Here is a 57,671-nt window from a genome sequence, read left to right as displayed (position 1 = left end):
TCTCGCCCTTCTTCAGCTTCTCGGCCGCCGCGCCGAACTCCGGCACGTAAGCCTGCGGGCTCGACCAATCCAGATCGCCGCCATTTTTGCCCGATCCCGGATCTTTCGAATACTGCTTCGCCAGATCTTCAAAGCTCGCGCCAGCCTTGATCTTCGCGATCAAGTCCTTCGCCTGGGCTTCATCGGCTACGAGGATATGGTGCAGGTGATATTCCTTGCCACCACCGACTTGCTTCACCATATCGTCGTAACGCGCCTTGATTTCAGCGTCGGTCGGTGCATTGGTCTTCACGAAATCTTCGATCAACGCCCGCAATACCACGGTCTGCTGAGCCACCGCAATCTGCGCCTTCACCTCAGGACGCGTGGCAATACCGCGCCGCATGGCTTCCTGCATCAGGATCTCGCGATTCACCAGCTCTTGACGCACGGCCGCCTGCAATTGCGGCGTGTCCTGCTGACCTTGCTGAACGAGTTGCGCAACGAGAGCGTCCACGCGGGACTTGGGAATCGGCGTGCCGTTCACCACGGCAATGTTCTGAGCAAACACAGGCACCGCCGCAAACGCGGCCAGCAGCACCCAGATACGGGGATTTTTCAAAATCATCAATAGTTCCTGATCAGAACGAGGGCTGGGAATCTTGGCTGAAAGCACAACTGAGCTGAGGGACGGTCACCCGGTCACTCGAACTGTTCTGCGAATTCTTCGGGTGTAAAAGCCTTGATGGCGAGTGCATGAATTCCCTGCCGCAGCTCATCGGCCAGCGCATCATACACCAGCCGGTGCCGCGCCACGCGTGGCTTCCCGGCGAATCGGGCAGCCACGATAGTGACCGTATAGTGGCTGCCCGCCGAGGCTCCGGCATGGCCGGCGTGCGCCGCGCTGTCGTCGTCGATATGCACCGAGTCGGCCGCGAGCGCCGCGTTAAGCCGCGCTTCAAGATAGGCGATCTTGCCTTCAGCGGACGCGTTGACGAAGTTCTCGATAAAACCGGGATCGCTCATTTCCCTTCGTCCTCTTTCATGTACTTCGCGAGCCACAAACTCTGCGCGACGATAAACACCACCAAACACCCGGTCGCGCCGAACAGCTTGAAGTTGACCCACTGATCGGTGGTGTAGTTGAAGGCGACGAACAGGTTGACCACGCCGAGGATCGCAAAGAACACGGCCCAGGCGAGATTCAACTGGCCCCACACGCGATGCGGCAACACGATCTGCTTGCCCATCATCGCTTCAATGAGGTTCTTGCCAAAACCGACCTGCGACACAATCAGCGCGCCGGCGAAGAGCCAGTAGAGCGCGGTAGGTTTCCACTTGATGAACGTATCGTTATGCAGCACGAGCGTCGCGCCGCCGAACACGACCACGACCCCGAGGCTCACCCACAGCATAGGGTCAACTTTGCGATGCCGGAACGCGACCCACGCAATCTGCACGAGCGTGGCGACAATCGCGACAGCGGTTGCGGTGTAGATGCCCCAGATCTTGAATGCGACGAAGAAGAGGAGGATCGGAAACAGATCGAACAGAAATTTCATGTCGTAGGGACGAGGAGGGCATCGATTTGAAAGCGCACACACGCCGCGCGTAACCGGGTCACTGCGGGTCATAACCGGCACGCGACGACGTTTGCGAGTGAATAACCGCAGGTCAGGCCGCATTTATTTGAAAGCGCGCGGCGAGTTGACTCGCCGCGGCAAGGCCGACTGACTGGCTCACTCGCCTGACGCTTACTTGGGTTCGAATTGTAGCGCAGCCGAGTTGATGCAGTAGCGCAGGCCGGTTGGCGCGGGGCCATCTTCGAAGACGTGGCCCAGATGCGCGCCGCAGTTCTTGCATTGCACCTCGATGCGCAGCATGCCGTGCGCGTGGTCGGTCTTTTCCTTGATCACTTCGCCGTTGATCGGCTTGAAGTAGCTCGGCCAGCCGCAACCGGCATCGAATTTCGTATCCGATTCGAACAGCGGCGTGCCGCAGCACACGCAGTCGTACACGCCACGTTCCGTGTGATCCCAGTACTCGCCGGTGAACGGCCGCTCGGTGGCCGCGAGGCGCGTCACCTGATACTGGATGTCGGTCAATTCCTTGCGGTAGGCGGCGTCGTCCTTCTGCAGCGGAGCAACGGGGTCCTTCGTAAGGTCGTCTCGGTTCATGGTTCTATCTCCAGAGCTTGAGTTGCGCCCAACAAGGCGGCTCAATTATTTGGGGGCTGTTTCAGGAAGAGCAACTGACTTCCAGGTCGCTCGCCCAGTCGGGCGGCAGGCCGGCATACGCTTCGAATTCAGGTTGTTCGTCGAACGGGTTCCGCAATACGCGCGCCAGTCTTTCGACCTCGGAAAAGTCCTTCTCCTTCGCCAGCCGGATGGCGTTTTCGGCCAGATGATTGCGTAAGACATATTTTGGATTCACGGCGTTCATCGCGTTTGCACGCGCTTCGTCGCTCCGTGTTTCCTCCGACACACGCAGCCGGTAGTCGTTTGCCCAGACATCGAAAGCGGCCCGATCGAGGAACAGATCGCGTACCGGCGCGTCGCCGGAAGCATCCGCCTTGCGCATTTTGGCAAGATTGCGCAACGTCAGCGTGAAATCAGCGCGATTCGCGTTCATCACTTCGAAGAGGCGGCTGACGAGTTTGTCGTCGCCCTCGCGGATCTCGGCCAGACCGAGTTTCGCGCGCATCAGGCGCTCGAGCGCGGGTGCAAAACGGTCCTTGAATCCTTCCAGCACTCGCTGCGCGTCTTCGATGATCTTTTCGTTGCGCTTGTCACCGTTATCGCCGTCGTATTGCGCACCGAACAGCGGCACCAGCGCCTGCGCGAGGCAAAACAGATTCCAGTAGCCAATCTGCGGCTGCATTTTATAAGCGTACCGGCCTTGTGAATCCGAGTGATTGCAGATGTGATTCGCGTTGAATCCGTCGATAAACCCAAACGGGCCGTAATCGATTGTCAGCCCGAGAATCGACATATTGTCCGTGTTCATCACGCCATGGCAAAAACCAACGGCTTGCCAGTCCGCCATCAGGTCGGCGGTGCGAAGGGTGACTTCGTTGAGGAGCGCGAGGTAAGGATCGTCTGCTTTGCGGCAGTGCGGGTAGAACCGGTCGATCACGTGATCGGCGAGCTTTCGCAGTTCGTCCACGCGGTCGTTCGTGTAGAAGTGCTCGAAGTGCCCAAAGCGCACGAAACTCGGCGCGACCCGCGTCACGACGGCCGCCGTTTCCATGGTTTCGCGCCTGACCGGCTGGTCCGATCCAATCACGCACATCGCCCGTGTAGTCGGAATGCCGAGATGGTGCATGGCTTCGGAGCACAAATATTCGCGTATCGATGAGCGCAGCACTGCGCGCCCATCGCCCATGCGCGAATACGGCGTGCGTCCCGCGCCTTTTAACTGCAGCTCGAGGCGCTTGCCGTCGTGTTCGATCTCGCCCAGGCCGATCGCGCGGCCATCGCCGAGTTGGCCGGCCCATACGCCGAACTGATGCCCCGAATACACCGACGCATACGGCAACTTCTCCGCCGGCCATTCGCGCGTGGGATTTCCCGCGAACAACGCGGCAAACGCCGGATCCTGCGCATCCGCGGCGTTAAAGCCGAGTTGCGCGGCGATATCGGCGGAAATGCCTACCAGATAAGGCTCCGGCAAAGGCGCGGCGGGCAGGCGGGTGAGGAAGGCGGAACCGAGTGAAACGAACGCATCGGGCCGGTCGGTTTCGATCGATGCGAGCAGCGAATCCACGGGCGCAGGGCTTGCCGGTTCGGCAACTGCTGCGGTGCTGCTTGGGGAAAACGACATATTGAGCACCTCATGATTAACCGATATTGTAAATCCGCGCCCGCGCCGCTGCACAAGCGCGCGCCATGCGGCTTGCGCATTGGATTAAGAATCAACTCAGGAGTCGAAAAAGACGTCAATCCAGCAGTAGATCAGGCATTAAATCCCGTGCATCCGGACTTGTGAGGAACTCGCCCATGACGTCGCCGCTTTTCGGCCAGATGATGGATGTACCGCTGCTCGCTTCATCGTTGATATCCCACGCTGCACGCCATTTCGGCGACACCGAAATTGTCTCGCGCCGTATTGAAGGCGATATTCATCGCTATACTTGGCGCGATTGCGAAAAGCGCGCGAAACAAGTGGCGCAGGCATTGATCGGACTGGATGTAAAACCCGGCGAACGGGTTGGTACATTGGCGTGGAATGGATATCGCCATCTGGAATGCTATTACGGCGTGACTGGCATGGGCGCCGTCTGCCACACGATCAACCCGCGGCTGTTCCCCGATCAGGTTGCGTTCATCGTCAATCACGCTGACGATGAATACATCGTCTTCGACATGACGTTCAGCGCGCTCGTCGACATCATTGCGCCGGAGTGTCCGAACGTGAAGGGCTGGATTGCGCTGGGTGACGAGACCTGTATCAGCACCCATCTCGCCAATATGGCCACGCCCGTGCTCAGCTATGAAACGCTGCTGGCGAAATACGACGGCGACTACACGTGGCCAGTCCTCGACGAACGTTCTGCATCGTTTCTCTGCTACACATCGGGCACGACCGGTAATCCAAAGGGCGCGCTCTACAGCCATCGATCGACCGTGCTGCACGCGTTCGGCGCGTCGCTCCCGGACGCCATGGGCTGTTCCGCCCGTGACGCGATCCTGCCCGTCGTGCCCATGTTCCACGTCAACGCCTGGGGCATTCCGCACGCCGCGCCGCTGGTCGGCGCGAAGCTGGTGCTGCCCGGCAATTGTCTCGATGGCAAAGCGCTCTACGAACTGATGGAAGCCGAGGGCGTGACGTTTTCGGCAGGTGTACCAACGGTCTGGCTCGCCTTGCTGAACTACATGAAGCAGGCGGAGGTGCGCTTCACTACGCTCAAGCGCACGGTGATCGGCGGCTCGGCGTGTCCGCCGGCCATGCTGCGTGCATTCGAGGACGACTACGGCGTGGAAGTCATTCACGCTTGGGGCATGACGGAGATGTCGCCGCTCGGCACGCTCGCCAAACTGACCTGGAAACAGCAGCAACGCTCGCCGGAAGAACAACGGCATCTGCGTGAGAAGCAGGGTCACGTGATATTCGGCGTGGACATGAAAGTCGTCGGCGATGACGGCCGCGCGCTGCCGTGGGACGGCAAGTCGTTCGGCGACCTGCACGTACGCGGGCCGTGGGTGATTGACCGGTATTTTCGCAAGGACGATTCGCCGCTGATCGACGGCTGGTTTCCGACCGGCGATGTAGCGACTATCGATGCCGATGGTTTCATGCACATCACCGATCGCAGCAAGGACGTGATCAAGTCGGGCGGCGAATGGATCAGCTCGATCGATCTGGAAAACGTGATGATGTCGCACCCGCAGGTGGCGGAAGCGGCGTGTATTGCGTGTTCGCATCCGAAGTGGACGGAACGGCCGCTGGTGGTGGTCGTACTGCGACCCGAAGCGAGCGTCACGCGTGAGGAATTGCTCGCGTTCTACGACGGCAAGGTGGCGAAGTGGTGGAAGCCCGACGACATTATTTTCGCCGATGAACTCCCGCATACGGCCACCGGCAAGCTGCAAAAGCTACGGCTGCGCGAGTTGTATCGTGAACATGTGCTGCCGGGTGTCGACGAAAAAGTCGTCTGATTCTCCTGTTTTTCGTGTTTAAGCCGGGCCACAAGCGAGCGGCCCGGTTCCCTCTCTGGTGCGTTTCCCCCTTGTTGAGCAAAGATAAAGTCGTATAAGCGCCGTCGTTGCTTGAAAGCCTCTTTCCTGCCGCCGTGCGATTCGCATTGGGCAAGCAAGCCAGGCATGGGAAATTCATGAGCGAATTGGTGATTTACCAACCCGAGGCCGGCGCGCCGGTGGCGGTACGGTTGGAAGGGGATACGCTGTGGTTGAAGCAAGAACAGATGGCCGAACTATTTGGTCGTGAACGTTCTGTGATTACCAAGCACCTGAAGAATGTTTTCAAGGATGGTGAATTGATCGAGGAAAGCAATGTGCAATATTTGCACATTGCTGGTTCAGATAAGCCTGTGAAATTTTACATTCTGGACGCGATCATCAGCGTCGGCTATCGGGCCAATTCGAAACGCGGCACGCTGTTTCGTTAGTGGGCACCTGGCGTTCTGCGTGGCCATTTGACCCAAGGTTGGACGCTCGACCGCGCTCGGATGGAGCGCAACGCAGCCGAGTCAGCGCCGCCCCAAAAGGAAACCATCGTTCGGCTGATCGAGAACATGCTTGCACCGCCACAGCGAGCCTGAGTCGTATAGTGCTCCGTTGATTCATACACATTTCCCTCGATATCCACCCGTTTCCTCCCGGCTTTCCTCCAACTCAAATTTAATGAAATTGAACGAGCGTTCTTTTTTGTGTATTCTTATCGGGCAACTCACAATCACGGCAACAGGATAATCAGCGCTTTTCGGGAATTTCCCGGAAAATCTGGTTAGCGCAGGCATCGAATGGAGGTAGACAAATGGCAGTGGATTACACGACCCGCAACGGCATCGCCGTTATTACGCTGAACAATCCGCCGGTGAACGGCCTTGGATTCTCCACCCGACTGGGCATTGTCGAAGGCGTCGAGCGCGCGCAGGCGGATGCGTCCGTCAGCGCGATCGTGATCGTCGGCGCAGGGAAGGCGTTTTCCGGCGGCGCCGATATCACCGAATTCAACACGCCCAAGGCGACCCAGGAACCCACGCTGCACACGGTCATCAAGGTCGTGGAAGGGAGCACCAAGCCTGTCGTGGCCGCAATCCACAGCGTGGCAATGGGTGGTGGCCTCGAACTGGCGCTCGGCGCGCATTATCGCGTGGCGTTGGCGGGCGCGCAGATCGCGTTGCCCGAAGTCAAGCTCGGCATCCTGCCGGGCGCAGGCGGCACGCAGCGCTTGCCGCGCGCGGTCGGCCTGGAGACTGCGCTGAACATGATTGTGTCGGGTGCGCCGGTGATGTCGGAGAAACTGGCCGGCGCGGGCTTGTTCGATCAGATGGCAGAAGGCGACCTGCTCGGCGAAGCCGTCAAATTTGCGCAAAAAGTGGGCGCGCAAAGCGGCCCGCATCCGAAGGTTCGTGATCGCAAGATCGAGCATCCGAACGCGGAAGGTTTTATCCAGTTCACGCGCAACATGGTCACGCCGATGGCGAAGAACTTTCCGGCGCCGCTCAAATGTATCGATGCAGTGGACGCCGGCGTGAAACTCGGTTTCGATAAAGGCCTGGCCGCCGAGCGCGAATGTTTCGTCGCGCTGGTGCAGACGCCGGAAAGCCGTGCGCTGCGGCACGCATTTTTCGGCGAACGTGCGGCGAGCAAGATTCCGGACGTGCCTTCGACCACTCCTGTGCGCAAGATCGAACGCGTTGGCGTGATTGGCGCGGGGACGATGGGCGGCGGTATCGCGATGAATTTCGCCAACGCAGGATTGCCGGTCACGCTGCTCGAGACGAAGCAGGAAGCGCTCGATCGCGGTCTCGCCACCATCCGCAAGAACTACGAAAGCGCCGTGAAGAAGGGCCGTCTGACGGCGGAGAAACTGGAAGAACGCATGGCGTTGATCACGCCCACGCTCGCTTACGAGGGCCTCAAAGACGCCGACCTGATCATCGAAGCGGTATTCGAAGAACTCGGCGTGAAAGAGCAAGTGTTCTCGAAGCTCGATCAGGTGGCGAAGAGGGGAGCGATCCTCGCATCGAATACGTCTACGCTGGATGTCGACAAGATCGCCGCGTTCACCAAGCGTCCCGAAGACGTGGTCGGTATGCACTTCTTCAGCCCGGCCAACGTCATGAAGTTGCTGGAAGTCGTGCGCGGCGCGAAGACGTCGAAGGACGTGCTCGCGACCGTCATGCAACTCGCCAAGAAGATCAAGAAGACGGCCGTGGTGTCGGGCGTATGCGATGGTTTTATCGGCAACCGGATGATCGAGCAGTATCTGCGCCAAGCGCTCTTCATGCTCGAAGAAGGCGCGTTGCCGGCGCAGGTTGATCGCGCCATCGAAAAGTTCGGCTTTGCAATGGGACCGTTCCGCATGAGCGATCTGGCGGGCAATGACATCGGCTGGGCGATTCGCAAGCGGCGTTATCTGGAGAAGCCGGATCTGAAGTATTCGAAGATCGCGGACCGCTTGTGCGAAACCGGACGCTTCGGACAGAAGACAGGTGCGGGATGGTACGACTACAAGGCGGGCGATCGGGCCGCACATCCGTCGAAGATCGTGGACGAGATGGTCGTGGCGTATTCAAAAGAACGAGACGTCACGCGCCGCAAGATTTCCGACGATGAGATTGTCGAGCGGCTGGTGTTCGCGCTCGTCAACGAAGGCGCGCTGATCCTGGAGGAAGGGATTGCATCGAAGGCATCGGACATCGACATGGTCTATCTGACCGGCTACGGTTTCCCGCTGTATCGCGGCGGACCAATGTTGTATGCGGATACGGTCGGCCTGTACAACGTCGAGCGCGCGATGCGCAAGTACGCCGCGCAACCCAACGGCGATGCATGGAAACCCGCGGCGCGCGTAACCGAACTGGCTGCGGCAGGCCGCGGCTTCAACAGCTAGCAACTACCCGGTGAGATCTGCGATGAAAGGCGCTGACGAAGTCCTGCTCGTGATAGATGTCCAGAATGATTTCATGCCTCGCGGCGCATTGCCGGTTGCTCACGGTGACGAAGTCGTGCCCGTGATCAATCGGCTGGCGAATGCGTTTTCGCATGTCGTGTTGACCCAGGACTGGCATCCGGCGAAGCATGTTTCATTCGCCGAACATCACCCAGGGCGCGCGCCTTTCGACATGGCCACGCTGAGCTATGGTCAGCAAGTCCTGTGGCCGACGCATTGCGTGCAGGACACGGACGGCGCGGCGCTGCATCGCGATCTGCACGTGCCGCACGCGCGGCTGGTGATTCGCAAGGGTCATCACGTGGATGTCGATAGTTATTCGGCCTTCATGGAAGCCGATCGCAAGACGCCGACAGGCCTCACGGGGTATCTCCGCGATGTCGGCGTGAAGCGCGTCTATTGCTGCGGGCTGGCGACGGATTATTGCGTCGCGTGGTCCGCGCTCGATGCGCGCAGCGCGGGCTTCGAAGCGGTCGTTATCGACGATGCCTGTCGCGCGATCGATCTCGACGGCTCGCTTGCGCGGGCGTGGGAGCAGATGACGGCGGCGGGTGTATCGCGGATCGGATCGACCGACTTGCTGCGCTGAACACGGTGGACCGGATGATCCGGATAAACCGACAACACTATTCGTATTCGAAGTGGAGACAAGCATGACTGACGCGGTAATCGTATCGACAGCACGCACGGGCCTCGCCAAATCCTGGCGCGGCGCATTCAACATGACCCACGGCGCGACGCTTGGCGGCCATGCAACACAAGCGGCTGTGGCGCGCGCGGGCATCGACCCGGCGCGCGTGGAAGACGTGATCATGGGTTGCGCAAATCCGGAAGGCGCGACCGGCATGAACATCGCGCGGCAGATCGCGCTACGGGCAGGCCTGCCGGTCAGCGTGCCGGGCATGACCGTCAACCGCTTTTGTTCGTCGGGGCTGCAAGCCATTGCGCTCGCGGCGCAACGCGTGATCGCCGGTGAAGGCGACGTGTATGTGGCGGGCGGTGTGGAATCCATCTCGTGTGTGCAGAACGAGATGAACCAGCACATGCTGTTCGACGGGTGGTTGAAGGAACACAAACCCGGCATCTACTGGTCGATGTTGCAGACTGCCGAGAACGTCGCCAAACGCTACGAGATCTCGAAGGAGCGGCAAGACGAGTACGGCGTGCAGTCGCAATTGCGCGCGGCGGCGGCTCAGGCTGCGGGCAAGTTCAACGACGAAATCGTGCCGATCACGGTGCTCGCCGGTGTCGCCGACAAAGCCACGGGCCGCATGTTCACGAAGGAAGTCACGCTATCTTCCGATGAAGGCATTCGCGCCGATACAACGCTCGAAGGGGTATCGAAGATTCGCACCGCGATGCCCGGCGGCGTTGTCACGGCGGGCAATGCGAGCCAGTTTTCCGATGGCGCATCGGCTTGTGTCGTGATGAACGCTTCGCTCGCCGAGAAGGAAGGGCTGAAGCCGCTGGGGATTTTCCGGGGTTTCGCCGTTGCGGGTTGCGAGCCGGATGAAATGGGGATCGGGCCGGTGTTCGCGGTGCCCAAGCTGCTGAAGAAAGCGGGTCTCAAGGTCAGCGACATCGACTTGTGGGAACTGAACGAAGCGTTCGCTGTGCAAGTGCTCTATTGCCGCGACACGTTGGGTATTCCCGCCGACCGCCTGAACGTGAACGGCGGCGCCATCGCGGTGGGGCATCCGTATGGGGTCTCGGGCGCGCGGCTCATGGGTCATGCATTGATCGAAGGCAAGCGGCGCGGCGCGAAGTTTGTCGTGGTGACGATGTGTATTGGTGGCGGGCAGGGCGCAGCCGGGTTGTTTGAAGTGGTGTGATTTTGTACGGTCGCCCGGCGTTTTTGATACGCTTGGGCGATCGGCACAAATCATTCGCTACAACCGGGAGCCCGTCTTGTTACGTCACATCGTCATGTGGAAGTTGAAGGAAAGCGCCGAGGGCGCCACTCGCGCTGAAAACATCGTCAAGCTGAAAGCCGCGCTCGAAACCTGCCGCAGCATCGTTTCGGGCCAAGGCCACTTCGAAGTCGGCGTTGCGCAGCCCGGCTACGAAGCCACGTACGACGTGGTCCTTGTCTCCGATTTCGACAATCAGCAAGCCCTCCAGGCCTATCAGGTTCACCCCAAGCACCTGGCGATCAAGGACTTCGTTGCAGCGGTACGTGAATCGCGTCAATGCATCGATTACGAAGTCTGAGGCCATGACCGATTTCTCCATGCTCCCTGAAAGCCCGTTCGTCGATTCGCTCGGCGTGCAGCTGGTCACCGCCGAAGATGGCTCAAGCGAAGTCGTGCTGCCATTGACCGGCACGCACATGAATACCTGGGGCATTGCACACGGCGGCGTGACCATGACCCTCGCCGACGTCGCCCTCGCGATGGCCGCGCGCAGCTTGGCCGATGACGGTATCGGCGTGGTCACCGTCGAAATGAAAGTCAACTTCATGCAACCCGGCCGCGGCGAACTGCGCGCGTTTGCCCGCGTGCTGCATCGCTCCACCACCATGGCGTATTGCGAAGGCGAAATCCGCGACAGCGAAGGCCACTTCGTCGCCAAAGCGCTCGGTACCTTCAAATACATCCGCAAGCTCGCCGTCGGCCGCGATATCGCGCAGCAACGCCTTCGTTCCGATCCGTCCGCAACACCCGGTCCCAGCGACGCCTGACGCCGCTACCAGGGCGCGGCTCGCGCCCTGGCTTATCCCGGGACCGCACAGGAGTATCACGATGTCAGAACACAATTCAATCAATCGCCAGATCCTCCTCGTTTCGCGCCCGCAAGGCGCGGCAAGCGTCGATAACTTCAAACTCGTCGAAACCCCGCTCGAGCCGCTGGCCGACGGGCAAGTGCGGGTGCGCAATCACTTCCTCTCGCTCGATCCGTACATGCGCGGCCGCATGGACGAATCGAAGTCATACGCCGCGTCGCAGCCGCTCAACGAGGTGATGATCGGCGGGACCGTGGGCGAAGTGGTGGAATCGAAGAATCCGAAATTTACTGTCGGCGACAAGGTGGTCGGGATGTATGGCTGGCAGGAATTCGGTACGTCCGATGACAAGGGGCTGCGGAAGGTCGACGATACCCATATTCCGCTTTCAACGTATCTCGGCCCGGTCGGGATGCCCGGCGTGACCGCGTGGCTCGGACTCAACAAGATCATCGAGCCGAAAGCGGGTGAAACGGTCGTCGTCAGCGCGGCGAGCGGCGCGGTGGGCAGTGTGGTCGGCCAGTTGGCGAAAGCGGCGGGCTGCCGCGCGGTGGGCATCGCGGGCGGGGCGGACAAATGCCGCTATGTCACCGAGACGCTCGGCTTCGACGCGTGCGTCGACTATAAAGCCGGCAACCTCTATGAGGACCTCAAGGCGGCGTTGCCTGACGGCGCCGACGGTTATTTCGAAAACGTCGGCGGCGAGATACTGGACGCCGTGCTGTCGCGCATGAACGCGTTCGGCCGCATTGCGTTGTGCGGAATGATCGCCAGTTACGACGGCTCGCCGATGCCGCTCAAAAAACCCGCCCTGCTACTCACGCAGCGCTTGAAGGTGCAGGGTTTTATCGTCAGCGAATCGCCGGAAGTATGGCCCGAGGCGCTCAAACAACTCGGCGGCCTCGTTGCGCAGAAGAAGCTGCAATATCGCGAAACCATCGCGCAGGGACTCGAAAACGCGCCGGAAGCGTTTCTCGGATTGCTGAAAGGCAAGAACTTCGGCAAGCAGCTCGTCAAGCTGATCTGAACGTTCGGGTTTATAAGATCGAAGGAGACACAGTGAACCAGTTCGACGGCAAGGTGGCCGTGATCACGGGTGCCGGCAGCGGCTTTGGCCGCGAGTTTGCCTTGAAGGGCGCGGCGCTTGGCATGAAGCTCGTGCTCGCCGATGTCGATGTCAAAGGCCTCGCGGAAACGGTGGAGCTGGCGCTCGCTTCAGGCGCTGAAGCGCTCGGCGTGTATACGGACGTCTCGGATGCAACTCAAGTCGACGCCCTCGCACGCGCAACCATCGATGCATACGGCGCCGTGCATCTGCTCTTCAACAACGCGGGCGTCGGCACGGGCGGTTTTGTCTGGGAAAGCAGCGCGAACGACTGGGCGTGGGTGTTCGGCGTCAACGTAATGGGCGTCGCGAACGGCGTGCGCGTGTTCACGCCGTTGATGCTCGCGCAGAAAGAACCCGCGCATATCGTCAACACGGCGTCGGTGGCGGGTTTGCTGTCCGCGCCGGGGATGGGCGTCTATAACGCATCGAAACATGCGGTCGTCGCGTTGACGGAGACGCTGTATCACGACTTGAAGATCGTCGGTGGGCTCGTGGATTGTTCCTTGCTGTGTCCCGCATTCGTGCCGACGGGCATTGCGAATGCCGAGCGGGTGCGCCCCGAGGGCTTGCGCAACGATGAACCTCTGACGGCTTCACAACGCATGGCCGGCCAGCAGCTCACGAAGGCGGTGGAGGGCGGGAAGCTGAGCGCAAAACAGGTAGCGGAACTGACCTTCGACGCCGTGCGCGAACGGCGGTTTTATGTACTGACGCATCCGAAGATTCTGGCGTCGGTGCAACTGCGTTTCGATGACATCACGCAACTGCGCAACCCGACCGATCCGTTGTCGTTGAAGCCGGAGGTGAAGGCGCGGACGTAGGACGAAAGTGAGTTGACGCCGGCCTTATGTCATCATCGTGAGCTTTCAACGCCAGCCACTGCCCATGCCGCTTAATCCCGCCGTTGCACAGGTACTCGAACTTATCGCGAAGGCCAAGCGGCCGCCGTTCCATACGCTTGAACCAACTGCTGCGCGGGCTTCCTACGAGCGCAGCGCGCTGATCCTCGACATCGCGCCGGCAGAGATGTTCGACGTTCACGAATTCGATGTCCCCACGCGCGATCACGCATCCATTCGAACGCGCCTTTATTACCCTGTCGAACCCAACTGGGCCGCGCCCACACCAACGCTGGTCTACTTTCACGGCGGCGGTTTCATGGTCGGCAGCATCGATACCCACGATTCACTGTGCCGACGCCTCGCCGCTGACTCCGGTTGCGCGGTGGCATCGGTCGATTACCGGCTCGCACCCGAGCACACGTTTCCAACCGCCGTGCACGATGCCTTCGACGCCCTCACATGGCTCCACGCGCAAGCACCCTCGCTCGGTCTGGACAGCACGCGTTTCGCGGTCGGCGGAGACAGCGCGGGCGGCACGCTTGCAACCGTGTGCGCATTGCTCGCACGCGATGCCGGCATCGCACTACGCCTCCAGTTGCTGATTTATCCCGGCGTAAGCGCGCGGCAGGACACGCAATCGCATGCGCAATTTGCCGAGGGTTTTGTGTTATCGGCGAGAACTATCCAGTGGTTTTTCGCGCACTATCTACGCAACGATAAAGACCGCGACGACTGGCGTTTTGCCCCATTGGACGCGCGTGGACCCATGCCGGATTTCACCAGCATCGCTCCAGCGTGGATTGCCGCCGCCGATCACGATCCGCTTTTCGACGAAGACATAGCGTATGCGGCCAAACTCGAAAGAGCGCACGTCCCGGTCGAATTGATCCGCTACGAAGGCATGACGCACGAGTTCTTCAAGATGGGCGGTTTCGTGCCGGACGTGGCGAACGCGCACGCGGATGCAGTGAATGCGTTGCGCCGATACCTGGACGTCAGTGAAAGCTAGAGAGGAGCGCCGAAAACTTTACGCGCACAAAGTCCAGCCTGAAGGTTCTAAGCCACCCGCACGATCGTGAACGCATCGCTTCGTTCGAACGCACCGGGGCGTGTGATCTGATGTGAGCCGTCGTCGTCGCTGAGTTCTTTGATTTGCAGCGTCAATTCGCCGTCGAGGGCCGCCACCCGCAGAGCAGTCGTACTGCGCGTGCCATAACCTTCCGACTCGATAAACGCCGCCGACAACACGCGCTCACGTTCAAGCGAGATACCGGTGGACGGCAGCAGGTGGTCATCGGCGAGTTGAGGGTTGCGCATAGTCTCGATCAACTGGTCCAGCGACGGTCTTTCGTCGACATGAACCAGGTCTCTTAACGCCTCGCGTTGCGCGACGAGCTTGGGCCAGGGCGTGTCGAGCAGACTATTCGATAACCCGTGGATGCCCGCATCGAGCAGCGAAGGCGGGGCATCGGCGCGATTACCGTACCAGGCGAGTTCCCGCCGCGTAAAGTCGCCGACGATCAGATTGAAGCCGTTGTACAAATGTCCCTCGCGGGCCACGGCGTCCAGATAGACCATCGGCGCGACCGGTTCGCCGGATAAAAAGTCGCTGACGAGCGTGCCGCGAGTGGGCGCGTTGGGCTGCATTTCCGCCGGCGCCCGATAATTCGTCAACGCGGCGAAACGGCCATCGCGCGTGACACCAAGCCAGGTGCCCCCGCCCGTGAGATCGCGTCCAGCTAGCACGCCAGGCGCGTCTTTCCACCAGTGCAACTGCTCCGTTTCACGATGAAAAAACTCGTCGCGATTGGCGGCGAGCGTGATCAATGGACGGTCAAAACCCGACGACACCGCGTCCGGTTGCCAATCGAAGACGATCAGGCACATGAGCGAACCGTCCGCGATAAGTCAGGCTTCGCTCGGCAGCGCATACGGCAGCGGCGAAAATTTAAGCGTTGGGCCATCGGCTGCGCCGACGTGCACCGACCCCTGATCCAGGGCCGCGAGCTTGATTTCAACGAGCGCATCCACGCCGCCGCCGGGCGCGGGCGCGACGTTGACTACCAGGCCGCACGGTTGGCCGGGGTCGTCGGAGTGGAACAGTTCGTCGCCGGGTTTAGCGGCATCGGCATGGGCGAGAGACGTCCGCCGCTTGATCGTGCCGCGATATTGGCTGCGCGCGACAACTTCCTGCCCCGGATAACACCCTTTCTTGAAATTGACGCCGCCGAGCACGTCGAAGTTGACCATTTGCGGGACGAATTGCTCCGAAGTCGCGTGCGTGATGCGCGGCTCGCCGGCGTGAATGTCGAGCCAGTCCCATACCTCGGCCGGCGCGCGCGTCAACTGGTTCTCCATCCCGGCGAGGCGCGCTTCGACTTCGGCTTTCGGGCCAACCCACAAAAAGCGCGGCCGGCCTGCGGCATCGGGGACGCGGATCAGCGAACCCAGCGGACCGTCCACTTTCACATGCACGCCGTCGGGCATGGCGTCGAAGAGATGGGACAGCGTCTTGCGGACATCGCCGGCAAAACCGACGGCGGCGAGCGACGGGGTGGCATCGACGAGCTTCGCTTTTGCGCGCATCACGAACATCGACAAGCGTTTTTGCACCGATGCCTGCACGTCGGCGGCGAGCATCAAACGCACGGCGTCACCGCAGCGCCACATCAGGAACGACGCCAGCAAGCGGCCTTTCGGCGAGCAATAACCGGCCAGACGCGCTGTGGATGCATCGAGATGCTGGACGTCGCTCGTCAATTGCGTGTGAAGGAAAGCAGCGGCGTCGTCGCCGGTGGTGTCGATGATGCCGAACTGCGTCAGCGGCACGAACACGCCTGCATGAAGGACGGCATCGAAAGGGGACGAAAGCGATGAGACGGTCGGGGAATTCATGAACCTGACTTTGACGGATGCGAACAAAGTTATTATATGGGTCTAATCCCGAGCGTGTTTCGCATGTCCCTTTTAAAGAAATGTTTGATCGCGGCTGTCGTCGCGGTCGTGGTTGCCGGTGCGTCCGTCGCGGGCATGTTCAAGTGGGCGAACAGCCCGGTCGACCTGGCCTCACCTGAACTTGACATCACCATCAAATCCCACAGCACGTTGCGCAGCGTGGCCCTCCAGCTGGACCGCGGCGGCGCGCACGTCCAACAGCAGTTGTTTGTGCTGATGACGCGCGCGCTCGGTCTTTCTTCGCAGCTCAAGTCCGGTAACTACGCGTTCAAGGAGGGCATCACGCCGTACGAGATGCTGCAGAAAATCGCTCGCGGCGACGTCAACGAGTACGTGGCGACGGTGATCGAAGGCTGGACGTTCCAGAAAATGCGTAACGAACTGGACGGCAATCCGGCGCTGCAGCACGACACGGCGGGTATGACCGACACCGATCTGCTGAAGGCGATCGGCGCGCCGGACGACGTGATTGCGCGGGCGAGCGCGGAAGGCCTGTTTTTCCCCGACACCTATCTCTTCGATAAAGGCACGAGCGATATCGCCGTCTATAAACGCGCGTACAAACTGATGCAGCAGCGCCTGACCGAAGCCTGGAATACCCGCGCGCAGAATCTGCCGTACAAGACGCCGTACGACGCGCTGATCATGGCGTCGATCGTCGAAAAGGAAACCGGGCGCGCTACCGACCGGCCGCTGGTCGCGGCGGTGTTCGCCAACCGGTTGCGCATCGGCATGCCGCTGCAGACGGACCCTTCGGTGATCTACGGCCTGGGCTCCGCCTACGGCGGCCGGCTGCGCAAGAAAGACCTGCAAACCGACACTCCGTACAATACCTACACGCGCATGGGGCTTCCGCCCGGTCCGATCGCGCTGCCGGGCGTCGCGGCGCTCGCGGCGACGGTCAATCCTGCGTCCAGCTCGGCACTCTATTTCGTGTCGCGCGGTGACGGCAGCAGTTTCTTTTCAGACAATCTCGGCGACCACAATCGGGCCGTCGACAAGTACATCCGGGGTCAATGATGGTGCGCGGCAGATTCATTACGTTTGAAGGCATCGACGGGGCGGGTAAAACGACGCACCTCGCGTGGTTTCGTCAGCGCCTGGACGAAAAAATCGCATCGACGGGCCGCTCGGTCGTGATCACGCGCGAACCCGGCGGCACGACGCTCGGAGAAAGCCTGCGCGACTTGTTGCTCAATCAGCCGATGGATCTCGAAACCGAGGCGCTGCTGATGTTCGCCGCGCGCCGGGAACACCTGGCCCAGATCATCGAACCGGCGCTGGCCCGGGGCGACTGGGTACTGTCGGATCGTTTCTCCGATGCCACCTTCGCGTATCAGGGTGGCGGTCGTGGCCTGCCGCGTGACAAGCTGGAAGCGCTGGAGCGGTGGGTGCAGGGCGGTTTTCAGCCGGACCTGACCGTGCTCTTCGACGTACCGACGAACGTAGCCAGTGAGCGGCGCGGCGCAGTCCGCTCGCCGGACAAGTTCGAGAGCGAATCCGATTCGTTTTTCGGTCGCACGAGGGCCGAGTATTTGCGGCGAGCGGCGGAATCCCCGGAGCGGTTTGTGATAATCGACGCTACGCAGTCGATCATCGACATACAGAAACAACTTGAGAAAGTGATCGCAAATATATGATTTTTATAAATATTTTATAAAATATAAATCACTTTAAGTCTCTGTGCTCGAAGGCTCTTCAGCGTTAAAGCAGCGCTGCATCAACCTCGAAAAAACCTCAAATATTGTCTGCAAGCATTTGAATTGATTGAATTTTAATTGCAAGTTAAAGTAAATTTAAACTCGCAAGATTACGTCACAAACACCTGATCCAAAAGACTTTTCATGATCTATCCGTGGCAAACCGATGACTGGTCCCGTCTTGAGCAACTGCGTACGAACTGGCCGCACGCGCTGCTCCTGCACGGTCGCGCGGGTATTGGCAAATTGCAATTCGCGCAGCATCTTGCTCAAAGCCTGCTCTGCGAATCTCCGACTGAAACGCGCGAACCGTGCGGACACTGCGTTGCCTGTCTGTGGTTCAGCCAGGGCAACCATCCCGACTATCGCGCAGTGCTGCCCGAGGCGCTCGCCGGTGAATTGATCAGCGACGACAAGGCGGCGGACGCCGAGGACGGCAAGAAATCGAAGGTGCCGAGCAAGGAGATCAAGATCGATCAGGTGCTCGGGCTGATGAATTTTTTTAGTATCGGTTCGCATCGCGGCGGTTTGCGGGTCGTGCTCGTGTATCCGGCCGAATCGATCAATGTATTCGCCGCGAACGCGCTGCTCAAGACGCTCGAGGAGCCGCCGGCGGGCGTCGTGTTTATCCTCGTGACGGCGCGGATTGACCGCTTGCTGCCGACGATCATCAGCCGCTGCCGTCAATGGCCAATGAGTCTCCCCGCCACCGAGCCCACCGTTGCATGGCTGGCGCAGCAGGGCGTTGAGCGTCCGGCGGCTTTGCTGGCGGAAGCGGGCGGTGCGCCACTGACCGCACTCGCGCTCGCCACCGATGAAAACCGTGCGCTGCGCGATTTCGCGCTGGCGCAACTGGCTGAAGGTCCCGCTTGCGACGCTTTTGCGTGCGGTGAAAACCTGCAGAAGCTGCCGGTACCCATGGTGCTCGGCTGGCTCCAGCGCTGGCTTTACGATCTGCTCGCGCAGAAAACGGCGGGGCGTCCACGCTACTTTCCGGCGGCATCGAAGGCGCTCGAGCGCTGCGCCAAGCAGATCGATACCGAGCGTTTTGCCCGCTTTCAAAAGACGGTGACGCGGCAACGCGCGGTGGAAAATCATCCGCTGAACGCGCGGCTGGTTTTCGAGGAACTGTTCCTGGGCTATCGCGACGTGTTTAACGCCGCCTGATTATCGGCTCGCTTTATCGACTCACTTTTTTGCACACGAACGCATTATGAAACTCAATTTCCGCGACGCTGCGCTCGACGATCTCCCGGGCATCGTGGCCATCTACAATTCCACGGTGCCGTCGCGTCTCGTGACCGCCGATCTGGAGCCGGTGACAGTCGAAAGCCGGCTCGCGTGGTTTCACGCCCACGGCCCGCAGGCACGCCCGCTATGGGTGGTCGAAGAAAACGGCACGGTGGTCGCGTGGTTGAGTTTCTCCGATTTCTACGGCCGCCCAGCCTATCTGCGCAGCGCGGAAGTCAGCATTTATCTCGCTGAAAGCGTGCGCGGCAAGGGACTTGGTAAGCAGTTGTTGCAAGCGGCGCTGGAACGCGCGCCGGCATTAGGTATCAATACACTGCTGGGATTTATCTTTGGCCATAACGAACCGAGCCTGCGCCTGTTCAAAGGCTTCGAATTCCAGACGTGGGGTACGCTGCCGCGCGTCGCGGTGCTGGATGGCGTTGAACGAGACCTCGTGATTCTCGGCCGACGCCTGAGCTAGAGACTCAGCCCAACACGCTTTAACGGAACCCCCATGTTCGTCGATTCGCATTGCCACATCAATTTCGAAGGTCTGGCCGACCGTCTTCCCGAAGTGCTCGACAAGATGCGCGAGCTGAAGGTGACGCATGCGCTATGCGTGTCAGTAGATCTGGAAACGCTGCCTTCCGTGCTGAAGATTGCCGAGGAAAACGAGCACATCTACGCGTCGGTCGGCGTGCATCCCGATCACGAGGACGCGCGTGAACCGAGCGTGGCCGATCTCGTGGAACTGGCGCGGCACCCGAAAGTGGTCGCTATCGGCGAGACGGGGCTGGATTATTATCGGCTGGAAGGCCGCAGCATCGCCGATATGGAATGGCAACGCGAGCGTTTTCGCACGCATATTCGCGCGGCGCATGCGAGCGCGAAACCGCTGATCGTCCACACGCGTTCGTCGTGGGAAGACACCTTGCGGATCATGGCCGAGGAACGCGCGAGCGTGCCGGGCGGCGTGATGCATTGCTTCACCGAACCGTGGCACGTCGCCGAGGCAGCGCTCGCTCAGGACTTTTACATTTCGCTGTCGGGCATCGTGACGTTCAAGAGCGCGAAAGAGGTACAGGACGTCGCGGGGCGCGTGCCGCTCGAGCGTTTGCTGATCGAGACGGACTCGCCATACCTCGCGCCGGTGCCGTATCGTGGGAAATCGAATGAACCTGCGTACGTAAGTTATGTCGGACGCTTCATCGCGCAATTGCGCGAGATGCCGGAAGACGCGCTGGCAGCCGCCACCACGCGTAATTTTTTTACGCTGTTCAAGATCCCGCAGCCGGCCGGTCACTGAGCCCGCAACGGTTCTTCGCCGCAGCTCGTGCTTGAACGCGTGTTTGACTGACTATTAGAACGTTAAGTAATCCCCAAGGAACACATGCTTACATTTTCGACGGTTTCCTCTTCGACCTCTTTTACTTCTCCGACGCCCTCGGCCAATCAATCCGCCTTGCCGGGCAAAACGTGGCGAACCTTCGTGACGGGCCTGGTGCTGACGGCCGCCGCCATGGCGCAACCGGCCTTCGCCGCGCCCGCCGATTCGATGATCAAGGCCGTAAAGTTCGACGACGTTTCAGCCGTTAAGAAGCTATTGGCGCAGGGCGTGGACCCGAATCTGGTCGATAACACCGGCGCGCCGCTGCTCGTCATCGCGGCGCGGGAAAAGTCGGACAAGGTCGGCAAGCTGCTTGCCGACAACCCGAACATCGACCTCGAAAAGCTCGATTCCGCTGGTGAAAACGCGATGATGCTGGCCGCGCTCAACGACGACCTGAACTTCGTGAACATGCTGATTGCGAAAGACGCGGAGGTGAACAAGAAGGGCTGGACGCCGTTGCACTACGCCGCGACCAACGGTCACGACGACGTGGTCAAGGTGCTGCTCGATCATTCGGCTTACATCGATGCCGGTTCGCCCAACGGCACGACCCCGCTGATGATGGCGGCGCGCGGCGGCCATTTGTCGACGGTCAAGTTGCTGCTCGATGAAGGCGCCGACTTGCGGGTGAAGAACCAGATTGGCCTGACGGCGGTGGATTTCGCGAAGCAATATCACGAGAAAGACGTGGCGGAAGGGCTGGCGGCGCGGCTTGCATCGATGCAAAACCAAGGTGCAGCGGGCGCATCCGGGGTCCCGCAAACCGGTACAAACAGTGCAAAATGACGCTCGCGCGGCGAGGAACCTGACTCACGTCTGATGCAAGTCCGACTGACAACAACAGATCCCGTCCGCGCGATACGAGGAACAGCGAGCAACTATCCGGGGAATTGTGAGCCCAGGGAGGGCGTCACTCAGGGTGCGCTCGCTGAAAAGCCGGGCTTGGCCAATTAAAAACGCGCTGTTTTCAATAGCGTTTCAAGGCCGGCCCGCAACTGCCAACATAAGAAAGGATCATCATGCAGCGGGTTTTTGTCATGGCCAGTGTGCTTGCGTTTCCGCTCAGCGCGGCCGCGTTCACGGGCAACGATCTGAACATGCTTTGCACCAAGACGGACACGGCCTCGCGCAGCGCATGCGCGGCTTACATAGAAGGTGCCGCCGATGGCATCTACAACACCATCGAAGCCATTGGCGGCACGTCGGGACCGCAGGTGGGCCAGTATTTCTGCCTGCCAGTCGATGTCAAACCGCAGGAACTGACGGACGCGGTACGCAAGTTCATCGCCGACAATCCCACGCGCAGCAACTTCAACGCGACGACCATGGTGTCGCTCGGCCTGGGCAAGGCTTTTCCCTGCAAGGCTGAAAAGTAAGCTGCGCTCTGACGTGACAGGTTTGTTCATGCCGCCCGCCGGTTCATCGGCTGGCGCCGCTGTGTCCCATGCCGTCATGCCATAGAATACTCATCTCATCATGTGCCACGCTGGTCAGGCCAACTGGCTGCTGGCGTCGCTGCGCTCAAGGTACCAGCGGCTTTCTCACCATCCCGCGTCGTATGCATCTCTCCGACATCACCTTTCAAGGCTGATTCCACGACGACGATGATCTCTTTCGACTCCTTCGAGCGGATCGCTTCCGCCCCGCTCAATTCCTGGCCCGGCACGTTTGTCGTGGCGTCGCTTGCCGTGGTGTTCGCGATCGGCGCGCATTGGGTCGGCGCGCGAATCCTGGTGCGCATTGCGCGGCCGTATCCGTTGATGAGCGTGGTATTGCGTTTTATCGACAACCCCGCGCTCGCGCTGCTGATCATTCTCGCGCTGGGTTTCGTGGTGGTCGAAGCACCCGATACGCTGCCGTTCGCCGCGGCGCTGCGCGACTTGCTTACCGTGTTGCTGATCGTCGCGCTGACCTGGCTTGCGGTGCGTTCGGTGGGTGCTGTGGCCGAGGCGCTGGTGCAGGCCCATCCGCTCGATAACCAGGACAACCTGCAGGCGCGCCGGATTCACACGCAGGCACGCGTGCTGGCGCGTTCGGTGATGGTGGTGATCGTGATCATCGGCTTTGGCGGCGCGCTGATGACGTTTCCCGCCGTGCGGCAGGTCGGCGCGAGCTTGCTGGCTTCAGCGGGCGTGGCGGGACTGGTCGCCGGTATCGCGGCGCGGCCGGTGCTGGGCAATTTGATCGCGGGATTGCAGATCGCGCTGTCGCAACCCATCCGGCTCGACGATGTAGTCGTCATCCAGGGCGAATGGGGGCGAGTGGAGGAAATCACCGGCACCTACGTCTCTATCCGCATCTGGGACCAGCGGCGTTTGATCGTGCCGTTGCAATGGTTTATCGAGAATCCGTTCGCGAACTGGACGCGCAACAGTTCGCAGATCATTGGCACGGTGTTTTTCTACGTCGATTACCGCATGCCGGTCGCGCCGTTGCGCGAAGAACTCGACAGAATTTTGCAGAACGCGCCGGAATGGGACAAACGCGTGCAGGTCCTGCAAGTCACCGACGCCACCGAAAAGTCCATGCAGATTCGCGTGCTCGTCAGTTCCTTCGATTCGGGCTTGAACTTCGATCTTCGATGCCGCGTGCGCGAGGGTCTGCTGAACTTCGTGCAATCGGCGTATCCGCAGTTCCTGCCGCGCGCGAGAGCGGATTTGTCGCCGGAGGGGGAGCACGTCGACTTTGCCGCGCCGCTTGAACGCGGCGTGGCGGATGGCGCAAACGCCACAAACAGAGTAATCAGGCCGCCGGCATCGAGCCGGACAGCCAACACGGAAGCCGATCCGGTGGCAAGCCGGGGAGAGCGTTACGGACCGGATGCATCGGCGCATTCGGCGGCGACAACGGCCCCGAACGCGCCTGCCGGCACTGCGGCCAAACCGGCGGAACGGCGTTGAGAAAATGCCGTGGCATCGAGATTGCGGGCAAGCTCATGAAGCGAACGTACGCGAGCACGGAAAACCCGAAACGCGACAAACCTTGAATTGAGATTGAACTGAGGCCTCCGCACGAAGCCGAACGAAGACCGCTCATGGAGAATGAAGAGAAGCGCACCGGCACTCACAAAGGGCCTCAACCGTCGCGCCGGGTACCGCCCTGAAAAAACACACACCCGAACAGAATTGCAAAAAAAGGAAGCCAGCAATGAGCCGCTTAGTCGTTGTATCGAATCGCGTAGCCTCGCCAACAGAAACCAAAGGCTCGGCCGGAGGCCTCGCAGTGGGTGTCTTCGGCGCGCTGAAGGACAGCGGCGGGGTCTGGTTCGGCTGGAGCGGCGACGTAGTGAGCGACAGCGTGGCGAACCAGGGCCCGAAACTCGAACAGGACGGCGCGGTCACGTTCGCGACGGTCGGCTTGCCGAAGAAAGACTACGACCAGTATTACCGCGGTTTTTCGAACGCAACCTTGTGGCCCGTCTTCCACTATCGCAATGATCTGGCCGTCTACGACCGCGACGAATACGCGGGTTATCGGCGGGTCAATTCGTGGCTGGCGCATCGCGCGATCAAACTGCTGCAACCCGACGATGTCATCTGGGTCCACGACTATCATCTGATCCCGTTCGGCGAAGCGCTGCGCTCGGAAGGCGTGACCAACCGGATGGGGTTTTTCCTGCATATCCCGTTTCCGTCGCCGCAGATCCTGCTCAACATTCCGCCTCATGAGGAACTGGTCAAGTCGCTGTGCTGCTACGACGTCGTGGGCTTCCAGACCCCGGGCGACCAGACCGCTTTCCACGATTACATCGTCCGTCACGCGCATGGAAAAGCGTCCCCCGACGGCGAAGTCGAGGCGTTCGGCCGCAAGCTGAAAACCGGCGTGTACCGCATCGGTATCTTCCCCGATGAAATCGCCGAACAAGCCACTCGGGGCGAAGCGCGTCAGGACGTGATGGACCTGAAGCAGAGCCTGGAGGGCCGCAAGCTCATCATGAGCGTGGACCGGCTGGACTATTCGAAGGGTCTGGTCGAGCGCTTCAAGGCGTTCGAGTATTTCCTGGAGAAATCGCCGGAATGGCGGGGCAATGTCACGCTCGTGCAGATCGCGCCGCCTACGCGCTCGGACGTCGATACGTATCAGCAGATCCGTCATAACCTGGAATACGAAGCAGGACGTATCAACGGCCGTTACTCGGGTCTCGACTACACGCCGATCCGCTATATGAACCAGCGCTATGACCGCTGGAAGCTGATGTCGCTGTTTCGTGAATCGCAGATCGGACTGGTCACGCCGCTGCGTGACGGCATGAACCTGGTCGCGAAGGAATATGTCGCGGCGCAAAATCCCGACGATCCCGGCGTACTCGTGTTGTCCCAGTTCGCGGGCGCCGCCGACGAGATGACGGGTGCGTTGATGGTGAATCCGCACGACATCGTAGGGATGAGCGAGGCAATTGGACGGGCGCTTTCCATGCCGCTCGCCGAACGCCGCGAGCGTTACGAGACCAACATGGTCATGCTGCGCAAATACGATCTTGGCGTGTGGCGCGACTCTTTTCTCGCCGACCTGCGCGGCGTGAAGCTCAACAAACGCCCGGCGAACAGCAAATAAAACCCGCGCTTGACGACTGGATATCGGGCTGAAAACCGCAAGAAATCAACGATGTTCGAGTGTTTCGCGACTGTAACAGCGTCGCGCAAATGAAAGTTTTGCCAACTTTCAGGCATCCGCGGCCAATAATACGGTTTCGTGCTCTCGCGCTGCTCGTCGCGCGAGTACGACCGGCGATCGTGCCGAGCACTATCACCGACTAAACATCACGGCGACGTGAGACCGAGTGGAGACGCGAACAATGAGAATTGCACAGATAGCCCCCTTGACCGAATCGGTGCCGCCCAAGCTGTATGGCGGGACTGAGCGGGTCGTGTCGTATATCACCGAGGCGCTGGTCGAACTCGGACACGACGTGACCTTGTTCGCTTCAGGCGACTCGCAAACCAAGGCGAAACTGGAAGCCGTATGGCCGCGCGCGTTGCGCCTGGATCCGGCCATCCGCGACCGGATCGCCCCGCACATGCTGCTGATGGAAATGGTGCGACGCCGCGCCGACGATTTCGACGTGCTGCATTTCCACATGGATTACTACTCGTTCTCGCTGTTCAAACGCCAGGACACGCCGTTCGTCACCACGCTGCACGGCCGTCTCGATCTGCCCGAGCAACAGCCGATCTTCAACACGTTCAATACCGCACCGGTAATCTCCATTTCGGACGCGCAACGTCATCCGTTGCCGCAGGCCAAGTGGCTGACGACGGTGTATCACGGACTGCCGGAAATGCGTTACATGCCGCAGCCGGTCGAACAGACTTACCTGGCGTTCCTCGGGCGGATATCGCCGGAAAAACGCGTCGATACCGCCATCCGGATCGCCGGCCGCTGCGGCATGAAAATCAAGATCGCGGCGAAGGTGGACTCGGCGGACCGCGAGTATTACGAACGCGAGATCGCGCCTCTGATGGAATTGCCGTACGTGGAATTCATCGGTGAAATCGACGACGGCCAGAAGGCCGACTTCCTCTCCGGCGCCCACGCGCTGCTGTTCCCGATTGACTGGCCGGAGCCGTTCGGTCTTGTGATGATCGAGTCGATGGCGTGCGGCACGCCAGTGATCGCGTTCAATCGCGGCGCGGTGCCGGAAGTGGTGGACGATGGCGTGACGGGGTTTATCGTCGAGGACGAGATTGGCGCCGTGGCCGCGGTGAACCGGTTGCATACCGTGTCACGCGAAGGCGTGCGCAAGCGCTTCGAAGAACGCTTTACGTCGCGTCGCATGGCGCAGCAATATGTCGATGCTTATCAGGCGGTCGTGCGTGCGCAAAAGCGTTCGCGCTTCAAACTGATCGACAGCGCGACCAGCTAAAAGGCGCGTCCACCAGGAACGTCGCAAAAAAACCGCCGCGCGGTACGACCTTCGGGTCGTGCTGCGCGGCGGTTTTGTCTTACGTGCGTGATTCGGGACTCGGGCCGGCTTTCGCGGGCCGACCAAGCTCCTTAGATCTTCAGGCGCGATACCTTCGTGCCTTCCAGCGACAGGTTCGCCATCAAGCCGGCGTTCGTCAACACGAACACTTCGACCGGCGCCGTAGCGGTAGTCGAATCGATATTGCCGTTCGCGCCCATCTTCACCAGCGCCACCGATGCGTCGCCGCCCACCGACCAGCCGTCGGTATTGCGGAATTTGTCGAGTGAGTCCTGCGTCATGAACAGGAAGATGATGGCTTTCGATTGCGCGCCAGCTTGCAGGCCGATCGACCCCGATGTCGTGCTGTAGTAGCCGACCGAGCTGCCGCCAACGCGCAGCGCGCCCTTGCCGTACTGCGCCCCGACGATAAAACCTGCTGCCAGCACCGACGGGAATACGAGCACGCCGCGCGCCTTGCCGACCAGTTCACGCGAACCGCGAGCGGTCACGTAGAGGCGTTGCATGGTTGCGTCGATATCCGCATCGATCGAACGGCGTGCGTCCGCGTCGCCAGCGGTCTGTTGTGCGCCCTGATTCGACGTGGTCGTGCATCCGGCAAGCGCGAGGCCCCCCAGCGCAAGCGCGGCAGTCGATTTGATCATGAAGTTTCGTCTTTGCATCGTTTTCTCCATCGTGGTTTTTTGGGAAACCCCATCTACGGGTGTTGCAGCTTGGCGTTTTATAACACGGCACGTACTTGCACAACATGTCGTGAAACCTCGCGAAGCCTTACCCCGCTTGGCTTTCGCCGGAACACATCAACGCGACGAGGTAATTTTGACCTGCCCGGCCGAGGCATTGTCGACGTGAGAAAACGCTTGTTTGTTCGAAACATTCGTCTTTCACGCCAGACAAAACCAAGAGACGCAAACGGCGGGCCAGCCCGTCGAGATCGCCCGGTTTTCGGTCAAACTTACCCGTCGAAATAAATTTAAAAATGCCGCGGACGGTGCAAAAAACCGCGCAAGGCTTCTGCCGCCACGCCGCAAAGCCCTGTTTAAGGCTTGGCGGAACTCGTCGATTCGTTGGCGGGCTTCGGGTCTTGTTTTTTGGTAGCGGGACGCCGCAGCGCGCGTCGAATCAACCCGATCACCGCGCCGAGCAAGAACAGCGTGACGGCCGGCACGATCCAGTAACCGACAAACGCATGCCATAGATAACCGAACAGCACGCTGCGGCGAATCGAATACTCCTCGATTGCGTCCCGATTCTTGGCGGCATTGGCAGCCAGCACGTCCGGCGGACAACCGGCTATGCGAGCTTCATCGAGGGAACCGTGGCAGCGTGAAGCCGTGGGAGACGCGTGTTGTGCGTCTGTGAATATCCAGGCGGACTGGATGCGCTCGAGGTCTTGGGCGTCGTAGGCCAGTTGCTCGCGAATCTCGTTTACAGCAACGATCATGACTGGAACCGCCCAGAAAATGATCAAGACCAGCCACCGCCTGAACCAGCGGTTTTTATATCGCCATACCATCCTTGGGCCTCCGTCCGTTGCAGTGCTGCAAGCCGGCTAGATTGCGGCGGACCGATGGCGCATTAATTGTTCTGGTGGCCGCCTCGCGTTCATCTTATGAGATAAAACGCGCGTCGCGTAGCACGACCGTAGCTGCACTGCAATAAGACGGGGCGGGGTTTTCCCGCGTTCGGGACTTTACCTATGCACGATTCAATCGCGAGAAACCATGAAAAAAGCCGCGTACCCAACAGGCCCGCGGCTTCAACAAACAATGGAACGTCACCTCGCGCGCTTCAGCTCTTGTTGCTGAGGCAGCTCTTCATGTAGGCCTTGCGGTCGTCGCCAGTCTTGCCCGTCGCCGATTTGTTGCACGCCGTCATCTTCTGTTGCTGGGTCATCGGTGTGGCGGCCGCTGTCGGTGTCGAGGAGAGGCAGTCCTTCATGAAGGCCTTCCGGTCATCGCCTTTCTTGCCCGCCGCCTGCGCGTTGCAGGTAGTCATCTTCGATTGCTGGCTGTTATCGGCAAACGCCGGTGTTGCAGCGAAGCTCACGCTTAAAGCTACGCCCAGTGCGAGCGCTGCCATGGTTGCCTGGATCTTCATTCGATGCTCCCTTTAAGTGGATGACGTGAAACGAGGTGAGGTGATGCAAGGTCAGGCGCGTATCAATACCACTGCGGCTTTTGCTGTCATTTATCATCGTCAGGCGGATCAATCGGGTAGGCCGGTCATGCAGGCTAATCATGCAGGCCAGTCATGCAGGCCAGTCACGCAGCCCATTATGGCAAAAAGCCATACAAATGCCGTACGGTTTCGAACCCACGGCACTGAAAACCGCGCGGGGTTCGTTGTTTTCAAAAGGCGAAGACATTACCCCACTCGAGCTTCTCAACGCCTCGATATACGCTTTGTAAGCTTCTGCTGCATAACAGCAACGATTTTGCCCAGGAGGCTTACAATTTCCGCTTGTCCGCCCGCGTGTGTGAACGGTCGGCGATTTCGCGGCCCGTAACAATGGCGGGAAGCCCTCGTTGTAACGTCACAACATCCGCGATAACCGCCTGTCATCACGCCGACAAAGCGCCTTAGCAGAGTCTCTTCAGGCACTGTCCATGCGCTGCCATGTGGTTGTGTTACCAAGGTTGTGTTACCAAGGTTGAGTTATCAAGCCGTGCGATCCTGTCGTTCAACTTGCCCAGAGGAGTCGCGTATGTCCCACCCCTTGTCCGATCACTACAAAGGCTTTGAGATCACCGTCCAGGCGTTGCGCCGCGCGAAAGAACGCGACGAACCCGACGACGGCCCGCGCCATTTCGATATTGTCGTGACCATTTCGCGCAGTGCGAGCGGCGAGAGCGGCAAGTCGGAGATGTTCGGCGTCCCGGAGCAGGAACCGTTCGACAGTCCGATCGATGCGACTCGCGCAGGTATCGACTATGCGCGAGCGATTATCGACAAGAAGGTGGACGGGGAATCCGTCGATGATCTGTGAGAGCTTGCCGGCCCTGCTGAGCCGGGCGGATCCATCCGCGTTTCGCGAGCGGGAGGTCAGCTGCCTGGTCATCGTCGTTACGTGGCGCGGCAAGATCAGGGCCAACAGCAATTGCGGCGCGTGGTGGAAACGTCCACGCTCATCGGGCTGTGCGAGCTTGCTGCGCAACTTACGTTCGCCAGGCCGATGGCATGCAAGACCGCGCGGGGATCTGACGGAGTGCTCAATCGAAGCTCTTTTCGACATCTGACACAACGGCTGAATCCGAACCGGGGAACACGAAGTCGCCCGGGCGAGAACCTGCCGGAGCCGAGAACCCGGACATTCATCCTGTTTCATCCAACAACTCAAAACAAAACCAGGAGATTCGCTGCATGAACTCACATCACAAGTCTGTCAAACCCGCACTGCGCCGCCGTTTCATCTCGATCGCACTGTCGCTGAGCGCCTGCGCCGCCCTGCCGTTGTCGCTTTACTCCACGAGTGCCGCCGCGCAAGCCGCACACAAGCCGAAGGTCGCGCTCGTCATGAAATCGCTGGCGAACGAGTTTTTCCTGACCATGGAAACCGGCGCCAAGGATTACCAGAAACACAATCCGAACCAGTTCGACCTGATCACCAACGGCATCAAGGACGAAACCGACACCGCGAACCAGATTCGCATCGTGGAGCAGATGATCGTCTCGAAGGTCGATGCGCTTGTGATCGCCCCGGCTGATTCCAAGGCGCTCGTCCCGGTCATCAAGAAGGCCGTGGATGCCGGAATCATTGTGGTGAATATCGATAACCGGCTCGATCCGGACGTGCTCAAGTCGAAAGACCTGAACGTGCCGTTTGTCGGTCCGGATAACGCGAAGGGTGCGAGAGAGGTGGGCGCCTATCTTGCCAAGAAGCTCAAATCCGGCGATGAAGTCGGCATTATCGAAGGCGTATCGACCACGACCAACGCGCAGCAACGCACAGCCGGCTTCAAGGAGGCGATGCAGGCGGGCGGCATGAAGGTCGTGGCGCTGCAGTCGGGTGACTGGGAAATCGACAAGGGCAACGCAGTGGCATCGCAGATCCTGAACGCGAACCCGAACGTGAAAGCATTGCTGTGCGGCAACGACAACATGGCGATCGGCGCCGTCTCCGCCGTGCGGGCGGCCGGCAAGGCGGGCAAGGTGCAGGTGGTCGGTTACGACAACATCAACGCCATCAAGCCGATGCTCGCCGATGGCCGGGTTCTCGCCACCGCCGATCAATACGCCGCGAAGCAGGCGGTATTCGGTATCGATACGGCTTTGAAAGCGATTTCCGAGCACAAGAAACAGTCGGAATTGTCGGGCGTGGTTGAAACACCAGTTGACCTGATCACGAAAAAGTAGGTAAGAGTAGGTAATACGCGCATAGGCAATAGGATTTGTCTGTTTAAAGTCTCAAGATCCGGGTGCCACTGCCGATATAACGAGAGAATGGGACGACCAAACATTTTTCTCGATGAGCGGCAGCAGTGCCCGGCATCTTGGCTACCAACGTAGTGGGCCGCTCAGGGTTTCGCGCACAAACCTGATTGCAAACGATTGCGATCAGGCCGGTGCCGGGTTGGAGGCGGGTTGCAAACGCCGACAACCGAAGCCCGGTTTGCGGCCCGGCGCAGCGACAAGGCACGCGCGCTTCAAGAGCGCGGCGGCTTTTCGCCAGGGAAGATGATGGACGACATGGTGGAAACCGCGCCCGTGCTGACGGTGAGCGGTATCGGCAAGACCTACGTAGAACCGGTTTTATCCGATGTCACGCTGGATCTGCACGCAGGCGAAGTGCTCGCGTTGACGGGGGAAAACGGGGCGGGCAAAAGCACGCTGTCCAAGATCATCGGCGGCCTGATCGATCCGACCACCGGCACCATGACCCTGGGTGGAGCGCCTTACGCGCCGGCCAGCCGCAAGGAAGCCGAAGCGCTCGGGGTGCGGATGGTGATGCAGGAGCTGAACCTGCTACCTACGTTGTCGGTGGCTGAGAATTTGTTCCTGAACCGCCTGCCGCAGCGCAAGGGGTTCAAGTTCGGCTGGATCGACCGGGCGACGCTGCGCGAGGATGCCCGGCACGCGATGCAGCAGGTCGGACTGGATGCGATCGACCCGGACACGCTCGTGGGCGCGCTGGGGATCGGGCATCAGCAGATGGTGGAGATCGCGCGGAATCTGATTGGCGATTGCCGGGTGCTGATCCTGGACGAACCCACTGCCATGCTGACCGCGCGCGAAGTGGATTTGTTGTTCGAGCAGGTCGAGCGGCTGAAAGCACGGGGCGTGGCGCTGGTGTACATCTCGCACCGGCTGGAAGAACTGAGGCGGATCGCGGGGCGCGCGGCCGTGTTGCGCGACGGCAAGCTGGTTCATATCGACGCCATGCAGAACCTGACAAGCGACCGGCTGGTCACGCTGATGGTGGGACGCGATATAGGCGAACGGATTGATCTGGGCGAACGGCGGATTCGCGAGGTCGCGCTGAAAGTGGCGGGCATGAGCCGCGGCGACGTGGTCCGCGACGTGTCTTTCGAGGTGAAGGCGGGTGAGATTTTCGGCATCAGCGGGTTGATCGGCGCCGGCCGTACGGAGTTGATGCGGCTGATCTACGGCGCGGACCGGGCCGATAGCGGCGTGGTGTCGGTGGCGCGCGCGGGCGCGGCGCTGACAGCGGTGAAGATAGCGTCGCCCACGGACGCCGTGAAGCACGGCATTGCGTTGATTACCGAGGATCGCAAGGGCGAGGGTTTGCTGCTGCCGCAACCGATTGCCGCGAACATTTCGCTGGGGAACATCGGCGCGGTGTCGAGCAACGGTGTTGTCGATGGACGGCGTGAAGCGGCGCTGGCGCAAACGCAGATCGACGCGATGCATATTCGCGCCGCCGGTCCGTTGCAGCCGGTGTCGGAGTTGTCGGGCGGCAATCAGCAGAAGGTGGTGATCGGGCGTTGGCTGGCGCGAGATTCCACGGTACTGCTCTTTGATGAACCCACGCGCGGCATCGACGTGGGCGCGAAGTTCGATATATACGCCTTGATGGGTGCGCTCGCGCTGGAAGGGCGGGCGTTGGTGGTGGTGTCGAGCGATCTGCGTGAATTGATGCTGATTTGCGACCGGATCGGGGTGATGTCGGCGGGACGGATGACCGGGGTTTTCGAGCGGGACACATGGTCGCAGGACGCACTGCTGGCAGCGGCCTTTGCCGGTTATGCGAAACGCGACGAGATTCTCCACGAACCGATTGAACCGGACGCGAAAGCGCCGCCTCAGCCGGAGATTGACGGTCAGGCGAGTCGACCGGCCGCGGAGCGCTGAATGAGCGGACAAGCAGGTGTAGAAGGGCAGGACCGAGCAGGCAACCGGGAACGCAAGGCTGGAGGGGCAGCGCAAGCAGGATGCGCGTTGCGGTAGCCAATTAAGAAGAGCAAAAAGCAAGACCAAGTCAGAGAGAAGGACCAAGTATGGCGACGATCAAAGATGTGGCAGCCATTGCGGGCGTGTCGTTCACTACGGTGTCGCATGTCGTGAACAACTCGCGGCCCGTCTCGGCGGAAGTGCGGCTGAAGGTCGAGCGCGCGATCCAGGAACTGGATTACGTGCCGTCGGCGGTTGCCCGTTCGCTCAAGGCGCGCAACACGCTCACCATCGGCTTATTGGTGCCGAATGCCACCAATCCGTACTTCGCGGAACTGGCGCGAGGAGTGGAAGACGGCTGTGCGAAGAACGGCTATTGCATGTTCTTCTGCAATTCCGACGACGACCCCGCCAAGCAGCGCAGCTACTTGCGTGTACTGCAGGAAAAACGCATTGACGGGCTCGTGATTGCATCGGCGGGAGAAGATGCGGTGCTGGCGCAATGTCTTGCCGGATCGCGTGAACCGCTGGTGATCCTGGACCGGAATATTGAAGGGGTATCGGCGGATCTGGTGCAGATCGACCATGAGAAGGGCGGTTACCTGGCCACGCGCCACTTGCTGCAACTCGGCCATTCCCGGGTGGGCTGCATCACCGGCCCGATTGCCACGGCGGTCAGCGCGATGCGCGTCCACGGGTTTATCCGCGCAATGGCCGAACGCGGTATCGAGATCGAGCCAAACGCCATCCAGCAGAGCGCGTTTTCCGCGACGGGCGGCTATGAAGCGGCCTCCCAACTCTTCGATACCCTCAAACCCACCGGCATTTTCGCGTGTAACGACATGATGGGCGTGGGTGCGTTGCGAGCGGCGGCGGAGCGGGGCATTAGCGTGCCGCGTGACTGCTCGATTATCGGTTTCGACGATATCGAATTGAGCCGGTACACGTATCCGGCATTGTCGACGGTTGGGCAATCGGTTCGCGAACTCGGAGAGCTGGCGGCTCAGACGCTGATCGACCGGATTGCGGGGAAGGTGCCGGCGACCACGCGGCGACGGGTGGTGACACCGCGGATGATCTTGCGTGAATCGACGGGGGTCGTGCCGGAAGTGTTGCCGCAGGCCTATAGGAGGGAAGCAACGTCCGCTCCGCCGAGCGCTTCTGCCATTGCACCGCAATCCGTTGCACGAGGTAATACGGAAAAGGCTTGAACGCAGACGAGCGTTCGTTCGCACCTGAGTTTTAGCGTGTAAGCGGTGTTTTGCTTGCGGCAGGTTGGTTTGCTGGCGCAAGCAAAACCCGGCTGTAAAACAGCGCTAAAGAGACTATTCAAACCACGCCCTTAGCTGCGGCTAGCAACTCCACTTCCATCCGTCTTCAGAATTCATCCCGCCCGTCCAACGCGAGCACTCGCGAATAATCCTGCGAACACTTACAACAAACGCATTAATGCGTGGGCGTACTCGTAAACGTGCATCGAAAACTCCTAGGGTTATTCATTAGATGAAATAACATTTCACGAATTTCCTCAAGTGCTGCGCACACACGCCGTAAAAGAAGTCCAAGCAGACGAAATTTGGCCACGCATTGAATCGTGATTCCAGAACGCACCGCCGACACTTTCAATTGCCGCTACGAGGAAAATCATGAATATGAGTTTAACGATCAAGGCCCGTCTCGGTCTGACGATGGCATTCCTGGGGCTGCTCCTCGTGGCCATCGGCGGATTGGGGCTCTATGGCCTGAATGAATCTACCAGTGCGTATCGCGACACGTTTGAAAACCAGATGCCAAGCGCCAACGCCGTCAGCAACGCGGAACTCTATACGGCCCGCGAACGGCTCGTGTTCGACCGCGCGGCGCTTCTTGCCGGCACGCCGGAAGCCGCCTCGATCATCGAGCGCGGTGCACTGATGCGCGGCCTTGCCAACGATTTCTGGAAGAAATACAGCGAGCTGTCGCAGACCGCGGCCGAAAAGCAACTCGCCGATACCTCCAACGCCAAGCGCCTGGCGCTGCAGAAAGCAATCGACAGCGGTTACGAGGCCGTCAGGGCCAATGACCAGCCGCGCATTATCCAAACGGCCAGGGCGATGCAGGCCGCGTACGGTGAGCTTTCAACCGCCAATGACGCCCTGCGCAAATACCAGTTCGACGAAGCGAGGCAAGGCTACGACGCCGCCCAATCGGCGGCCGCAACGTTTCGTACATTAAGCCTGGGCGCAATCCTGATCGGCCTGGGCGCTGCCGCGTTTTCCTGGTTCGCGCTGCGCCGTGCGATTGGCCGGCCGCTGGACCAAGCGCTCGCGCACTTCGAAGCGATCGCTGGCGGCGATCTGCGCGGCAAGGTCACCACCACGTCACGCGATGAAATGGGTCTTCTGATGCAAGGTCTTGCCAAGATGCAGGCCAGCCTCGTCGGGACGGTGCGCACGGTGCGCTCGGGCAGCGAATCTATTGCGACGGCGACCAAGGAGATTGCGGCGGGCAATATCGACTTGTCGTCGCGCACGGAAGAGCAAGCTTCGGCGCTGCAGGAAACGGCGTCGAGCATGGACGAACTGACCGGCACCGTGAAGCAAAATGCCGAAAACGCCCGTCAGGCGAGTTCGTTGGCTGCCAACGCGTCGGAGATTGCCAACAAGGGCAGCCGCGTGGTGGCGCAAGTGGTCGGCACAATGGGCGAAATCAACCAGAGTTCGGCGAAAATCGCGGACATTATTACGATCATTGAAGGAATTGCGTTCCAGACCAATATCCTCGCGCTAAACGCGGCCGTGGAAGCAGCCCGCGCGGGCGAAGAAGGGCGCGGTTTCGCGGTCGTGGCGGGTGAAGTGCGCAGCCTTGCGCAACGCTCGTCGGCGGCGGCGAAGGAGATCAAGGGCCTTATCGATACCTCGGTCGAACGTGTGCAATCGGGCACCTCGCTGGTCGATGAAGCCGGGCGCACGATGAGCGAGATTATCGGCGCGGTGCAGCGCGTGACCGACATCATGGGCGAAATCGCGGCGGCCTCCGAAGAGCAGAGCAGCGGCATCGATCAAGTCGCGCGCGCGGTCACGCAAATGGACGAAGTGACGCAGCAGAACGCGGCGCTCGTGGAGGAAGCGGCGGCCGCGGCGCAATCGCTGGAAGATCAGGCGGCGAAGTTGCGGCAGGCCGTAGCGGTGTTTCATCTCGACGATGACAGCTCGGTCGAGACCGGTTCGAGTCGCCCGGTTGCGCGGCCCGGGTCATCCGCGGCGGCAAAGTCGCGCGTAGCCGTTCCGGCGAGAACGCGGCGCGCCGAGCCGGCGATGCCATCGACGAAAACGCCGGTCGCAGCAGCACGGCCGGCGGCGGTCGCGGCTACCGGCGACTGGCAAACCTTCTGATCGGCTGCCCCTGGATTTATCGGGTCGGACAACCGGTGTGAACGCGCCCCGCGAATTGGATTCGCGGGGCGCGTTTTTACTGATGGTTTGTTTTTCCTTAAGCCTTCGCTGCTGGCCCGCTTTCAGTGACCGGCCCGCGCTCGAAAACCGCTCCCGACGTGTTAAATACGCGTTCCAGCGAGTGCCAGAGCGGTGAGGGTCCGTTTCACCGTTCGGCCGTCAGCGGCTTGAACACAGCCTTCGGCCAAAGCAAAAGGCCGTCGATATCCAGGGCGTTCGCCATCGCAGAAGCCCTGTCGTCCGGACCCGAACTCGCGATTCCTGGCGACTTCCCCGTACACTGAGCGCACTTCGTTCAACCCGCATCTGATCAGAATTCGTTTCGATGCCCACCACAGGACGCTCGCCATGACTGAATCCACCCTCGCTGCGCAACTTGTCCAGGCCCGCAGACAGCGCACCCTGATAGAAGACCTCGAGTCAGTCGATATCCCCGCCGATGCCGAAGCGGCCTACGCCATCCAGCACAAGGTTCTGTCCCTATCCGGCGCGCGCATTGGCGCCTGGAAAGTCGGTGCCCGGGCGCCCGGCGCGCAGGCGAACGCGGCGCCGATCGATGCAGAACTCGTCCACACATCGCCCGCGCGCGTCCCGCATGCGGCGTTCTTTCGGGTGCTGGTCGAACTGGAGATTGCGTTTCGATTTTCATATGCGTTGCCGCCCCGCGATGAACCTTACAGTCGCAGCGAAGTGTTCGCGGCGCTCGGCAGCATGGCGGTGGCGCTTGAAATTGTGGATAGCCGCTTCGCGCAATGGCCGAACCTCGCGACGCTGGCACAACTTGCCGATTCGCAGAACAACGGCGCACTGATCGTGGGCAAGATGGAGCCGTACGAGGTGATCGCGCCGAACTTCGACTTCCTTTCACCGCTGCTCGAACTGGCCGTCGACGGCGTCTCGATCGTGCCGCCGAGCACCGGCAATCCGGCGGGCGATCCGCGCGAACTGCTGGTCTGGTTCGTCAATCATTGCAGCGCGCACGGCCACGCGGTCCAGCCGTTCTGGACGGTGACGACCGGCTCCTACACGGGCGCGCGGCGGGTCGATGGGCCGAGCGTGGTGAGCGGCCGGATCGACCGCATCGGCGAGATCGAACTGACGCTGGAGTGACATCCGGACGGAATGCCGGCGCACAATGAAAGCATGCTGAAACAGATATCCATGCGCCGTTGTTACATCAAAAAAGGCACTCGAACGAGTGCCTTTTTACCTTCTAAATCCCTCTGCACGTAGCGGGTATAGGCGGTCAACGGATGCCTTTGCGCATCGTTTAGTAAGAGAGCGGCGCATGACATTTTAGAGCCCGCAATCGAATGGACATGAGAGCGGCGGCGCCAAAAATGCATCGGAACTTGCATCGTTCCGGTGCTACGAAGCGTATATGACATAAGCACGGGGATAAGCGGTGGATAACGTGTGGATGAGCGGGGGACAACACAGGGACAACTCGACATGCGCGAGACTTAAGTGGGACCTAAGCACTCAATGCATAAACGCGGGGTACGCTGACCCTCGGCAGCAGCAGTCGGGGTATTCGGCTGCCAGCATGTCGCATGGGTCGAGGGCTTGTACAGCAAGGCTGTGCAGCCAATACGGAAAACGTTTCGCGAGTCGGGATGATGATTGTAGGTGAACGAAAATATTCCACCAAGCTAGGAATACTTCGAAGCAAATCAACAACGCATTTGCATGAAAAAAAATTCGAATAGGTTTAGGATGAACTGAAGCGATGTTGTTCTGATTAGGCGCGCCGCGCACACATTGCTTTCTGACTTCGGCGAGGAGGTAGCATGGATATCTACAGCAGTTTCGCGACCCGCTTCGAAAAGACCCGCGAGGAGGAATTCTCGCTCGAAGAGTATCTCGCGCTCTGCAAAGACGATCCTGCAACGTATGCAACAGCGGGCGAACGGATGTTGGCGGCTATCGGGGAACCGGAGTCAGTCGACACGCGCACCGACCCGCGTTTATCGCGTGTGTTTGCAAACAAGGTGATCAAGGTGTATCCGGCATTCCGTGAGTTCTACGGAATGGAGGAAGTGATCGAGCAGGTGGTGTCGTACTTCAGGCATGCGGCCCAAGGGCTGGAAGAGAAGAAACAAATCCTGTATTTGTTGGGACCGGTAGGCGGCGGCAAGTCATCCATTGCTGAGCGTCTCAAGCAACTCGCCGAGCGTGTTCCGTTCTATGCAATCAAGGGTTCGCCTGTCAATGAGTCGCCTCTTGGGCTCTTTGACTACGACGAAGACGGCCCGATCCTAGAAGAGCAATACGGCATTCCGCGCCGCTATCTCAAGAACATCCTGAGTCCGTGGGCAGTGAAGCGCCTTCACGAATTCAATGGCGACATCCGCAAGTTCCGCATCGTTCGCCGCTACCCCTCCATCCTGCGCCAGATCGGTATTGCCAAGACCGAACCTGGCGATGAGAACAATCAGGACATCTCGTCACTCGTCGGCAAGGTCGACATCCGCAAGCTTGAAACTTACTCGCAGGACGACGCTGACGCCTACAGCTACTCCGGCGGACTGTGTCTTGCGAACCAGGGCTTGCTTGAGTTCGTCGAAATGTTCAAGGCGCCAATCAAGGTGCTGCACCCGCTGCTCACTGCTACTCAGGAAGGCAACTTCAAGGGCACGGAAGGTTTCGGTGCAATCCCGTTTGATGGTGTGGTCCTCGCTCACTCGAACGAGTCGGAATGGAAGACGTTTCGCAATAACAAGAACAACGAAGCACTGCTCGATCGTATCTTCGTGGTCAAGGTGCCGTACTGCCTGCGCTACAGCGAAGAGATGAAGATCTACGAGAAGCTGCTGCGTAATTCTTCGTTGACGAACGCTGTTTGCGCGCCCGGTACGTTGAAGATGATGGCGCAGATGGCGGTGCTCACGCGCTTGCATGAGCCGGAAAATTCCAGCCTCTTTTCGAAGATGCAGGTCTACGACGGCGACAACCTCAAGGACACGGACCCGAAGGCGAAATCGTTCCAGGAGTACCGCGATTTTGCAGGCGTCGATGAAGGCATGAACGGCGTTTCAACCCGCTTCGCATTCAAGATCTTGTCGCGCGTATTCAACTTCGATTCTGCCGAAGTCGCGGCCAATCCGGTGCACCTGATGTACGTGCTGGAACAGCAGATCGAGCGCGAACAGTTTCCGCCGGAAACCGAACAGAAGTACCTGTCGTTCATCAAGGATGTGCTGGCATCGCGCTATGCCGAGTTCATCGGCAAGGAGATTCAGACCGCGTATCTGGAATCGTATTCGGAGTACGGACAGAACATCTTCGATCGTTACGTCACGTATGCCGATTTCTGGATCCAGGACCAGGAATTCCGCGATCACGATACCGGCGAAAGTTTCGACCGTGCGTCGTTGAATGCGGAACTGGAGAAGATCGAGAAGCCGGCTGGCATCAGCAACCCGAAGGACTTCCGCAACGAGATCGTGAATTTCGTGCTGCGGGCGCGGGCGGCGAATGGCGGCAAGAATCCGGCGTGGATCAGCTACGAGAAACTGCGCGTGGTGATCGAGAAGAAGATGTTCTCCAATACCGAAGAACTTTTGCCAGTGATCTCGTTCAATGCCAAAGGATCGGCGGAAGAACAGCGCAAGCACGAAGACTTTGTGAACCGGATGGTCGCGAAGGGCTATACGCCGAAGCAAGTGCGTCTGCTCTGCGATTGGTATCTCCGGGTGCGCAAATCGTCGTAATGCGGCCTGCTTTTTGGTCTGTTTTTGGTCTTTTCCACAGGGAGATTGATGACTTCTCAGCGAAAGCGGGTAAAACGTGATTGAATCGTAGTTGTGTTGTCAGTTTTGAGTCATACGTTCGCGTAACGCTGGCTTTGGAACCAGCGAAACGCGAGCACCTTGGCGAGTGCTGGCCTTGGCGCCACAGCGCGCGGTTCCGGGCCAACAGCGCTTCGCTTCCTCGCCAATTACGCGGGAGACTGGATGTGCTGCATCAAATCATCGACCGCAGGTTAGCCGGTAAGAACAAGAGCATTGCCAACCGCGAACGCTTTTTGCGTCGTGTCAAAAACTATATTCGCCGCGCGGTGTCGGATGCCGTTCGGGACCGTAGCATCAAGGATATCCAGAGCACGCAAAGCATCACGATTCCGAAGAAGGACATCGCCGAACCGTCGTTCCGGCATGGCCCTGGCGGTAAGCGTGAGCTCGTGCATCCGGGTAACGCCGAGTACATTCGTGGCGACAAGATCGCACGCCCGAATGGCGGCGGCGGTGGTGGCGGCAAGACCGCGAGCAATGAAGGCGAAGGGCAGGACGACTTCGTGTTCGAGTTATCGCGGGAAGAATTCATGCAGTATTTCTTCGACGACCTCGAGCTTCCGCGTCTCGTCAAAACCCAATTAGCAGCCGTGCCGACATGGAAGAACGTACGGGCGGGGTTTTCGGCTGAAGGAACGCCAAACAATATCGATGTCGTGCGTTCGCTGCGCAGCGCGCTCGGGCGGCGGATTGCATTAGGGTCGCCGTTATCGCGCCAGTTGCTGGAGTTGGAGCGGCAGCTGGAAGCGCTTCAACTGGAAAATGGCGACCCCGAAGAGATTGCGCGGCTGGAAGCTGACATTGTGATCATGAAAGGGCGCATCACGCGAATTCCTTTCATCGACCCATTCGACTTACGCTACGTCAACCGGACCAGACAACCCACGCCATCGAGCAAGGCCGTGATGTTTTGTCTGATGGACGTGTCCGGTTCCATGGACGAGCAGCGCAAGGATCTGTCGAAGCGTTTCTTCATTCTTTTGTACCTGTTCCTGAACCGGAACTACGAAAAGATCGAAGTGGTCTTCATCCGGCATCACACGCGCGCGGAAGAAGTGGACGAAGAAACCTTCTTCCATTCGACCGAAAGCGGTGGCACGGTTGTGTCCAGCGCGCTTGAGTTGATGAAGAAGATCATGGATGAGCGTTATTCGCCCACCGAATGGAATATCTACGGCGCGCAGGCGTCCGACGGCGACAACTGGACTGACGATTCGCCCAAGTGCCGCAAGCTCCTAGCCGAAGACATTCTCCAGAAGGTGCGCTATTTTGCCTATATTCAAGTAGCGCCTGAAGAGCAGAATCTCTGGGTGGAATATGCTCATCTGGCACAGAGTGCGCCTGAGCTCGCGATGAAGAAAGTCGAATCGGCTGCGGATATTTATCCGGTCTTTCGCGAACTGTTCGAGAAACAACAGGCGGCTGCATGACGACACGGCATTTGAACAACGAAGCACGTGGGTATCACCTCAAACCCGGCGAAGAACTGAAAGCACAAGACAGCGCGCCCCAAAAGGCCAGGAAGCCACGCAAAAGCGCGGCGTCGGAAGGAGACACCATGAACGTGGCGGAAAAAAGGCCGTTGCCGTGTCCATCGGACTGGACCTTCGAGTTGATCGAGGAATACGACACCGAGATTGCCCGTGTCGCGCAGCGGTACGGTCTCGACGTCTATCCGATCCAGCTCGAACTCATCAGCGCCGAGCAGATGATGGACGCGTACGCGTCGGTCGGCATGCCGGTGAACTACCGGCACTGGTCGTTCGGCAAGCACTTCCTCTCCACCGAGAAGAGTTACCGGCGCGGGCAAATGGGCCTTGCGTACGAGATCGTCATCAACTCGAATCCGTGCATTGCGTACTTGATGGAAGAGAACACGATGACGATGCAGGCGCTCGTCATCGCGCACGCGGCGTACGGGCACAACTCGTTTTTCAAGGGCAACTACCTGTTCAAACTGTGGACAGACGCGCACGCGATTATCGATTACCTCGTTTATGCGAAGAATTACATCGCGGAATGCGAGGAGCGGCATGGCATCGACCGGGTGGAGGAATTGCTCGATTCCTGCCACGCGCTGATGAATTATGGCGTCGACCGGTATAAGCGACCGCAGAAACTGTCGCTGGCGAAGGAAGTGGCCGCGCGGCGCGAACGCGAGGCGTATTTGCAGTCGCAGGTGAATGAACTCTGGCGCACGCTGCCGAATAAAAAGGCGACCACGACCGAGGAAATTGAAAGCCGGTATCCGCCGGAACCGCAGGAAAACCTGCTGTATTTCGCGGAGAAGAATGCGCCGCTGCTCGAACCGTGGGAACGCGAAGTCATTCGCATCGTGCGCAAGGTCGGCCAGTATTTTTATCCGCAACGGCAGACGCAGGTCATGAACGAAGGCTGGGCCACGTTCTGGCATTACACGCTGCTTAATACGCTTTATGCGGAGGGTCGTCTGGAAGATGGCTTCATGATGGAGTTCCTCCATTCGCACAGCAACGTGGTGTATCAGCCGCCCGTGACCAAGCAGTATTACAGCGGCATCAACCCGTATGCGCTGGGATTTTCCATGATGAGCGATATTCGCCGCATCTGCGAAAACCCGACGGATGAGGACCGCGAATGGTTTCCAGAGCTTGCCGGCAGCGACTGGCTGGAAGCGCTGCATTACGCGATGCGCAATTTCAAGGACGAGAGTTTTATCGCGCAGTATTTGTCGCCGCATCTGATTCGCGAAATGCGCCTGTTCTCGATTCTCGACGACGACATGCGCGACTCGCTGGAAGTGTCCGCTATTCATGACGAAAGCGGGTACAGGTATGTCCGTCAGGCGTTGTCGCGGCAATACGACATGCATCATCGTGAGCCGAATATCCAGGTGTATTCGGTGAATACGCGCGGCGATCGCAGCCTGACGCTACGCCATTTCATGACCGACAACCGTCACCTCACCAATGACAGCGAAGAGGTTCTCAAGCACATGGCGCGGCTGTGGCAATTCGACGTATATCTTGAGAGCGTCGATGAAAACGGCACGGTGAGAAAGCGCTTCGATTGCAAATACACCGGAGCGGAGAAACGCTGAGTTTTCAGTCTACGTTGCGGTATAAAAAAAACCGGCTTGCTGATTACTCAGCAAGCCGGTTTTTTTTAAAGACGAGAAAAAAAGCCAGACGCTAGACCTTCTTATCTATTCTCCGTTCTTCCTCTTCCTGTGTGAACAAGTCCCAACTCGCCATGAACAGCGCGGCGATCAGCGGTCCAATCACGAAGCCGTTGATCCCGAACAATCCCATTCCGCCCAGTGTGGAAATCAGCACGACCCAGTCGGGCATTTTCGTGTCCTTGCCGACCAGGATCGGACGCAGCACGTTGTCCACCATGCCGATCACCACGACGCAGAACACGATCAGGATCACACCGCGCCAGATATCGCCGGTGAGCAGAAAATAGGCTGCAGCCGGCGCCCAGACCAGCGCGGCGCCGATCGCGGGAAGCAGCGAGAGGAACGCCATCAGCACGCCCCACAGCAGCGAGCCCTGAATGCCCAGCATCATGAAGATCATCCCGCCGAGGAAACCCTGCACGGCGGCGACCGCGATGTTGCCCTTCACCGTCGCCCGGACGACGGTCGTGAACTTGGCGATCAAGTGCTGCTTGGGACCTTCGTCGAGGGGCAGGGCGCGGCGAATGCGACGGCCGATTTCACCGCCATCGCGCAGCAGGAAAAACACCAGGTACAGCATCACGCCGAAGCTGATTACGAACTGGAACGTGTTCTGCCCGATGCTGAACGCCTGCGTAGCCACGAACTGGCTGATGGCGGCAGCGCCGCTGGTCAGCCGTTGCTGGATGCTCGGGATATCGGTCAGGCCGAAGCGGCCAAGCAGCGCTTGCAACGAATTCGGCAGTGCGTGAATGGCCTGCTGGAAGTAGGTCGTGAAATTCGGCTGGCCGGCCTTGACCTGCGCGTAGGCAAGGCCGATTTCCTGCACGAGCGTAGCTGCTACGAAGCTAAGCGGAAGGATCACCACCACGATCGTCAACCCCAGCGTCGCGAACGCCGCCAGATTGCGTCGCTTGCCGAATTTAACGGCCAGATAGCGCTGCAGCGGCTGGAACAGGATTGCGAGAATCGTGCCCCAGAAGATCGCCCCGAAGAACGGCAGCAAGATCCAGCAGAGCGCAACGGTGACGACGAACAGCAAGATGTGGAAGAAGTTCTGGTGAACCGAGCGGTTATTCATAAGATCCCTGAAATGAAGCTGGAGTCGTGGTGCGGTCATAGCGAGCTTCAGTGCCCCGAACACCCTTACCAATGCGATTGCCGGATGCTAGCACGGTCAAGTTTTGCCCCGTCCGGCAGACTTGGTAAGCTTTTCCACCGCGTGACGTTTGGCCTTTTCTGCATGAGTCTTGCCTCTGTTGCGAAAATAGATATAATTGAGTATTCACTCACTCATTTAATCGATTCAATCACGCACGATGGCTCGACCCAAAAGCGACGACAAACGCAACGCGCTGCTTCTCGCCGCCGAACAGGTTTTTGCGCAACGCGGACTGGCGGCTGCACCGACATCGGCGATATCGAAGCAGGCGGGCGTCGCGGAAGGGACCTTGTTCACGTACTTCCGCACGAAGGACGAGCTTGTGAATGCGCTCTACCGTTCCATCAAACTCGATCTCGCCGACGCGCTCATGTCGCGGTTCCCCCGGCAGGGACCGGTGCGCGACCGGCTTGAATATCTGTGGAACGCGTTCGTCGATTGGGGCGTGGCGAACCCGCAGCGGCTGAATGTGCTGGATCAGTTGACAGTGGCGGATACGGTCAGCGACGAATCGAAGGCCGTGGGTTATGAACCGTTCGCCGAGATTGAAACGCTCGCGCAACACAGCATCAAGACCGGCGTGTTGCAGCCTTATCCGGTCGAGTTTGTAGCCGCAACCATGAAGGCGCTGGCGGAAACCACGATGGCTTTCATGACAGCGTATCCGGAAGAAGCCACGCGGTATCGGAAGGTCGGTTTCGATGTGTTCTGGAAGGGCGTTACACGCAACACGGAAAGCTGAACCGCCAAGTCGGTCTTGCGGGCAGCAAGCGTCGATTTAATGACTGATTACTCACGCAAAAAAGCGTTTTGGAGGACAAGCACATGAGTACATGGACTACAGCCGATATCCCTTCGCAGGCGGGCAAACGTGCATTGGTGACTGGCGCGACCGGTGGGTTGGGTTATGAAACGTCGCTGGAACTGGCCCGCGCGGGCGCCGAAGTAATACTCACCGGACGTAGTGACGCGAAAGGGCGAGCGGCTCTCGAACGTATTCGCCGCGAAGTGCCAGCCGCCCAAATCCGTTTTGAATCCATCGACCTGGCGAGCCTCGCGTCGGTCTCGAGCGCCACGAAGCGGCTGCTTGAAGAAGGTCTGGCGATCGATGTGCTCGTGAATAATGCCGGCGTGATGATGCTGCCCAAGCACGAAAAGACCGCCGATGGTTTCGAACGCCAGTTCGGCACCAACTATCTCGGTCACTTCGCGCTGACCGCGCAGTTGCTGCCGTTGTTGCAAAAGAGCGCCGCACCGCGCGTGGTGAATCTCAGCAGCATTGCGCATCGGCGAGGAAAGATTTCCTTCGATAACCTGCAAGGCGAGCGTGCTTATAAAGCGTGGCCGGCCTACGAACAGTCGAAGCTCGCCATGCTTATATTCGCGCTGGAACTGCAACGCCGCAGCGACGCGAACGGCTGGCGTCTCATGAGCAACGCGGCGCATCCGGGGTTTGCGCGGACCGATCTCATCGCGAACGGGCCGGGAGAGACGGGCGTGTTGGCGCTGGTGAGTCGCGTGATGAAGCCATTCTTGAGCCATAGCGCTGCGGAAGGTGCGTTGCCCACGCTGTTGGCCGCTACATCGCCTGAAGCACGGGCCGCTGCTTATTACGGCCCGAAGGGTTTTCAGGAAATGATAGGTGCGCCCTCGGAGGCGCGCATTTACCCGCAAGCCAGGGACACGGCCGTTGCCGCTAAACTTTGGGATGTATCGGTGAAACTCACGGGCGTGTCGTGGCCGGGAAAATCATGAAAGTGCTTATTTTTGGCGCGACAGGAATGGTCGGGCAGGGCGTGTTGCGCGAATGCCTGCTCGATACGGACATCAAGCGCGTGGTCACGGTGGGACGTAATGCGACAGGACAACAGTATCCGAAGCTTACCGAGATCGTGCATAAGGACCTCCTCGATCTCACCTCGATCGAGTCCGAACTCACCGGCTTCGATGCCTGCTTTTTCTGCCTGGGCGTGTCGTCGTTCAGGATGAGCGAGGCTGACTACACTCGCCTGACTTACGATCTGACGTTCGCGGTCGGGCGGACTTTGTCGCGTCTCAATCCGGACATGACCTTCGCCTATGTGACGGGAGCCGGGACCGATGCGACCGAGCGCGGGCGCGTCATGTGGGCGCGCGTGAAGGGCCGCACCGAAAACGCTCTGATGCGCATGCCGTTCAAGGCCGCGTATATGTTTCGTCCGGGGATGATTCAGCCAATGGACGGTATTCGCTCGAAAACGCCCGTGTACCAGATGGTGATTTCACTGGGGCGGCCGTTGTTTCCCGTGTTGCGGCGCGCGTTCCCGAATACGATTACAACGACCAGTCAGTTGGGACGGGCGATGATCGCGGTAGCCAAGGAGCGCGCGGCGTCGCGAGTGTTGGAGACTCGCGATATTGCTAAGTACTAGACAGCATGTTCGCACGGAGAGGCGAGTGAAATCGCTCCGCCGTGCGAACGAAACCGTTTATCGCGCGGCGTCGCCCCACCGGTACTCGACCGTGGCGTCGTCCAGTTGCGTCTTCAACTCGGCATCGAGAGTGAAGTCAACTGCGGCCAAACTATCCGAAAGCTGCTCGGGCCGGCTGGCCCCAATGATCGCCGATGTAACCACCGGATTCGCCAGCACCCACGCGACCGATGTCTTCGTCAACGACTCACCGGTCGGCGCCACGATCTGCTTCAATTTTTCGATGGTTTCAAACTCGCGCTCATGCCAGTAGCGCTGCTGATACATCGATCCGGCCTTACCGACTTTGGCCGTAAAGCGACCCTCGGAGGGCGCGGCATCGTGTTTATGTTTGCCTGTCAGCAAGCCGCCAGCAAGCGGGTTGTACGGAATCACGGCCAGATGCTCGTCAGTAGCAAGCGGCAGCAATTCACGCTCGATCTGCCTGAATAGCAGGTTGTAACGCGGCTGGACCGAAACGAAGCGCGCCACGCGCAAGACATCGGAACGACCTAGTGCAGTCGCAAGCCGGTACGCCAGGAAATTGGATACCCCCACGTAACGCGCCTTGCCCTGGCGCACGATCGTATCGAGCGCTTCCAGGGTTTCGTCGAGCGGCGTGTTGAGATCGTCGGAATGCAGTTGGTACAGGTCGACGTAATCGGTATTGAGCCGCTTGAGCGATGCATCGATGGCGTCAAGCAGGTGCTTGCGCGACGCACCCTGATCCCACGCCGAAGGCCCCATCTTGCCGACCGCTTTCGTCGCCAGGATGAACTCGCCGCGCCGCGCGGGTGCATCCTTCAACCAGCGTCCGACAATCTCCTCCGTGCGTCCGGCCGCGCTTTCCGTGCTGCCGAGCGGATAGACATCGGCGGTATCGATGAAATTGACACCTGCTTCTGCAGCACGATCCATGATGCTGCGTGACACGTTCTCTTCCGTCTGCAGACCAAAGGTCATGGTGCCGAGGCACAGACGCGAAACAGTCAGGCCAGTACGGCCAAATTTGCGGTATTGCACGGTGAACTCCTTGGGCGGTATTGAACGCGGGTTGAGTATCCAACCAGCTTAAACGTTCAGGCTCGAGCCTGCATTTTCCATATTCACGAGGTGGCGGCTTGCGGCGCCGGGCGGGCAGGCACTGCATCCAGAAAACGGAACACGATGGCCGATGCCAGCGTCACCAGGCCCACGCATACAAACGCGATCCGGAACGCGAGCGCCGCCGAGCCGAGGTTCGCCGAGAACACCGACACCAAGCCACCGCCAATCGACACACCCAGTCCGATCGCCAGCATCTGCACCATCGAAAAAAGACTGTTGCCGCTGCCGGCGTCCTTGATCGACAAGCCCTTGAGCGTGACGCTGTTCATCGCGGCGAACTGCATGGAGTTGCACGCGCCGAACACGGCAAGGATCGCGATCTCGATCACGAGCGGCGTGCCAACCGAAAACGAAGCGAAGCCGACTATCGATGCCCCTACGAGGATCGTGTTCCACAACAGGAAATTATCGTACCCGTAGCGCTTGACAAGGGGCGAGATCCAGCCCTTTGCAACGGTCCCGGCGAATGCGGCGGGCAACATCATCAAGCCCGAATGCAGCGGTGTGTAACCCAGCTGTAATTGCAGCAGCAGCGGCAGGAGAAACGGCACTGCGCTCGATCCGATCCGGCACAGCAGGTTGCCAATCAAGCCCACGCTGAAGTTCGGCTCATTGAACAAAGACAGCTTGAAGAGCGGATCGGGTCGACGCTTGGCGTACGGAATGTAAGCGAGCGCAGCAATTGCCGAAAGCACGAACAACCCGCCCGACACCAGCAGCTTGTGCGATTGCGCGGGGCTGTCCAGCGCCATCGAAAACGCGACCATGCAGAGCGACAACATCGCGCAGCCGATAAAGTCGAAGGGCGGAGCATGAGGAATCGCATCGTCGGGAAGAAAGCGATGCACGGCGATCAAACCCAGCGCGCCGATGGGCACGTTGATCAGGAAGATCCAGTGCCATGAAAACGATTCGACGAACCAGCCGCCCATTGTCGGTCCAAGGATCGGGCCAACCTGGCCGGCAATGGAGATGACCGCGAGCGCCGATACATACGCCTCGCCCGTCACGCTGCGCAACACGGCCAGCCGGCCGATGGGCAGCAGCATCGAGCCGCCGATCCCCTGGATCACGCGCGCCACGATCAGTTGATTCAGCGATTGCGCGTTAGCGCAGCAGAGCGAGCCGATCACGAACAGCAGGATCGCGACGAAATAGACGCGGCGAGTGCCGAAGCGGTCGGCGAGCCAACCGGACGCGGGTGTGAGAAGCGCCATGGTCAGCGTGTAGGCGACGACGATAGGTTGCATCGCGAGCGGTTGCGCATGCAGGCTGTGCGCAATGGAGGGTAGGGCCGTGTTGACGATGGTCGTGTCGAGGGCTTGCATGAAAAAGCCGACGGCCACGATCCACAACAGCGCCGTGTGTGAGTTTTTTGAAGTCATCCAGTTACTGCTGAAAACAGTGTCGCGCGGGGTTTGCGCGATGTGTCGATTTTAAGACGCCGACTGGCAATCGGGAACCCCGCTGGCCACGTTGACTATCATCGTTAAATCCGATCACAATGCGTCATGCTCAATCCGGTCTGGCTGAACACGTTCGCGACAGTGGCCGCGTCGCACAGTTTCACCGATGCCGGCCGCCAGCTCCGGCTCACGCAATCCAGCGTGAGCGAGCACATCCGGCGGCTGGAAGAACACGTCGGCCGTCGGCTGCTCGTGCGCGATACTCACTCGCTCGCGCTCACCGCCGACGGCGAAGCCATGCTGGTCCACGCCCGCATGATCCTCGAAGCGATGACCCACGCCGAGTTGCAGTTCCGCTCGCCGCGTCTGCGGGGCCGCGTGCGCCTGGGAAGCTCCGACGACGTCGCGCTCGGTCCCTTGCCCAGCGTGCTTGCGGCATTTCGCCGGACTCACCCCGATGTCGAGCTGGAGATCACTATCGGTATGACGGGGCGGCTTTACGAGCATCTGGACGCAGGATCGATCGATTTGATGATCGGCAAACGGCGCATCGGCGATCCGCGCGGCATTCCGCTGTTTTCAGGACAACTCGAGTGGCTCGGGCTGACAGGCACCGAGGTGGATCTCGAACAGCCGCTGCCGCTGATCCTCGTCGCCGAGCCGAGCGTGACGCGCGCCGTGGTGCTCGACTCGCTGGCCGCGGTCGGCGCGCGCTGGCAGGTGGTCTGCACGAGCAGTTCGTACGCAGGATGTATCGCGGCTGCACGCGGCGGGTTGGGGCTCACCGTGCGGTCCCATTTCCTGGCAGGCAGAGGGCTTTCGCCGCCGGTGAATCGCGCTGCGCTGCCGGAGTTGCCTCAGGTCGAATTCATTGCGTTGGGGGCGAAGCACTTGAGCCGGCCTGCGGAGACATTGCTGGAGATATTGCAGAACAGCGATCTGCGGGGGGAATGGCCGGGAGAATGACAGCCACGCGCCCAGGCGTGATCCGTGCGGCGCGGTTTTCATCGGACCAATCGGGCTGAGCCGCCCACGCCAATCGGTTGTGCAAACGCAACGCATTCGGGCAATCGGATTTCTGCCAATAGGATGCTTCTTATATATTGTGCGGCGAAAACGCTGTTGGCTTTCTGCTTCATCCTGCCGCAGCAATCCAATCTCTAGGCGATGCCCCAAGCTACAACCACTCTCCTGCGTGCCCTGCTGCTGTTCACTGCCTTAATCGCGTGCAGCACTCACGCAAGCGCCGCTTCGTACCTCGTCAAGCACTGCGCCGAGCTGGAAGGCACAGAGGTGCCGGCGTCGGTGATCGGCTTGCCTACTCGCGGCGCGACTATCCTGGGTGCATCGATCGTAGCCGCAGCCGCGCCGAAAAACCGCAACGGCGAATATTGCCGGCTTGTAGGCGTGATCAAGGCGCAACTCGACACCACGCCCGACATCCGCTTCGAGGTCAATCTGCCGACGCGCTGGAATGGCCGGGCGTTGCAGATGGGCGGGGGCGGTTACAACGGCGTGATCGTGAGCGGCACCGAGCCGACCGCGTTTGCGCCCGCCGCCTCGCCGCTGTCTGACGGTTACGCGACCTTCGGCTCGGATTCAGGTCATGTCGGCAACTCCGGCCGCGCCGATTTCGCGATGAACGACGAAGCCGTGATCAACTTCGGCTACGGTCATCTCAAGAAAACCCATGACGTTGCGCTCGCGCTGATCATCATGGGCTATGGCCGCAAGCCCGAGCAGACCTACTTCGCCGGCGGCTCCACCGGCGGGCGCGAAGCGTTCACGGTGATCGAACGATATCCCGGCGACTACGACGGCGTGATCGCCAACGCACCGGCCATCAACTTTTCGGGCGTGCGCCTGATGGGCGTGAAAGTAGGGCAGGCGGCGTATGGGACACCGGGTGGTTTCGTCGGGCCGGCCCAGCAAAAGCGCGTGGTCGAGACCGTGCTTCACGAATGCGATGGGCTCGATGGCGTGGTCGACGGGATTGTCGCGAATGTAGAGGCGTGCCGCGAGCATGAGCCGCAGATCGTCGCGCAACTGCGATGCGCGAACGGACAACGGCCTTCGTTGCGGGACAGTTGTTTGTCGGAGGCGCAGCTCGCGACGCTGGAGATTTTGCGCGACGGCTTTGCGCTACCTTATGAACTCGCTTACGGGGTCACGCGGTATTACGGCTACAACGTGTTCCAGGGTGTGGATTATTCCAGCGGGCTGGGACTCGGAAATTCACCGGTCGCCACCCAGCCTTTGCGCTTCGACGCCAACGGTTACCTGTTCATGCAGGGCGATAGCTACATGAAGTTTTTCGTCACGCATGACTTGCGCTTCGATACGCTCGGCTTCGATGTCGATCATCCGGGGATCTATAAATCCCGCCTGATCGATTTGTCGGCGACGGTCGGAGCGATGAATCCGGACATATCGGCGTTCATTGCGCACGGCGGCAAGCTGATCACCATGCATGGTCTTGCCGATGAAGTCATCAGCCCGAACCAGACCATCGCTTTTTATCACTCGCTGGTCGAGAAGTATGGGCAGAGTATTGTCGATTCGTTCATGCGGCTGTATATGGTGCCGGGATTTCAGCACGGCAACGGCGTGTTCATTCCAGCCTGGGACGAACTCGGTGCGCTGGACCGGTGGGTCACGATGAATATTGCGCCGGAGACGCTCATCGGGACGGACATAGCGAGCGCTACCAACGGGCGGTCGCGGCCGCTCTGCCGATATCCCGGCTTTCCGAAGTATCTGGGCAAGGGCAATGTCAACAATGCCACGAGCTTTCGATGCGAGAACCCCTGATCGACGCTCGGTGGATAGGCCAGTGCTGGCTACGACTGCCGGATCGTTCCAAACGGCACCAGCTCGGACGCGATGATCATTGCGCCTGCATTGCCAGGAGGCGGCTGACTGATTGCTGGCCGATAGATGAAGTCGCCTGGCTTGATGATCTTGCCGCTCAGCACGCACTCGCCGCGTTGTTTGGCGAGTGCTACCCGCCACGTCTGGTGCCCATAGTAGCCCGAGAGCGGATCGCACCATGAGACCGTGGCCGTTCGTGGAGTGGGGCGTTCGATCACGCTGACCATCAACGTCGCGTGATCGTTCCAGATGGTTTTTGCCGGACGCCGTTGTGCTATTCGCGTTGCTTCGTCGGCTACCTGCCGGGCGCGTGTGTTATCGAGTAACGCTACGGTTTGGGACCATGCACTAGTGTGTTTCTCGAGCATCTCACCTTTCCTTTACAAGAAATTCCACGCAGCCGGCGTCACCGGTGTCACGACGAAGCGATCACGTCATGCCGATTTCCGGTTGCACAAGACCACATCCGGCACGCCGAATATAGTTAGCATCACTACCGAGGTGGGGCGCCGTGACGTCGTGGTCGATGCTTGCGCGTGAGGCTGCGGTCGATCAATGTGGCTCATGAATATATTCAACGAGTGATGAATTGATGAGATAGTAGGGCAATCGGGCAACCGATGTCAAACGCCGCGCAATTACGGCTACTTAGGGAGTACCGGTGGGGCGCTTTACGTCGGTTAAACTTCGGGCTCGCCTTACTGCACCTGAATCCGGATCGAACCATGACAGTTTCAACAGCACGTCCGGCGCAAGCCGCCAAGGAGAAACGCTCACGCGGACGCCCCGCGTGCAGCGCGATCGCCGGCTCCGACGCGCTCCTGAAAAGCGCGCGGCAGGCATTCGCCAAGCGCGGATTCGACGCGACCAGCGTGCGGGAAATCGCGCGGGATTCCGGCGTCGATCCCGCGCTGATCTCGCATCATTTCGGTTCGAAGGAAGCGTTGTGGATTGCGGTCGTTGAGCAGATCGCCGAGCAGGCCGCACCGATGATCAAGTCGATCGCAGCGCTGCGCACCTCCGATCTGTCGTTGCGTCAGCGGGTGGAGCGGGCGCTTGCGATCTTTATCGACAAGGTGTTCCGTGATCCGGATATCGGTATGTTTTTCTCGACGGCGGCAACGGAGCAGGGCGAGCGGCTGGATGTGCTGGTCGTACGCCTTCTGCGTCCTTTTCACGACGTGTTTTTCGCGCTTCTCGCCGATGCTATCGATGCGGGCGAACTAAAACCCAACGATCCGGAAGTGCTGTTCGCGTTGCTGACTAACGGCATTAGCAAAACGGTCTCGTACAGCCACGTCATGTCGATCTTTTCCAAGCTCCCGCAGCAGCAGGCGAAGTTCAAACGTACCGTGCTCGCTACCGCGCTCAGCATGCTTTGACGTGAATTTTTCGTACTCTACGGCGAAGCTGGGCCAGTTTGATCGACCGTCTCGCCGGTCGCTTGCGCGAGAATCCAGTGACGGAACAATTCCGTGGCGGGCGACATGCGCCTCGATTTCAACCATGTCAGCCAATAGCTGCCAGTTCTCACTTCCGTATCGAAGGGTCGAAAGAGCAGTTCCGCCTGCAGTTCCCGGGCGAACATCAGAGGCGGAGCCAGGGCGACTCCCGCGCCTTGTACGGCGGCTTCCACCATCAAGCGCGACGAGTCGAAAACCGGACCATTTACCGGCCATGGATCGAGTCCAGCCGCGCTAAACCAGCCGGTCCATTCGTCGGCTCGATACGAACGAAGCAGCGTCTCCCTCGCAAGATCACACGGTCTGGAAAGCCTTCTCGCAATGTCCGGTGCGCAAAGCACGGTCAGCGGCGCATCGAGCAACATGACATTGTGTGTCGCGGGCCAGGCTCCGTCACCGAAGCGAATTGCGAAATCCAGCCCCTCCGCTGCCAGGTCGACCAGATTGTTATGGGTCAGCAGCCGCAACTCCACAAAGGGATGAGCCTCCCGAAATGATTTGAGCCGTGGCAGCAGCCAGCCGACTGCAAAAGTCCCGACCACGCCAATCGTAAGCACTTCGTGAAAATGCCCGCCCTCGAATTGCTTCAGCACGCCCTCGATGCGACTGAATGCATCGGTCAATACCGGAAGCAGTGCGCGGCTTTCGTCGGTCATGCCCAGTCCGCGTGGCAATCGTTTGAACAAGGTAGTGCCGAGCCGTTCTTCGAGCATCCGAACCTGCTGGCTGACGGCAGCTTGCGTCACATTGAGTTCGAGTGCCGCGCGTGTGAAGCTCAGGTGCCGTGCCGACGATTCGAATGCGCGCAGTGCATTCAATGGGAGGTGAGGACGGATGGATGCCATGGCATAAGTTTTTCTTTACCCAGACAGAAATTATGCTCGCTTGTAGATGACTCGCAAAGGGGCGATATTCTCGTCGCCATTCGACGCTTTCTTCATCGCATCGCAGGTCCTGAAAAGCGTCGGTGTGAACGGCATGAATCACGAGATGGGCATGGGACCCGAGGCCGAGAAACCCCTCAACATGGCGACCGGACCCGAGGTCTGCTATGTCATGAAGGGCGAGATAATCTTGCTGGTCGAGGGCCAACCGGTAAAAGTAATCCGATCAGTATTTACGGAGAATGCATGCGTTCCGTTTTTTCCAAGAAGTTGTTGATTTCCATCTTGATGTCTTCATGTTTTCTCGCCTCCAACACGTTTGCAGAAGGTGAAAATAAGCAGAAGGAAATCTCGGGCGTGGTTGATGGTGTAATTCGTCCCTTGATGCAGAAATATCGAATTCCCGGCATGGCGATCGCAGTAATCGTCAACGGCGAAAGTTACTTTTATAACTATGGTGTGGCATCACTTCAAACACAGCGACCGATTACAAGCCAAACCCTCTTTGAAATTGGGTCAGCTAGCAAAACATATACGGCAACATTGGCTTCGTATGCTCAGATCAATGGCAACCTTGTGTTGTCCGACAGTGCCAGTAAATATTTTCCATACCTGCGCGGTAGCAGTTTTGACAACATCAGTCTGCTAAATCTTGGCACGCACACGTCCGGTGGCCTCCCGTTGCAAGTTCCTGAGGCTATCCACAATGACGATCAGTTAATGGATTATTTCAGGCAATGGAAACCATCTTACGCTGCCGGTACTTACCGAATCTACTCGAATCCAAGTATTGGCATGCTCGGCATGATTGCCGCCCGGAACATGAATGAGTCTTTTGTTCACGCCATTGAAAAGAAGTTATTCCCCATGCTTGGAATGACGCATAGTTACATTAATGTACCGTCGGATCAGATGAAAGATTACGCGCAAGGCTACACGAAGCAGGGCGCTCCGATCAGGCTGAACGCAGGGGTTCTGTCCTCGGAAGCCTATGGAATTAAATCGAGTGCGCCGGACATGATCCGATTTATAGCAGCCAACATGCAGATGATTAAGATTGACAGCAAGTTGCAACGCGCGATCGACGACACCCATACTGGATATTTCAGGTCGGGTGAAATAACGCAAGACCTCATATGGGAGCAATATCCCTATCCCGTGGAACTGAAACAGGTTTTGGCGGGCAATTCGGACACGATGATTTATCAGGCTACGAAAGCAACCGAGTTAAACCCTCCGCTCCAGCCACAAGCCAATTCGCTGATCAACAAAACCGGATCAACCAATGGATTTGCCTCATACGTCGCCTTTGTTCCCGCTCAAAAATTGGGGATCGTCATGCTTGCAAATAAAAATTTTCCCATCGCTCAAAGGGTGACTGCTGCATATCAAATATTGACCCAACTTGGCGGTCGGCTTAGTCCATGGAACTGAGGGTTGTCCGCGCAGCTCGGCCCGGGCATCTTCTTGCCGACGCATGGAAATGGGGGGTGTCTCAAGATTCGTAAATTTGCGCACGTTAAGGGGTCCCCTTGATTTCGTTGCATTTTACGGGGACGACAGCGCCTAGGCGCCATGGGGCTTTGCGAAACGGCCCTATTAAAAAATCTCATTAAATCAAGTACTTCCTGTCTGGCCTCGTAACTGCTCATAAACCCGGGGCAGTCGCGCCAGGCGTTGCGTGGCCCTTGACCCGCTCATCAAGCCCGGATGTCAGCGACGAGCTTCCTGCAGGCCGCAAAAAAATTTCAGTTGTAAACCGTGGACGGCAATGTTAACTTTCGTCGCGTCGCCACTCTCTACGTTGCCAGATCATGAGCATCCCTCAAAAATTCATTCCGCCGGATATCGCGCGAGACGAATTGACGCCGCGGGAGCTTGAATTGCTGGCGGTGCTCGAGCAACTGACCGATATGGTCAATCGCCAGCAAGAGCGGCTTCAAGCACTGGAACAGGAAATCGCCCGGCTGCGCAAAGCCGGCAAGCGCGCATAGCCTCACGCAGTCGTGAGGAAGAAACTCGCTGCGCCGTATATCCCCAAAGTCGAGCACACGCCCGCGGTCATGAAGCTGCTCGCCTGGGGTGAAGGCCTCATCGAAATCATCCTTCGCCAGCATGAGCAGGAGTTGCATCTGAAGGATGAAGTCGCCGTGCTCAAGGGTGAGAAGAAGCGCCCGAAGTTCAAACCGAGCCGCATGCATGAGGAGGCCGGCAAAGCCTGCGCGCTCGATCGGCAGCAGCAAACGAAGCCGGCCAGACGACGTGGTAAGCCCAGCAGGAGCAAGACCGCCCAACTGAAGATCGATTGCGAAGAGATCATCGAGCCGGCCGGGTTGATCCCGCCGGGCTCCCGATTCAAAGGGTATCGAGATTTCGTGGTGCAGGACCTGGTGATCGGCTCTCGCAACACGCGCTATCGGCTCGCACGCTGGCAAACACCAGACTGCGAGACCTTGACCGGGCAGCTTCCCCGGGCAGTCGCCGGCAGCCATTTTGGCGCGACGCTGGTCAGCTATGTGCTGTACCAGCACCACCACTGTCACGTGACGCAGCCGCTGTTGCGCGAGCAACTGCGCGAATGGGGCATCGAGATCTCGTCCGGGCAGTTGAACGCGCTGCTGCAAGAGGGCAAGGAGCGCTTTCACGCGGAAAAAGACGGGCTGTTATCGACTGGCCTGGCGCTCTCAGCGTATGTGACGGTCGATGACACGGGCACTCGACATCAAGGCAAAAACGGCTACGTCACCCACATCGGTAACGAACACTTCGCCTGGTTCAAAAGCACGTGCTCGAAAAGCCGCATCAATTTCCTCGAGTTGCTCGGTGCGGGACATGGATACCAGATCAACGAAGACGCGCTCGCTTACATGAAAAAGCAAGGGCTCTCGCAGGTGTTCCTGCAGGCGCTGCGTGAGCACGGCCGCGCGAGCTTTGCCGATCAGCGCGCGTGGCTACTCCACCTTGACAGCCTGGGCATGGACGTTGCCCGCTACCGCAACATCGCCACCGAGGGCGCGTTGCTGGGCAGTCTTAATCCTGAGTTCCGCCCATTTTGTAGCCTTGTTAATGGCGGCAAGTGCCTGTCAGTGCTCGTAAATTT

At 59.5% G+C, this 57,671-nt stretch carries 53 protein-coding genes (1 of these 53 running past the window's edge); 38 read left to right on the top strand and 15 right to left on the bottom strand.

The window, feature by feature from the left end; translation table 11 throughout:
- The 5 genes from M0D69_RS17870 to M0D69_RS17850 form a co-directional block, all read right to left on the bottom strand.
- Positions 1–607, bottom strand: partial view of a peptidylprolyl isomerase gene (locus M0D69_RS17870; protein ID WP_301783284.1) — the 5' portion only. 176 nt of this gene lie to the left of the window's left edge; the window shows 607 of its 783 coding nt (coding positions 1–607); the start codon lies at positions 605–607; its stop codon lies beyond the left edge, outside the window.
- 74 nt (positions 608–681) lie between these two features.
- On the bottom strand, positions 682–1,005 hold the full coding sequence (locus tag M0D69_RS17865) for a BolA family transcriptional regulator (RefSeq protein WP_301783283.1): 324 nt from the start codon (positions 1,003–1,005) through the stop codon (positions 682–684).
- Positions 1,002–1,541 carry a septation protein A gene (locus M0D69_RS17860; protein WP_122172791.1) on the bottom strand — a complete coding sequence of 180 codons (540 nt, stop codon included), beginning with the start codon at positions 1,539–1,541 and terminating at the stop codon, positions 1,002–1,004. The genes M0D69_RS17865 and M0D69_RS17860 overlap by 4 nt, the downstream gene beginning before the upstream one ends.
- Before the next feature lie 192 nt (positions 1,542–1,733).
- Complete coding sequence (msrB, locus tag M0D69_RS17855) at positions 1,734–2,156, bottom strand: peptide-methionine (R)-S-oxide reductase MsrB (RefSeq protein WP_301783282.1); 423 nt, start codon at positions 2,154–2,156, stop codon at positions 1,734–1,736.
- Between the two features lie 61 nt (positions 2,157–2,217).
- Complete coding sequence (locus M0D69_RS17850) at positions 2,218–3,801, bottom strand: YdiU family protein (RefSeq protein WP_301783281.1); 1,584 nt, start codon at positions 3,799–3,801, stop codon at positions 2,218–2,220.
- Between the two features lie 176 nt (positions 3,802–3,977).
- Here M0D69_RS17850 and M0D69_RS17845 point away from each other — a divergent pair, with 176 nt between their 5' ends.
- The 10 genes from M0D69_RS17845 (at position 3,978) to M0D69_RS17800 (ending at position 14,300) form a co-directional block, all read left to right on the top strand.
- A complete protein-coding gene (locus M0D69_RS17845; RefSeq protein WP_301783280.1) occupies positions 3,978–5,636 on the top strand; it encodes a 3-(methylthio)propionyl-CoA ligase in 1,659 nt (552 codons plus the stop codon).
- Positions 5,637–5,812: 176 nt separating this feature from the next.
- Positions 5,813–6,106, top strand: a complete 294-nt coding sequence (locus M0D69_RS17840; RefSeq protein WP_301783279.1) for a hypothetical protein — start codon at positions 5,813–5,815, stop codon at positions 6,104–6,106.
- A gap of 368 nt (positions 6,107–6,474) precedes the next feature.
- A complete protein-coding gene (locus tag M0D69_RS17835) occupies positions 6,475–8,559 on the top strand; it encodes a 3-hydroxyacyl-CoA dehydrogenase NAD-binding domain-containing protein (RefSeq protein WP_301783278.1) in 2,085 nt (694 codons plus the stop codon).
- A gap of 22 nt (positions 8,560–8,581) precedes the next feature.
- Positions 8,582–9,208 (top strand): bifunctional nicotinamidase/pyrazinamidase, encoded by a 627-nt coding sequence (pncA, locus tag M0D69_RS17830; protein ID WP_301783277.1) that lies wholly within the window; start codon positions 8,582–8,584, stop codon positions 9,206–9,208.
- 64 nt (positions 9,209–9,272) lie between these two features.
- Complete coding sequence (locus tag M0D69_RS17825) at positions 9,273–10,451, top strand: acetyl-CoA C-acyltransferase (protein WP_301783276.1); 1,179 nt, start codon at positions 9,273–9,275, stop codon at positions 10,449–10,451.
- A gap of 76 nt (positions 10,452–10,527) precedes the next feature.
- A complete protein-coding gene (locus M0D69_RS17820) occupies positions 10,528–10,830 on the top strand; it encodes a Dabb family protein (RefSeq protein ID WP_301783275.1) in 303 nt (100 codons plus the stop codon).
- Between the two features lie 4 nt (positions 10,831–10,834).
- The gene (locus M0D69_RS17815; RefSeq protein ID WP_301783274.1) at positions 10,835–11,299 is read left to right on the top strand and encodes a PaaI family thioesterase; all 465 of its coding nucleotides are present in this window, start codon (positions 10,835–10,837) and stop codon (positions 11,297–11,299) included.
- A gap of 61 nt (positions 11,300–11,360) precedes the next feature.
- A complete protein-coding gene (locus M0D69_RS17810) occupies positions 11,361–12,368 on the top strand; it encodes an NADP-dependent oxidoreductase (protein ID WP_301783273.1) in 1,008 nt (335 codons plus the stop codon).
- 32 nt (positions 12,369–12,400) lie between these two features.
- Positions 12,401–13,270: an SDR family oxidoreductase gene (locus tag M0D69_RS17805; RefSeq protein ID WP_301783272.1), complete on the top strand. Its 870-nt coding sequence runs from the start codon at positions 12,401–12,403 to the stop codon at positions 13,268–13,270.
- A 64-nt stretch (positions 13,271–13,334) separates the two neighbouring features.
- On the top strand, positions 13,335–14,300 hold the full coding sequence (locus M0D69_RS17800; RefSeq protein ID WP_301783337.1) for an alpha/beta hydrolase: 966 nt from the start codon (positions 13,335–13,337) through the stop codon (positions 14,298–14,300).
- Positions 14,301–14,347: 47 nt separating this feature from the next.
- Here M0D69_RS17800 and M0D69_RS17795 read toward each other — a convergent pair whose 3' ends face one another.
- Positions 14,348–15,178, bottom strand: coding sequence for an NRDE family protein (locus M0D69_RS17795; RefSeq protein WP_301783271.1), 831 nt, complete (start codon positions 15,176–15,178; stop codon positions 14,348–14,350).
- Between the two features lie 21 nt (positions 15,179–15,199).
- Entirely contained in the window at positions 15,200–16,186 is a 987-nt protein-coding gene (locus tag M0D69_RS17790; RefSeq protein WP_301783270.1) for a folate-binding protein YgfZ, read from the bottom strand.
- 63 nt (positions 16,187–16,249) lie between these two features.
- On the opposite strand from M0D69_RS17790, the gene mltG reads away from it, so the two are divergent.
- The 10 genes from mltG (at position 16,250) to M0D69_RS17740 (ending at position 26,429) form a co-directional block, all read left to right on the top strand.
- Complete coding sequence (mltG, locus tag M0D69_RS17785; protein ID WP_301783269.1) at positions 16,250–17,266, top strand: endolytic transglycosylase MltG; 1,017 nt, start codon at positions 16,250–16,252, stop codon at positions 17,264–17,266.
- A complete protein-coding gene (gene tmk / locus M0D69_RS17780) occupies positions 17,266–17,886 on the top strand; it encodes a dTMP kinase (RefSeq protein ID WP_047897296.1) in 621 nt (206 codons plus the stop codon). The genes mltG and tmk overlap by 1 nt, the downstream gene beginning before the upstream one ends.
- 204 nt (positions 17,887–18,090) lie before the next feature.
- A complete protein-coding gene (locus M0D69_RS17775) occupies positions 18,091–19,113 on the top strand; it encodes a DNA polymerase III subunit delta' (RefSeq protein WP_301783268.1) in 1,023 nt (340 codons plus the stop codon).
- A gap of 46 nt (positions 19,114–19,159) precedes the next feature.
- On the top strand, positions 19,160–19,657 hold the full coding sequence (locus M0D69_RS17770; RefSeq protein ID WP_301783267.1) for a GNAT family N-acetyltransferase: 498 nt from the start codon (positions 19,160–19,162) through the stop codon (positions 19,655–19,657).
- A gap of 33 nt (positions 19,658–19,690) precedes the next feature.
- The gene (locus tag M0D69_RS17765; RefSeq protein ID WP_301783266.1) at positions 19,691–20,482 is read left to right on the top strand and encodes a TatD family hydrolase; all 792 of its coding nucleotides are present in this window, start codon (positions 19,691–19,693) and stop codon (positions 20,480–20,482) included.
- A 213-nt stretch (positions 20,483–20,695) separates the two neighbouring features.
- Positions 20,696–21,352 (top strand): ankyrin repeat domain-containing protein, encoded by a 657-nt coding sequence (locus M0D69_RS17760; RefSeq protein WP_301783336.1) that lies wholly within the window; start codon positions 20,696–20,698, stop codon positions 21,350–21,352.
- 233 nt (positions 21,353–21,585) lie between these two features.
- A complete protein-coding gene (locus tag M0D69_RS17755; RefSeq protein ID WP_301783265.1) occupies positions 21,586–21,942 on the top strand; it encodes a Rap1a/Tai family immunity protein in 357 nt (118 codons plus the stop codon).
- Positions 21,943–22,170: 228 nt separating this feature from the next.
- A complete protein-coding gene (locus M0D69_RS17750) occupies positions 22,171–23,466 on the top strand; it encodes a mechanosensitive ion channel family protein (RefSeq protein ID WP_301783264.1) in 1,296 nt (431 codons plus the stop codon).
- A 247-nt stretch (positions 23,467–23,713) separates the two neighbouring features.
- Positions 23,714–25,120 carry an alpha,alpha-trehalose-phosphate synthase (UDP-forming) gene (otsA, locus tag M0D69_RS17745; protein ID WP_301783263.1) on the top strand — a complete coding sequence of 469 codons (1,407 nt, stop codon included), beginning with the start codon at positions 23,714–23,716 and terminating at the stop codon, positions 25,118–25,120.
- 241 nt (positions 25,121–25,361) lie between these two features.
- Positions 25,362–26,429 (top strand): glycosyltransferase family 4 protein, encoded by a 1,068-nt coding sequence (locus tag M0D69_RS17740; protein WP_301783262.1) that lies wholly within the window; start codon positions 25,362–25,364, stop codon positions 26,427–26,429.
- Positions 26,430–26,560: 131 nt separating this feature from the next.
- Here M0D69_RS17740 and M0D69_RS17735 read toward each other — a convergent pair whose 3' ends face one another.
- From M0D69_RS17735 to M0D69_RS17725, 3 genes are all read right to left on the bottom strand, one after another.
- Positions 26,561–27,151 carry a YSC84-related protein gene (locus M0D69_RS17735; protein WP_122172837.1) on the bottom strand — a complete coding sequence of 197 codons (591 nt, stop codon included), beginning with the start codon at positions 27,149–27,151 and terminating at the stop codon, positions 26,561–26,563.
- Positions 27,152–27,528: 377 nt separating this feature from the next.
- Complete coding sequence (locus tag M0D69_RS17730; protein WP_301783261.1) at positions 27,529–28,005, bottom strand: hypothetical protein; 477 nt, start codon at positions 28,003–28,005, stop codon at positions 27,529–27,531.
- 275 nt (positions 28,006–28,280) lie between these two features.
- A complete protein-coding gene (locus tag M0D69_RS17725; protein WP_301783260.1) occupies positions 28,281–28,589 on the bottom strand; it encodes a PsiF family protein in 309 nt (102 codons plus the stop codon).
- 607 nt (positions 28,590–29,196) lie between these two features.
- Between M0D69_RS17725 and M0D69_RS17720 the strand changes: the two genes are divergently transcribed.
- The 9 genes from M0D69_RS17720 (at position 29,197) to M0D69_RS17680 (ending at position 43,147) form a co-directional block, all read left to right on the top strand.
- Positions 29,197–29,478, top strand: a complete 282-nt coding sequence (locus M0D69_RS17720) for a hypothetical protein (protein ID WP_301783259.1) — start codon at positions 29,197–29,199, stop codon at positions 29,476–29,478.
- 374 nt (positions 29,479–29,852) lie between these two features.
- Positions 29,853–30,845 (top strand): sugar ABC transporter substrate-binding protein, encoded by a 993-nt coding sequence (locus tag M0D69_RS17715; RefSeq protein ID WP_301783258.1) that lies wholly within the window; start codon positions 29,853–29,855, stop codon positions 30,843–30,845.
- 321 nt (positions 30,846–31,166) lie between these two features.
- Positions 31,167–32,801 (top strand): sugar ABC transporter ATP-binding protein, encoded by a 1,635-nt coding sequence (locus tag M0D69_RS17710; RefSeq protein ID WP_301783335.1) that lies wholly within the window; start codon positions 31,167–31,169, stop codon positions 32,799–32,801.
- Positions 32,802–32,947: 146 nt separating this feature from the next.
- Positions 32,948–34,051, top strand: a complete 1,104-nt coding sequence (locus M0D69_RS17705) for a LacI family DNA-binding transcriptional regulator (protein WP_301783257.1) — start codon at positions 32,948–32,950, stop codon at positions 34,049–34,051.
- 435 nt (positions 34,052–34,486) lie between these two features.
- A complete protein-coding gene (locus tag M0D69_RS17700; protein ID WP_301783256.1) occupies positions 34,487–36,214 on the top strand; it encodes a methyl-accepting chemotaxis protein in 1,728 nt (575 codons plus the stop codon).
- Between the two features lie 408 nt (positions 36,215–36,622).
- Positions 36,623–37,384, top strand: coding sequence for a 2-keto-4-pentenoate hydratase (locus M0D69_RS17695; protein ID WP_301783255.1), 762 nt, complete (start codon positions 36,623–36,625; stop codon positions 37,382–37,384).
- Positions 37,385–38,064: 680 nt separating this feature from the next.
- Complete coding sequence (locus M0D69_RS17690; protein ID WP_047897328.1) at positions 38,065–39,987, top strand: PrkA family serine protein kinase; 1,923 nt, start codon at positions 38,065–38,067, stop codon at positions 39,985–39,987.
- Positions 39,988–40,232: 245 nt separating this feature from the next.
- Complete coding sequence (locus M0D69_RS17685; RefSeq protein ID WP_122172862.1) at positions 40,233–41,498, top strand: YeaH/YhbH family protein; 1,266 nt, start codon at positions 40,233–40,235, stop codon at positions 41,496–41,498.
- Complete coding sequence (locus tag M0D69_RS17680) at positions 41,495–43,147, top strand: SpoVR family protein (protein WP_301783254.1); 1,653 nt, start codon at positions 41,495–41,497, stop codon at positions 43,145–43,147. The genes M0D69_RS17685 and M0D69_RS17680 overlap by 4 nt, the downstream gene beginning before the upstream one ends.
- A gap of 91 nt (positions 43,148–43,238) precedes the next feature.
- Here the strand turns inward: M0D69_RS17680 and M0D69_RS17675 are convergent, their stop codons facing one another.
- Positions 43,239–44,309, bottom strand: a complete 1,071-nt coding sequence (locus tag M0D69_RS17675; protein WP_301783334.1) for an AI-2E family transporter — start codon at positions 44,307–44,309, stop codon at positions 43,239–43,241.
- Between the two features lie 238 nt (positions 44,310–44,547).
- Here M0D69_RS17675 and M0D69_RS17670 point away from each other — a divergent pair, with 238 nt between their 5' ends.
- The 3 genes from M0D69_RS17670 (at position 44,548) to M0D69_RS17660 (ending at position 46,801) form a co-directional block, all read left to right on the top strand.
- Positions 44,548–45,132 carry a TetR/AcrR family transcriptional regulator gene (locus M0D69_RS17670; protein ID WP_301783253.1) on the top strand — a complete coding sequence of 195 codons (585 nt, stop codon included), beginning with the start codon at positions 44,548–44,550 and terminating at the stop codon, positions 45,130–45,132.
- Between the two features lie 83 nt (positions 45,133–45,215).
- On the top strand, positions 45,216–46,145 hold the full coding sequence (locus M0D69_RS17665; protein WP_301783252.1) for an SDR family oxidoreductase: 930 nt from the start codon (positions 45,216–45,218) through the stop codon (positions 46,143–46,145).
- Positions 46,142–46,801: an NAD-dependent epimerase/dehydratase family protein gene (locus tag M0D69_RS17660; protein ID WP_301783251.1), complete on the top strand. Its 660-nt coding sequence runs from the start codon at positions 46,142–46,144 to the stop codon at positions 46,799–46,801. The genes M0D69_RS17665 and M0D69_RS17660 overlap by 4 nt, the downstream gene beginning before the upstream one ends.
- 57 nt (positions 46,802–46,858) lie before the next feature.
- Here the strand turns inward: M0D69_RS17660 and M0D69_RS17655 are convergent, their stop codons facing one another.
- Entirely contained in the window at positions 46,859–47,863 is a 1,005-nt protein-coding gene (locus M0D69_RS17655; protein WP_301783250.1) for an aldo/keto reductase, read from the bottom strand.
- 83 nt (positions 47,864–47,946) lie between these two features.
- Positions 47,947–49,332 carry a DHA2 family efflux MFS transporter permease subunit gene (locus M0D69_RS17650; RefSeq protein ID WP_301783249.1) on the bottom strand — a complete coding sequence of 462 codons (1,386 nt, stop codon included), beginning with the start codon at positions 49,330–49,332 and terminating at the stop codon, positions 47,947–47,949.
- 126 nt (positions 49,333–49,458) lie between these two features.
- Here M0D69_RS17650 and M0D69_RS17645 point away from each other — a divergent pair, with 126 nt between their 5' ends.
- Positions 49,459–50,319 carry a LysR family transcriptional regulator gene (locus M0D69_RS17645; RefSeq protein ID WP_301783248.1) on the top strand — a complete coding sequence of 287 codons (861 nt, stop codon included), beginning with the start codon at positions 49,459–49,461 and terminating at the stop codon, positions 50,317–50,319.
- 201 nt (positions 50,320–50,520) lie between these two features.
- The gene (locus M0D69_RS17640) at positions 50,521–52,164 is read left to right on the top strand and encodes a tannase/feruloyl esterase family alpha/beta hydrolase (RefSeq protein ID WP_301783247.1); all 1,644 of its coding nucleotides are present in this window, start codon (positions 50,521–50,523) and stop codon (positions 52,162–52,164) included.
- A 29-nt stretch (positions 52,165–52,193) separates the two neighbouring features.
- Here the strand turns inward: M0D69_RS17640 and M0D69_RS17635 are convergent, their stop codons facing one another.
- On the bottom strand, positions 52,194–52,592 hold the full coding sequence (locus tag M0D69_RS17635; protein WP_301783246.1) for a DUF3331 domain-containing protein: 399 nt from the start codon (positions 52,590–52,592) through the stop codon (positions 52,194–52,196).
- 357 nt (positions 52,593–52,949) lie between these two features.
- On the opposite strand from M0D69_RS17635, the gene M0D69_RS17630 reads away from it, so the two are divergent.
- Complete coding sequence (locus M0D69_RS17630) at positions 52,950–53,606, top strand: TetR/AcrR family transcriptional regulator (protein WP_301783245.1); 657 nt, start codon at positions 52,950–52,952, stop codon at positions 53,604–53,606.
- 17 nt (positions 53,607–53,623) lie between these two features.
- Here M0D69_RS17630 and M0D69_RS17625 read toward each other — a convergent pair whose 3' ends face one another.
- Positions 53,624–54,532 (bottom strand): LysR family transcriptional regulator, encoded by a 909-nt coding sequence (locus tag M0D69_RS17625; RefSeq protein WP_301783244.1) that lies wholly within the window; start codon positions 54,530–54,532, stop codon positions 53,624–53,626.
- Positions 54,533–54,817: 285 nt separating this feature from the next.
- Between M0D69_RS17625 and ampC the strand changes: the two genes are divergently transcribed.
- From ampC to M0D69_RS17610, 3 genes are all read left to right on the top strand, one after another.
- On the top strand, positions 54,818–56,005 hold the full coding sequence (gene ampC / locus M0D69_RS17620) for a class C beta-lactamase (RefSeq protein ID WP_367619725.1): 1,188 nt from the start codon (positions 54,818–54,820) through the stop codon (positions 56,003–56,005).
- 380 nt (positions 56,006–56,385) lie between these two features.
- Complete coding sequence (locus M0D69_RS17615; protein ID WP_122170904.1) at positions 56,386–56,565, top strand: hypothetical protein; 180 nt, start codon at positions 56,386–56,388, stop codon at positions 56,563–56,565.
- Between the two features lie 69 nt (positions 56,566–56,634).
- Positions 56,635–57,671: hypothetical protein (locus tag M0D69_RS17610; protein ID WP_301783243.1), on the top strand; the 1,037-nt coding region annotated here is incomplete at its 3' end.

Source organism: Caballeronia sp. SEWSISQ10-4 2, assembly GCF_030464885.1.
Classification (GTDB): domain Bacteria; phylum Pseudomonadota; class Gammaproteobacteria; order Burkholderiales; family Burkholderiaceae; genus Caballeronia.
The sequence above is the reverse complement of the archived record's forward strand: the minus strand, read 5'-3'. Positions and strand labels throughout refer to the sequence as shown.

Bases quoted from the DNA above. Each gene is read 5' to 3' on its own strand.
- M0D69_RS17625 (WP_301783244.1), bottom strand. From the start codon at position 54,532: ATGGCATCCATCCGTCCTCACCTCCCATTGAATGCACTGCGCGCATTC.
- M0D69_RS17725 (WP_301783260.1), bottom strand. From the start codon at position 28,589: ATGAAGATCCAGGCAACCATGGCAGCGCTCGCACTGGGCGTAGCTTTA.
- M0D69_RS17790 (WP_301783270.1), bottom strand. From the start codon at position 16,186: ATGAATTCCCCGACCGTCTCATCGCTTTCGTCCCCTTTCGATGCCGTC.
- M0D69_RS17645 (WP_301783248.1), top strand. From the start codon at position 49,459: ATGCTCAATCCGGTCTGGCTGAACACGTTCGCGACAGTGGCCGCGTCG.
- M0D69_RS17810 (WP_301783273.1), top strand. From the start codon at position 11,361: ATGTCAGAACACAATTCAATCAATCGCCAGATCCTCCTCGTTTCGCGC.
- M0D69_RS17740 (WP_301783262.1), top strand. From the start codon at position 25,362: ATGAGAATTGCACAGATAGCCCCCTTGACCGAATCGGTGCCGCCCAAG.
- M0D69_RS17665 (WP_301783252.1), top strand. From the start codon at position 45,216: ATGAGTACATGGACTACAGCCGATATCCCTTCGCAGGCGGGCAAACGT.
- M0D69_RS17615 (WP_122170904.1), top strand. From the start codon at position 56,386: ATGAGCATCCCTCAAAAATTCATTCCGCCGGATATCGCGCGAGACGAA.
- M0D69_RS17845 (WP_301783280.1), top strand. From the start codon at position 3,978: ATGACGTCGCCGCTTTTCGGCCAGATGATGGATGTACCGCTGCTCGCT.
- M0D69_RS17765 (WP_301783266.1), top strand. From the start codon at position 19,691: ATGTTCGTCGATTCGCATTGCCACATCAATTTCGAAGGTCTGGCCGAC.
- M0D69_RS17850 (WP_301783281.1), bottom strand. From the start codon at position 3,801: ATGTCGTTTTCCCCAAGCAGCACCGCAGCAGTTGCCGAACCGGCAAGC.
- M0D69_RS17800 (WP_301783337.1), top strand. From the start codon at position 13,335: ATGCCGCTTAATCCCGCCGTTGCACAGGTACTCGAACTTATCGCGAAG.
- M0D69_RS17865 (WP_301783283.1), bottom strand. From the start codon at position 1,005: ATGAGCGATCCCGGTTTTATCGAGAACTTCGTCAACGCGTCCGCTGAA.
- M0D69_RS17690 (WP_047897328.1), top strand. From the start codon at position 38,065: ATGGATATCTACAGCAGTTTCGCGACCCGCTTCGAAAAGACCCGCGAG.
- M0D69_RS17775 (WP_301783268.1), top strand. From the start codon at position 18,091: ATGATCTATCCGTGGCAAACCGATGACTGGTCCCGTCTTGAGCAACTG.
- tmk (WP_047897296.1), top strand. From the start codon at position 17,266: ATGGTGCGCGGCAGATTCATTACGTTTGAAGGCATCGACGGGGCGGGT.
- otsA (WP_301783263.1), top strand. From the start codon at position 23,714: ATGAGCCGCTTAGTCGTTGTATCGAATCGCGTAGCCTCGCCAACAGAA.
- M0D69_RS17710 (WP_301783335.1), top strand. From the start codon at position 31,167: ATGATGGACGACATGGTGGAAACCGCGCCCGTGCTGACGGTGAGCGGT.
- M0D69_RS17695 (WP_301783255.1), top strand. From the start codon at position 36,623: ATGACTGAATCCACCCTCGCTGCGCAACTTGTCCAGGCCCGCAGACAG.
- M0D69_RS17835 (WP_301783278.1), top strand. From the start codon at position 6,475: ATGGCAGTGGATTACACGACCCGCAACGGCATCGCCGTTATTACGCTG.
- M0D69_RS17730 (WP_301783261.1), bottom strand. From the start codon at position 28,005: ATGGTATGGCGATATAAAAACCGCTGGTTCAGGCGGTGGCTGGTCTTG.
- M0D69_RS17670 (WP_301783253.1), top strand. From the start codon at position 44,548: ATGGCTCGACCCAAAAGCGACGACAAACGCAACGCGCTGCTTCTCGCC.
- M0D69_RS17840 (WP_301783279.1), top strand. From the start codon at position 5,813: ATGAGCGAATTGGTGATTTACCAACCCGAGGCCGGCGCGCCGGTGGCG.
- M0D69_RS17650 (WP_301783249.1), bottom strand. From the start codon at position 49,332: ATGACTTCAAAAAACTCACACACGGCGCTGTTGTGGATCGTGGCCGTC.
- M0D69_RS17630 (WP_301783245.1), top strand. From the start codon at position 52,950: ATGACAGTTTCAACAGCACGTCCGGCGCAAGCCGCCAAGGAGAAACGC.
- M0D69_RS17635 (WP_301783246.1), bottom strand. From the start codon at position 52,592: ATGCTCGAGAAACACACTAGTGCATGGTCCCAAACCGTAGCGTTACTC.
- M0D69_RS17760 (WP_301783336.1), top strand. From the start codon at position 20,696: ATGGCGCAACCGGCCTTCGCCGCGCCCGCCGATTCGATGATCAAGGCC.
- M0D69_RS17700 (WP_301783256.1), top strand. From the start codon at position 34,487: ATGAATATGAGTTTAACGATCAAGGCCCGTCTCGGTCTGACGATGGCA.
- M0D69_RS17735 (WP_122172837.1), bottom strand. From the start codon at position 27,151: ATGCAAAGACGAAACTTCATGATCAAATCGACTGCCGCGCTTGCGCTG.
- M0D69_RS17860 (WP_122172791.1), bottom strand. From the start codon at position 1,541: ATGAAATTTCTGTTCGATCTGTTTCCGATCCTCCTCTTCTTCGTCGCA.
- M0D69_RS17675 (WP_301783334.1), bottom strand. From the start codon at position 44,309: ATGAATAACCGCTCGGTTCACCAGAACTTCTTCCACATCTTGCTGTTC.
- M0D69_RS17660 (WP_301783251.1), top strand. From the start codon at position 46,142: ATGAAAGTGCTTATTTTTGGCGCGACAGGAATGGTCGGGCAGGGCGTG.
- msrB (WP_301783282.1), bottom strand. From the start codon at position 2,156: ATGAACCGAGACGACCTTACGAAGGACCCCGTTGCTCCGCTGCAGAAG.
- M0D69_RS17705 (WP_301783257.1), top strand. From the start codon at position 32,948: ATGGCGACGATCAAAGATGTGGCAGCCATTGCGGGCGTGTCGTTCACT.
- M0D69_RS17750 (WP_301783264.1), top strand. From the start codon at position 22,171: ATGATCTCTTTCGACTCCTTCGAGCGGATCGCTTCCGCCCCGCTCAAT.
- pncA (WP_301783277.1), top strand. From the start codon at position 8,582: ATGAAAGGCGCTGACGAAGTCCTGCTCGTGATAGATGTCCAGAATGAT.
- ampC (WP_367619725.1), top strand. From the start codon at position 54,818: ATGCGTTCCGTTTTTTCCAAGAAGTTGTTGATTTCCATCTTGATGTCT.
- M0D69_RS17755 (WP_301783265.1), top strand. From the start codon at position 21,586: ATGCAGCGGGTTTTTGTCATGGCCAGTGTGCTTGCGTTTCCGCTCAGC.
- M0D69_RS17815 (WP_301783274.1), top strand. From the start codon at position 10,835: ATGACCGATTTCTCCATGCTCCCTGAAAGCCCGTTCGTCGATTCGCTC.
- M0D69_RS17640 (WP_301783247.1), top strand. From the start codon at position 50,521: ATGCCCCAAGCTACAACCACTCTCCTGCGTGCCCTGCTGCTGTTCACT.
- M0D69_RS17825 (WP_301783276.1), top strand. From the start codon at position 9,273: ATGACTGACGCGGTAATCGTATCGACAGCACGCACGGGCCTCGCCAAA.
- M0D69_RS17715 (WP_301783258.1), top strand. From the start codon at position 29,853: ATGAACTCACATCACAAGTCTGTCAAACCCGCACTGCGCCGCCGTTTC.
- M0D69_RS17770 (WP_301783267.1), top strand. From the start codon at position 19,160: ATGAAACTCAATTTCCGCGACGCTGCGCTCGACGATCTCCCGGGCATC.
- M0D69_RS17795 (WP_301783271.1), bottom strand. From the start codon at position 15,178: ATGTGCCTGATCGTCTTCGATTGGCAACCGGACGCGGTGTCGTCGGGT.
- M0D69_RS17720 (WP_301783259.1), top strand. From the start codon at position 29,197: ATGTCCCACCCCTTGTCCGATCACTACAAAGGCTTTGAGATCACCGTC.
- mltG (WP_301783269.1), top strand. From the start codon at position 16,250: ATGTCCCTTTTAAAGAAATGTTTGATCGCGGCTGTCGTCGCGGTCGTG.
- M0D69_RS17680 (WP_301783254.1), top strand. From the start codon at position 41,495: ATGACGACACGGCATTTGAACAACGAAGCACGTGGGTATCACCTCAAA.